The 57,671-nt window shown below is 45.8% G+C and carries 42 protein-coding genes and 1 tRNA gene (2 of these 43 cut by a window edge); 22 read left to right on the forward strand and 21 right to left on the reverse strand.

Annotation, left to right across the window (positions count from 1 at the left end):
- From QZW47_RS05175 to QZW47_RS05195, 5 genes are all read left to right on the forward strand, one after another.
- Nucleotides 1-515, forward strand: the 3' end of a protein-coding gene (locus QZW47_RS05175) for a hypothetical protein (protein WP_293124713.1). The gene continues 1,189 nt to the left of window position 1, outside the view; only the last 515 of its 1,704 coding nucleotides appear in the window; the start codon falls outside the window, past its left edge; the stop codon is at nt 513-515.
- Between the two features lie 186 nt (nt 516-701).
- On the forward strand, nt 702-1,697 hold the full coding sequence (locus QZW47_RS05180; RefSeq protein ID WP_293124715.1) for a pentapeptide repeat-containing protein: 996 nt from the start codon (nt 702-704) through the stop codon (nt 1,695-1,697).
- Between the two features lie 630 nt (nt 1,698-2,327).
- Nucleotides 2,328-5,051 (forward strand): HEAT repeat domain-containing protein, encoded by a 2,724-nt coding sequence (locus QZW47_RS05185; RefSeq protein ID WP_293124717.1) that lies wholly within the window; start codon nt 2,328-2,330, stop codon nt 5,049-5,051.
- Nucleotides 5,052-5,092: 41 nt separating this feature from the next.
- Nucleotides 5,093-5,785: a HEAT repeat domain-containing protein gene (locus QZW47_RS05190; protein WP_293124719.1), complete on the forward strand. Its 693-nt coding sequence runs from the start codon at nt 5,093-5,095 to the stop codon at nt 5,783-5,785.
- Between the two features lie 8 nt (nt 5,786-5,793).
- Nucleotides 5,794-6,444, forward strand: a complete 651-nt coding sequence (locus tag QZW47_RS05195) for a HEAT repeat domain-containing protein (protein ID WP_293124721.1) — start codon at nt 5,794-5,796, stop codon at nt 6,442-6,444.
- A 116-nt stretch (nt 6,445-6,560) separates the two neighbouring features.
- Here the strand turns inward: QZW47_RS05195 and ureC are convergent, their stop codons facing one another.
- The 7 genes from ureC to QZW47_RS05230 all read right to left on the reverse strand — a co-directional run bounded on the left by ureC (nt 6,561) and on the right by QZW47_RS05230 (nt 14,037).
- The gene (gene ureC / locus QZW47_RS05200; RefSeq protein ID WP_293124723.1) at nt 6,561-8,369 is read right to left on the reverse strand and encodes an urease subunit alpha; all 1,809 of its coding nucleotides are present in this window, start codon (nt 8,367-8,369) and stop codon (nt 6,561-6,563) included.
- A gap of 136 nt (nt 8,370-8,505) precedes the next feature.
- Nucleotides 8,506-9,633, reverse strand: coding sequence for a glycosyltransferase family 61 protein (locus QZW47_RS05205; protein WP_293124725.1), 1,128 nt, complete (start codon nt 9,631-9,633; stop codon nt 8,506-8,508).
- Between the two features lie 264 nt (nt 9,634-9,897).
- The gene (locus QZW47_RS05210; protein ID WP_293124727.1) at nt 9,898-10,209 is read right to left on the reverse strand and encodes an urease subunit beta; all 312 of its coding nucleotides are present in this window, start codon (nt 10,207-10,209) and stop codon (nt 9,898-9,900) included.
- Nucleotides 10,210-10,242: 33 nt separating this feature from the next.
- Nucleotides 10,243-10,545 carry an urease subunit gamma gene (gene ureA / locus QZW47_RS05215; protein ID WP_293124729.1) on the reverse strand — a complete coding sequence of 101 codons (303 nt, stop codon included), beginning with the start codon at nt 10,543-10,545 and terminating at the stop codon, nt 10,243-10,245.
- A gap of 311 nt (nt 10,546-10,856) precedes the next feature.
- Nucleotides 10,857-11,756: an urease accessory protein UreD gene (locus QZW47_RS05220; RefSeq protein WP_293125059.1), complete on the reverse strand. Its 900-nt coding sequence runs from the start codon at nt 11,754-11,756 to the stop codon at nt 10,857-10,859.
- Nucleotides 11,757-11,810: 54 nt separating this feature from the next.
- On the reverse strand, nt 11,811-13,121 hold the full coding sequence (locus tag QZW47_RS05225) for a photosystem II assembly protein (protein WP_293124731.1): 1,311 nt from the start codon (nt 13,119-13,121) through the stop codon (nt 11,811-11,813).
- The gene (locus QZW47_RS05230; protein WP_293124733.1) at nt 13,114-14,037 is read right to left on the reverse strand and encodes a radical SAM protein; all 924 of its coding nucleotides are present in this window, start codon (nt 14,035-14,037) and stop codon (nt 13,114-13,116) included. The genes QZW47_RS05225 and QZW47_RS05230 overlap by 8 nt, the downstream gene beginning before the upstream one ends.
- A 725-nt stretch (nt 14,038-14,762) precedes the next feature.
- On the opposite strand from QZW47_RS05230, the gene QZW47_RS05235 reads away from it, so the two are divergent.
- Nucleotides 14,763-16,547 (forward strand): ATP-binding protein, encoded by a 1,785-nt coding sequence (locus QZW47_RS05235; protein WP_293124735.1) that lies wholly within the window; start codon nt 14,763-14,765, stop codon nt 16,545-16,547.
- Between the two features lie 162 nt (nt 16,548-16,709).
- Here the strand turns inward: QZW47_RS05235 and QZW47_RS05240 are convergent.
- A tRNA-Leu gene (locus QZW47_RS05240) sits at nt 16,710-16,794 on the reverse strand.
- Nucleotides 16,795-16,994: 200 nt separating this feature from the next.
- Between QZW47_RS05240 and ndhL the strand changes: the two genes are divergently transcribed.
- On the forward strand, nt 16,995-17,210 hold the full coding sequence (ndhL, locus tag QZW47_RS05245; RefSeq protein ID WP_293124737.1) for an NAD(P)H-quinone oxidoreductase subunit L: 216 nt from the start codon (nt 16,995-16,997) through the stop codon (nt 17,208-17,210).
- Nucleotides 17,211-17,516 (forward strand): DUF3007 family protein, encoded by a 306-nt coding sequence (locus tag QZW47_RS05250; protein WP_293124739.1) that lies wholly within the window; start codon nt 17,211-17,213, stop codon nt 17,514-17,516.
- 147 nt (nt 17,517-17,663) lie between these two features.
- Here the strand turns inward: QZW47_RS05250 and QZW47_RS05255 are convergent, their stop codons facing one another.
- Nucleotides 17,664-17,819, reverse strand: coding sequence for a hypothetical protein (locus tag QZW47_RS05255; protein WP_293124741.1), 156 nt, complete (start codon nt 17,817-17,819; stop codon nt 17,664-17,666).
- 82 nt (nt 17,820-17,901) lie between these two features.
- On the opposite strand from QZW47_RS05255, the gene trpA reads away from it, so the two are divergent.
- The 4 genes from trpA to QZW47_RS05275 all read left to right on the forward strand — a co-directional run bounded on the left by trpA (nt 17,902) and on the right by QZW47_RS05275 (nt 23,466).
- A complete protein-coding gene (gene trpA, locus QZW47_RS05260) occupies nt 17,902-18,699 on the forward strand; it encodes a tryptophan synthase subunit alpha (protein ID WP_293124743.1) in 798 nt (265 codons plus the stop codon).
- 521 nt (nt 18,700-19,220) lie between these two features.
- Nucleotides 19,221-19,925: a DUF6658 family protein gene (locus QZW47_RS05265; protein WP_293124745.1), complete on the forward strand. Its 705-nt coding sequence runs from the start codon at nt 19,221-19,223 to the stop codon at nt 19,923-19,925.
- A 671-nt stretch (nt 19,926-20,596) separates the two neighbouring features.
- Complete coding sequence (locus QZW47_RS05270; protein ID WP_293124747.1) at nt 20,597-20,920, forward strand: hypothetical protein; 324 nt, start codon at nt 20,597-20,599, stop codon at nt 20,918-20,920.
- Between the two features lie 152 nt (nt 20,921-21,072).
- A complete protein-coding gene (locus tag QZW47_RS05275; protein WP_293124749.1) occupies nt 21,073-23,466 on the forward strand; it encodes an ATP-binding protein in 2,394 nt (797 codons plus the stop codon).
- A 388-nt stretch (nt 23,467-23,854) separates the two neighbouring features.
- Here the strand turns inward: QZW47_RS05275 and QZW47_RS05280 are convergent, their stop codons facing one another.
- Nucleotides 23,855-24,835, reverse strand: coding sequence for an ABC transporter ATP-binding protein (locus QZW47_RS05280; protein ID WP_293124751.1), 981 nt, complete (start codon nt 24,833-24,835; stop codon nt 23,855-23,857).
- A gap of 110 nt (nt 24,836-24,945) precedes the next feature.
- Here QZW47_RS05280 and QZW47_RS05285 point away from each other — a divergent pair, with 110 nt between their 5' ends.
- Both QZW47_RS05285 and QZW47_RS05290 read left to right on the forward strand, forming a co-directional pair.
- Nucleotides 24,946-25,167, forward strand: a complete 222-nt coding sequence (locus tag QZW47_RS05285) for a hypothetical protein (RefSeq protein WP_293124753.1) — start codon at nt 24,946-24,948, stop codon at nt 25,165-25,167.
- A gap of 66 nt (nt 25,168-25,233) precedes the next feature.
- Entirely contained in the window at nt 25,234-25,710 is a 477-nt protein-coding gene (locus QZW47_RS05290) for an ARC6/PARC6 family protein (RefSeq protein WP_293124755.1), read from the forward strand.
- Nucleotides 25,711-26,393: 683 nt separating this feature from the next.
- Here QZW47_RS05290 and QZW47_RS05295 read toward each other — a convergent pair.
- Both QZW47_RS05295 and QZW47_RS05300 read right to left on the reverse strand, forming a co-directional pair.
- Nucleotides 26,394-27,320, reverse strand: coding sequence for a phosphoribulokinase (locus QZW47_RS05295; protein WP_293124757.1), 927 nt, complete (start codon nt 27,318-27,320; stop codon nt 26,394-26,396).
- A gap of 192 nt (nt 27,321-27,512) precedes the next feature.
- The gene (locus QZW47_RS05300) at nt 27,513-27,761 is read right to left on the reverse strand and encodes a hypothetical protein (RefSeq protein WP_293124759.1); all 249 of its coding nucleotides are present in this window, start codon (nt 27,759-27,761) and stop codon (nt 27,513-27,515) included.
- Between the two features lie 194 nt (nt 27,762-27,955).
- Here QZW47_RS05300 and QZW47_RS05305 point away from each other — a divergent pair, with 194 nt between their 5' ends.
- A complete protein-coding gene (locus tag QZW47_RS05305; protein WP_293124761.1) occupies nt 27,956-29,089 on the forward strand; it encodes an adenylate/guanylate cyclase domain-containing protein in 1,134 nt (377 codons plus the stop codon).
- A gap of 450 nt (nt 29,090-29,539) precedes the next feature.
- Here the strand turns inward: QZW47_RS05305 and QZW47_RS05310 are convergent, their stop codons facing one another.
- Together QZW47_RS05310 and QZW47_RS05315 are read right to left on the reverse strand one after the other, a co-directional pair.
- Nucleotides 29,540-31,171 carry a YcjF family protein gene (locus QZW47_RS05310; protein WP_293124763.1) on the reverse strand — a complete coding sequence of 544 codons (1,632 nt, stop codon included), beginning with the start codon at nt 31,169-31,171 and terminating at the stop codon, nt 29,540-29,542.
- Between the two features lie 198 nt (nt 31,172-31,369).
- Nucleotides 31,370-31,516 (reverse strand): hypothetical protein, encoded by a 147-nt coding sequence (locus QZW47_RS05315; protein ID WP_293124765.1) that lies wholly within the window; start codon nt 31,514-31,516, stop codon nt 31,370-31,372.
- Nucleotides 31,517-31,826: 310 nt separating this feature from the next.
- On the opposite strand from QZW47_RS05315, the gene QZW47_RS05320 reads away from it, so the two are divergent.
- Nucleotides 31,827-33,647 carry an ATP-binding protein gene (locus tag QZW47_RS05320; RefSeq protein WP_293124767.1) on the forward strand — a complete coding sequence of 607 codons (1,821 nt, stop codon included), beginning with the start codon at nt 31,827-31,829 and terminating at the stop codon, nt 33,645-33,647.
- 74 nt (nt 33,648-33,721) lie between these two features.
- A complete protein-coding gene (locus QZW47_RS05325) occupies nt 33,722-34,249 on the forward strand; it encodes a DUF937 domain-containing protein (RefSeq protein ID WP_293124769.1) in 528 nt (175 codons plus the stop codon).
- 155 nt (nt 34,250-34,404) lie between these two features.
- Here QZW47_RS05325 and QZW47_RS05330 read toward each other — a convergent pair whose 3' ends face one another.
- From QZW47_RS05330 to ilvD, 3 genes are all read right to left on the reverse strand, one after another.
- A complete protein-coding gene (locus QZW47_RS05330) occupies nt 34,405-36,897 on the reverse strand; it encodes a S8 family peptidase (protein ID WP_293124771.1) in 2,493 nt (830 codons plus the stop codon).
- A gap of 19 nt (nt 36,898-36,916) precedes the next feature.
- Entirely contained in the window at nt 36,917-37,927 is a 1,011-nt protein-coding gene (locus QZW47_RS05335; RefSeq protein WP_293124772.1) for an ATP-binding protein, read from the reverse strand.
- A 427-nt stretch (nt 37,928-38,354) separates the two neighbouring features.
- Entirely contained in the window at nt 38,355-40,040 is a 1,686-nt protein-coding gene (gene ilvD / locus QZW47_RS05340) for a dihydroxy-acid dehydratase (protein WP_293124774.1), read from the reverse strand.
- A gap of 558 nt (nt 40,041-40,598) precedes the next feature.
- On the opposite strand from ilvD, the gene QZW47_RS05345 reads away from it, so the two are divergent.
- Together QZW47_RS05345 and QZW47_RS05350 are read left to right on the forward strand one after the other, a co-directional pair.
- The gene (locus tag QZW47_RS05345; protein WP_293124776.1) at nt 40,599-41,447 is read left to right on the forward strand and encodes a pentapeptide repeat-containing protein; all 849 of its coding nucleotides are present in this window, start codon (nt 40,599-40,601) and stop codon (nt 41,445-41,447) included.
- 129 nt (nt 41,448-41,576) lie between these two features.
- Nucleotides 41,577-42,428, forward strand: coding sequence for a sulfite exporter TauE/SafE family protein (locus QZW47_RS05350; protein WP_293124778.1), 852 nt, complete (start codon nt 41,577-41,579; stop codon nt 42,426-42,428).
- A gap of 151 nt (nt 42,429-42,579) precedes the next feature.
- On the opposite strand, the gene QZW47_RS05355 is transcribed toward QZW47_RS05350, so the two are convergent.
- The gene (locus tag QZW47_RS05355) at nt 42,580-43,380 is read right to left on the reverse strand and encodes a hypothetical protein (protein WP_293124780.1); all 801 of its coding nucleotides are present in this window, start codon (nt 43,378-43,380) and stop codon (nt 42,580-42,582) included.
- A 348-nt stretch (nt 43,381-43,728) separates the two neighbouring features.
- Between QZW47_RS05355 and QZW47_RS05360 the strand changes: the two genes are divergently transcribed.
- Nucleotides 43,729-44,055 carry a hypothetical protein gene (locus tag QZW47_RS05360; RefSeq protein WP_293124782.1) on the forward strand — a complete coding sequence of 109 codons (327 nt, stop codon included), beginning with the start codon at nt 43,729-43,731 and terminating at the stop codon, nt 44,053-44,055.
- A gap of 230 nt (nt 44,056-44,285) precedes the next feature.
- Nucleotides 44,286-44,825 (forward strand): GIY-YIG nuclease family protein, encoded by a 540-nt coding sequence (locus QZW47_RS05365; RefSeq protein ID WP_293124784.1) that lies wholly within the window; start codon nt 44,286-44,288, stop codon nt 44,823-44,825.
- Nucleotides 44,826-45,186: 361 nt separating this feature from the next.
- On the opposite strand, the gene QZW47_RS05370 is transcribed toward QZW47_RS05365, so the two are convergent.
- The 3 genes from QZW47_RS05370 to QZW47_RS05380 all read right to left on the reverse strand — a co-directional run bounded on the left by QZW47_RS05370 (nt 45,187) and on the right by QZW47_RS05380 (nt 56,575).
- Nucleotides 45,187-46,569: a response regulator gene (locus QZW47_RS05370; RefSeq protein ID WP_366930808.1), complete on the reverse strand. Its 1,383-nt coding sequence runs from the start codon at nt 46,567-46,569 to the stop codon at nt 45,187-45,189.
- 161 nt (nt 46,570-46,730) lie between these two features.
- Nucleotides 46,731-50,858 (reverse strand): ATP-binding protein, encoded by a 4,128-nt coding sequence (locus QZW47_RS05375; RefSeq protein ID WP_293124786.1) that lies wholly within the window; start codon nt 50,856-50,858, stop codon nt 46,731-46,733.
- Between the two features lie 134 nt (nt 50,859-50,992).
- On the reverse strand, nt 50,993-56,575 hold the full coding sequence (locus QZW47_RS05380) for a PAS domain S-box protein (RefSeq protein ID WP_293124788.1): 5,583 nt from the start codon (nt 56,573-56,575) through the stop codon (nt 50,993-50,995).
- A 336-nt stretch (nt 56,576-56,911) separates the two neighbouring features.
- Between QZW47_RS05380 and QZW47_RS05385 the strand changes: the two genes are divergently transcribed.
- On the forward strand, nt 56,912-57,671 hold the start of the coding sequence (locus tag QZW47_RS05385; RefSeq protein WP_293124789.1) for a glycoside hydrolase family 2 protein. It continues 3,056 nt past the right edge of the window; 760 of the gene's 3,816 nt are visible here — the first part of the coding sequence; it begins with the start codon at nt 56,912-56,914; the stop codon falls past the right edge of the window.

Below are 57,671 nucleotides of genomic sequence, written 5' to 3' on the forward strand. Positions count from 1 at the left end.
GCAAATTTTATACAGAAAGTGCAGAAGAGCGTTTGTACTGGAAATATAAAAACCTCAGAAATTATTTAGGAAATATCCAGGGATTTACCGATAAATTAATGGAAATACTTAGCGAATTGGAGTCAAAAGAAAGCGGGCGCTATCCTGCTGAAACCCTAGAGAATACTCCAGAAAGTATTTCCGAAATACCGCAGCAGCAAAACTCTAGCCAGAAACCCGATCGCCATCAGCTTGTGGAAATGGCAAAACAAGGCAAACCAAAGGCGATCGCCCAATTGATCGATCAATTGCTACAGCCTAAGGGAATTACCGCCACAGCGGGATTTAAAGACGGTTGGCTCCACATCATTCTGGAGTCTGCCGAAGTACCAAACCAACAGGATTTAGCTACATACATTCACAAAAAACTGGGTACTTTAAAATCTAAATATATTACTAAGGTAAAAATTCACGGGCGGCAATTAGGCAACAAAACAGTCGCTTGGACTCAAGAATTTGTGAGTCAAACTCATTAAATGCCGAGATAAAAGTCTGGGCTTCCACAAACTCTTGTCCGCCTCACTCAGCACTGAAATGCAATAAGTGCGATCGCATTTGCCAGAATTCAGTCTGGGCGGCACAAACTTTCATCCGCCGACATCGGCTGGAAATTTCCAAAATTTCTAGCGTGTAGATTTTGTTCAATTACCAAGCAAAAAAATATGAATTCCAGCGAAATATTAAGACGATATACATCAGGAGAACTTGATTTTCAAGGTATGAATCTTAGAGGAGTCTACCTGAGCGGCGCCGATTTGATCGGTGTCAACTTAAGCAGCGCTGATCTCTGGGGAGCAAACTTAACGATGTCGTATTTGAGCAGAATTAACTTTCAGCGCGCCAACTTAACTAATGCCAAGTTGTGCGGTGCCAATTTAAACAAGGCAAATTTGAGTGGAGCAAATTTGTCTGATGCAGACTTCCACGGAGCTACTTTACAAGGTGCAGACTTTCGTAAAGCCAACATCTCTTTGGCAGTTTTTATCGATGCAAATTTGACTGATGCAGATATGCGAGGCGTCAATTTGCAAGGTGCAGATTTGCGCGGCGCCTGCTTGCGCGGAGCAAATTTGCGAAAGGAGCAGCGGATTTTTGAGGGCGTAAACTTGCGGGGTGCAAATTTACAAGGTGCAGATTTGCGCGGCGTCAATTTGCAAGGTGCAGATTTAACTAAAGCTAATCTCAGTCAAGCTAATTTGAGTGGAGCGTTCCTCCAAGAAGTCAATTTGACTCAGGCAAATTTAATCGAAGCTATTGTAGATGGAACAATTTTGATTGAAGCAACTTTAGTAGAAACAAATTTTTCTTGGGCTGTGATGACAGATGCTAAGTTGGAAAGAGCTGTGTTAATTGATGCTGAATTGGCTGGTGCTAATTTGCGCGGTGCGTTTCTTGCTGATGTTAAGTTGAGTAATGCTAATTTGGTGATGGCTGATTTGAGTCGAGCTAATTTGATCCGGGCTGATTTGAGCAGAGCTAATTTTAATCAAGCGAATTTGAGTGAGGCTGATCTGACTGATGCTTATCTTGCTAGAACTGATTTGCGGGATGCAATTTTGCACCGCACAACTTTGATTAGGGCGGATTTGACAACTGCTAATTTAGCGGGGGCTCAATTGCGTGGTACGATTATGCCCAATGGGGAATTGCATGGGTAATGCGATTTTAGATTTTAGATTTTAGATTTTAGATTTGGTGATTGTTAATTAGTAAAATTATAGGGCAATACGGTTCAGTTGAAAATTGTCATTGCGAGGAACGAAGCAATCGCAGCTATTAAGATTAGACGGCGGTTGAAACCGCGTCTACACAAGCAAAACCTGCCTCCGCAGGTTGAAGATTAGATTTTTACCCGGAATTTTTAGCCTCGATCGCGAATATCGAAAAAATTCTATACTCAATCCATATTCTAAAATCTATAATCAAATGGCGAGATTAGACGGCGGTTGAAACCGCGTCTACACAGACAAAACCTGCCTCCGCAGGTTGAAGATTAGATTTTTACCCGAATTTTCACCGTCGATCGCGAATTTAGAAAAAATTCTATAATCAATCCATATTCTAAAATCTATAATCAATGGCGACACCAGACGGCGGTTGAAACCGCGTCTACACAGACAAAACCTGCCTCCGCAGGTTGAAGATTAGACGGCGGTTGAAACCGCATCTACACAAGCAAAACCTGCCTCCGCAGGTTGAAGATTAGATTTTTACCCGGAATTTTCACCGTCGATCGCGAATTTAGAAAAAATTCTATACTCAATCCATATTCTAAAATCTATAATCAAATGGAAAAACCAGTTGATTTTCCTAAATATCTCCGATTCCTGGTTAAGTCTTATCAAGAAAAAGAGCATCTCTACACGCTGACGGATTTACAAGTGGAGGTGCGGGTGGAAATTCCACCGCAGGAAAAATCGCCCTTTCCCGCAGAAAATAAACCAAAAACGAAAATAGATCGCCTGGAAGTGCTAACGGGACTCCGCAAATACGTGCAGCAGGGCAATTTGCTGCTATTGGGAAAGCCCGGTTCGGGAAAATCGACGGTTTTGCAGCGTTTTCGGTGGGAATTGGCACTGGAAGCGTTGGAAAAGGGCGATCGACAGATTCCGGTATTGGTACAGTTGAAGTACGATGAGTCGATCCTAGAGGCAATCTGTGCAGAATTTGAGAATGCACAGCTCAATGTTAGCCCGGAAGAGGTAAACGATTTGCGGGTGCGTGGCAAGTTGCTGCTGTTGCTGGATGGAGTGAATGAGATACCATCGCAAAAACGGCGGCAGGAGTTGCAGCGATTCCACGATAAAAATTCCCATACGCGCATGATTTTCACGACGCGGGATTTGGCGCTGGGCGGCTCTTTGGGGATTGAGAAACAACTGGAGATGTGCGCGCTGACGGAACCGCAGATGCGGGAGTTTGTGGGCAAATATTTGCCGCAACATGGGGATTTGCTGCTGCGACAGTTGGGAAATCGCCTGCGGGAAGTCGCAGAAACACCGTTGCTGTTGTGGATGATGTGTCAGGTGTTTGATGAAAATAGCGAGAAAATTCCCCAGAGTAAGGGCGAGTTGTTTCAGGAGTTCGATCGCCAGTATGACGAGTTTAAGGGCGCTCAGTCGGTTTCGGAGGATTTTCGGCGCTTCAAGCCGCATCTGTTGCCGCAGTTAGCTTTTGTGATGTTGCAGGGCGATTCGGAGCGCCCTACGGATGGTTTGGTGGCGATTTCTCGCCATCGGGCTGAGGAGATTTTGGAGTGCTGGTTGCGCGATCGGGGCGTGCTGGATGCGCCAACGAAGGCGAAGGAGTGGCTAGAGGATTTGCTGGAACATCATCTGTTGCAGGTGGCGGCAAAGCGGCAGGAAATTGAGTTTCATCACCAATTGTTTCAGGAGTATTATGCGGGGCTGGCGTTGCGGAAACTGTTTGATGAGAAGCATATTGATGCTACGGACGATCGACGGTTGCAGTATTTCTATTTGAATTATCTTAAATGGACGGAGCCTCTGGCGTTCATGCTGTCGTTGTTGGGGGATGATGTGCAGGCGCTGCGGGTGGTGCGGCTGGCTTTGGATGTGGATTTGATGTTGGGGGCGCGACTGGCGGGGGAGGTGCAGCGGGTGTTTCAGCAGCGCACGGTTGGGTTGGTGGATGGGTTGGATGTGCCGGGGTGGTTGAAGGTTGGGCTTTTGGAAGAAGTGCGATCGGATGAGGCGATTCCGGGATTGCTTAAACTCCTGGAAGATTCAGATTCATATGTGCGTTGGAGCGCTGCAATTACCTTAGGCAATATCGGTTCCAAGGCAGCAATTCCCGGATTGCTTAAACTCCTTGAAGATTCAGACTCGGATGTGCGTAATAATGTGGCATATGCACTTGGAGAAATCGGTTCCGATGAGGCGATTTCAGGATTATTTAAACTCGTGGAAGATTCAGACTCTGATGTGCGTAAGAGTGTGGCAGATGCGTTAGGCGCGATCGGTTCTGATGCAGTAATTCGCGGATTGCTTAAACTCGTTAAAGATTCATACTCATATGTGTGTAGTAGCGCGGTAGACTCTTTAGGCAAAATCGGTTCTGAGGCAGTGATTCCCGAATTGCTTAAACTCGTTGAACATTCAGAGTATTTTGTGCGTAAGAGTGTGGCAGATGCGTTAGGCGTGATCGGTTCTGAGGCAGTAATTCCCGGATTGCTTAAACTCGTTAAAGATCCCGAGATGATTGTGCAACAGAGTGCAGCAAAAGCCTTAAAAGAAATCGGTTGCGAGTTGGAAAATCCGGGTTTAATGAAAGTCGTTGAAAATGCCGACTCTGATGTGCGTAATAATGTAATAGGTGCCTCAGCCAAAATCCACTACGAATTAGCGATTCCTGGTTTACTAAAACTTGTTGAATACTCGGAACATGAGGTGCGTGATAATGTAGGAGATGTCTTAGACGAAATCGGCTCCGATGCACTAATTCCGGGATTGCTCAAACTAATTGAAGATTCATCCCACTGTGTGCGTATGGGTGCGGTAAATGCGTTAGGCAAAATCGGTTCTGAGTTAGCGATTTTTGGATTGCTTAAACTTGTTGAACATTCAGAGCATTATGTGCGTAGTAGCGTGGCAGTTGCTTTTGGCAGAATCGGTTCCGATGTAGCGATTCCGGGATTGCTTAAACTTGTTGAAGATTCATACTCATCTGTGCGTAAAGACGCGGTATTTGTGTTAGAATATATGGCTAAGCAGCACACAGAGCAAGTCGTCCCCCATCTCCCCCACCTTCTTACCTTAATCCCCTCCAAATTCGGCAAAGAAGTTCACCACCTCATCCTCGCCATCCAAGCCGCCTGCAAATACTACGACTACCCGATACGTGAGTTGTCCCTAACACCAGAAGCAACCAACGCTAAAAACTCGCATGGGCAGACGATTAATATTAAGGAACTTGGGAATCTCAACACTGGAACGGTTAATTTTAAAGGCGACCAAGTAGGCACACAGCACAATATCCACCCAAAAAATTGATACAACAAAAATAAGCGCTATCCCAACCGGAGACTCACAGCATGATTCAAAACCCAGCATATCAGCAGATGGTGCTAGACACCTTTTGCAATGCCCTAGAGGATGCCAGCCCCGCTATCCGGGCAAAAGCAGCAGAAGCATTGGGAAAAATAGGAGATGTCGCGATCATCGCCCCCCTATTAATAAACACCCTCAAAGACACCGCCCCAGAAGTCCGCCGTAGCGCCATCCAAGCCCTCGGACAACTGAAAAATGAAGCCTCCATTCCTCACCTGCTAACAGCAGCAAAAGATTCAGATAACTTTGTGCGTCAAAGTGTGGCTGAAGCATTAGGCGAAATCGGTTCCGAGGTGGCAATTCCGGCTTTACTCAAACTCATTGAAGATGCCAACTACGATGTGCGTCAAAGTGCAGCGGATGCGTTAGGCAAAATTCATTCTGAGGTGGCAATTCCTGCCTTACTCAAACTCCTTGAAGATTCAAACTACGATGTGCGTCAAAGTGCAGCGGATGCGTTAGGCAAAATTGGTTCCGAGGCGGCAATTCCCGCCTTACTCAAACTCCTTGAAGATCCAGATCCAGAAATTCGTCAAGCAAGCGCGATCGCCCTGGGAAAACTGGGTAACGAAACGTTGATTCCAATCTTAATCCGCTTGTTGGAAGACTCAAACGCGCACGTCAGGGAAAGTGCCGTCGATGCCTTGGGTAACGTTGCTCAATACCGGGTTGCTTAAAGACAACTGTGGCAATTACCCCAGAAAACCAACAGGCGATCGTCCAAATTCTTTGCAAACTGTTGCGAGATTCAAAAGAACCCATAATCCGAGCAAAAGCTGCCCTATCATTAGGAAAGTTGGGCATCGAGTCAGCTATTCCCGATCTTTCCCAAGCTGCCTCAACAGATCCCGATATTCAAGTCTGCCTGAGCGCAATAGATGCCCTTCTTCTCATCGCCAAACCCGAATTAATAGAAATTATGACAGAACCATCAAAAAATCAACCAACTTTCCATATCAATCAAGTCGGCAACATCAATACTGGCGATGTGAAGATTGAGCGTGACATGGTAGGGATTCAATACAACTATACCTTTCCCGAACCCAAACAAGCCGAAGCTGTCGGTCAAGTTTCGGAAGTGATTCAAGATATTCGCCAACAAAATCCCCAAGCTTCAGATATACAAATTGTTGACATCATTGAGGGTGAGTTGGCAACAATGCACCAGAACGATCCGCAAAAATGGCAGGGCTGGATAGACCTTTTGAGTGTAGTATTTGCAGGGGGCGTAGAAGCAATCAAAATAATCGCTCCAGCCCTGGGGATTCCGATCGAAATCGCTAGGCGACTGTATGAAATATACGATCGAAATCGCAACCAACTTCCAGGCAACTAAAGCAGATTATACCAAAACTAGCATACAATAAAACCATAAGTTTGTAGTAAGGACTTTAGTCCTGCTTGCCTCAAAACCTGCGGGAAAAGGACTGAAGTCCTCACTACGAACTTAGATCAAAACAGAAAATATCGCTGCGCCATTGGCAAAACAGTTGCAGGTTCGCAAGTCAACAATTGCCCATCCGCCCTCACTTCATAAGTTTCTGGATCGACTTCCATGTGCGGCAAATAATCGTTCAGTTTCATATCTCTTTTACTAATTTGCCGTGTCCCCGAAACTGCTACAGTGGGCTTTTGTAAACCGAGCTGTGCTGCAATATCTCGATCGCACGCCACCTGCGAAACAAACGTCAAACAAGTCGCCCCAATCGCCCCCCCAAAGCTGCCAAACATCGGCCTCATATGCACCGGCTGCGGCGTCGGAATGCTCGCATTAGCATCTCCCATCTGCCCGTAGGCGATCGCCCCACCCTTAATTACCAACTCCGGTTTCACCCCAAAAAACGCCGGCCGCCACAAACACAAATCCGCCAACTTACCCTCTTCCACCGAACCCACATACTGACTAATTCCGTGAGTAATCGCCGGATTAATCGTATATTTTGCAATATACCGCTTCGCCCGAAAATTATCATTTCGACTCTCTATTTCCCCCCCTTGGTAAGGAGGGGTTATCCCTCTTATTTCCCCCCCTTGGTAAGGAGGGGTTATCCCTCTTATTTCCCCCCCTTGGTAAGGGGGGGTTAGGGGGGGTAAATTTCCCCTTTGCACCTTCATTTTATGTGCAGTTTGCCAAGTCCGAATAATCACCTCTCCAACCCTTCCCATCGCCTGCGAGTCAGAAGAAATCATACTAAACGCACCCAAATCGTGCAAAATATCCTCAGCAGCAATAGTTTCCCTTCTAATTCTCGACTCAGCAAAAGCCACATCTTCAGGAATCCCCCGATCCAAATGGTGGCAAACCATCAACATATCTAAATGTTCTTCTAAAGTATTGACAGTGTAAGGGCGAGTCGGGTTAGTAGACGAAGGCAAAACATTAGCTTGTCCGCAAACTTTAATAATATCCGGCGCGTGTCCGCCACCCGCACCTTCCGTGTGATAAGTATGAATTGTCCTATTTTTAAATGCCGCAATTGTAGCTTCCACAAATCCCGCTTCATTCAGAGTATCCGTGTGAATTGCCACTTGCACATCGTACTCGTCAGCTACACTCAAACAATTGTCAATAGTAGATGGCGTAGTTCCCCAATCTTCGTGCAGCTTCAAACCCATTGCACCAGCCAATACTTGCTCGACTAATCCTTGAGGTTGACTGCTATTTCCCTTACCTAAAAACCCCAAATTCACCGGGAAAGCATCCGCTGCTTGCAGCATTCTGTACATATGCCAAGGCCCCGGAGTGCAAGTCGTGGCGTTTGTACCCGTTGCTGGGCCAGTACCACCGCCGATCATGGTAGTGACTCCAGAGGCGATCGCCACTTCGATTTGTTGCGGGCAAATAAAATGAATGTGAGTATCAACTCCCCCCGCCGTCAGAATCATTCCTTCACCCGCAATCACTTCAGTACCGGGCCCGATAATAATATCTACCCTATCTTGAATGTAAGGATTTCCGGCTTTACCAATTTTGTAAATCTTGCCCTCTTTAAGTCCAACATCTGCCTTAACAATTCCCCACCAGTCCAATATCAAAGCATTAGTAATTACCGTATCAACAGCACCATCAGCATTAGAAATAGGCGACTGTCCCATGCCATCGCGAATGACTTTACCGCCACCAAATTTAACTTCATCGCCGTAGGTTGTGAAGTCTTGTTCAACTTCTATGAATAATTCTGTATCGGCTAACCGCACGCGATCGCCCGTTGTCGGCCCAAAGGTTTCCGCGTAAGCGCGGCGATCCATTCTGTAACTCATGCTTTCTCCTAATATTAATAATTTTTTAGTTGGCAGTTGAGGCCAGCTTAAATTATACTATGTGCCGAGTTACTCAGTCTGAGTTAGCAAATATTTACAACATTTTTGCGATCGTACATTTTGGCGCACTATCAAATTACTCCAGCATTTTCTTAATTTCCCTTCTCAAAACCTTCACATCCACCATCATATCCATACCAATAAAACTCCAATCTTCCGGATTTTCGCTGTCATCGACCATCCGATGGTATTCTAATCCCAATAGCTGCGAAATGTAATAAAAATATGGTGGAGTATACCCTCCATAAAAGCATTCCAATACTTTCGTTCCCGGCTGACACCACAGCAGATTTGTAAAACCAGCGCCGTGAGGGCCAACAACCACTGCCGCTTCTGCAAACAAACGAATTTGTTCGTCTACAGTGCGCGAAATATCTTCCAAAATTTCAAAATCAAACTCCTTCAATACCTCTCGCACTTCTGTCTCATTTTTTACCTGGCGCCGCCCGCTTCTAGACACATACAGTTTTCTGTAAGGCTTTACCTTTTCTTCTAGACAGAATTTTTTTCGCAACAGCTCTATATCGTAAGGACTGGGAAAATACCAATCTTGATTGTTTCCCACCACGACGCTTTCTGCGTGATATCCCGTATCTCTAGCCCGAGTATCGATCAGAGAACTTTCAGGAATACCTAGTTTGCTAGTAAATCCCGACTCAAAAACTGTGTGGCGCAGAGGATAACAAATTTTTGCTTCTTGCCAAATTTCCTTACCTAAAGCTTCTTCTATCCGACAAAGTTTAGCCAGTACAAAAATTACATAATCGTAATAACTACACCACAAATGCGACCAAGGAGCAACTACCAGCGGATAAGTAATTTGGTGGGGTTTGTAAGGCCATTCTAGAATGCCGGCACCGCTAATCCTAAAATCTAAGTCTAACAGCAACTTTTGATTTAGCAGGGTGTTGCCAGACGTACAAATAGTGAGAGAATCTATTTTTTCGTTCAGCGATATTTTCCAAACATAATCCGGAGCAAAAGAAACTGTTGTTTCTGTGGTAAAAAACCGAGAAGGCAATCCATTTACTGAGGTTAATGCAGGTATGTCGATGGGTTCGTGCTGCTGTTTGTAAACTATGCTGTCGTCTAGCAATTTGATGCTGGTGCGCCTGTCTAACGGGGTTCTCCAAACACGCCTCGACGTGGCCAACAAGCTCTGCTTCAACATCTGTTTAATTTGGTCAACTAATTTGGGGTTCATCACGCGCTTTTGCTGTGTATTTTTGCACTTTTAACAACCAGTGTCGATCGCAAACGATCGATTTTAACTCGCTCACAAGTATGAAAATTAATTTGCAAAACAAACCTACTCATGCACTCATGCGGAAAGTACAGACAAAGTTTTGAGATTGCTTTGTCAGTCTCACCCTGTAGGGCTATGGGTGATTTTTAACTTAAAAATAAGTTGTGAAAATTTTTTGAATTAATTAAAGTTAAACACTCGCGAACTATCTTATTTTCATGCTCAATCGTCCAGATGACCGTTAACTTTTGAGTTGAAGCCGTAGACTTGACGGCTACCAACAAACGGTACTAATTGCACTTCCCTTTCATCGCCCGGTTCAAATCTGACTGCTGTACCGGCAGGGATATCCAAGCGCATTCCTTTTGCTCGTTCTCGATCGAATGCTAACGCTTCGTTCGTCTCGTAGAAGTGATAGTGGGAACCGACTTGTATCGGTCTGTCGCCCGTATTTCCGACCAGCAGGCGCAGCGTTGGGCGATCGGCATTTAACTCAATTTCACCTTCTGAAACAATCATCTCTCCCGGAATCATATCTGTCTCCTGCGAATCTCTGCGGTTAAATATTTAACGAATCGGAGCGTGCACTGTCACCAACTTTGTTCCGTCGGGAAAAGTCGCCTCAACTTGCACTTCCTGCACCATTTCCGGTATCCCTTCCATCACATCTTCCCGCCTCAGCAGAGTTGTCCCGTAACTCATTAAATCTGCGACGGTGAGACCATCTCTTGCTCCTTCTAAAATGGCGGCAGAAATATAGGCTAGGGCTTCGGGATAGTTTAATTTTAAACCTCTTTGTTTGCGGCGCTCTGCTAGGAGGGCGGCGGTAAAAATCAGCAGTTTGTCTTTTTCTTGGGGGGTGAGTTGCATTTTTATTCGGGTGATGGCGATCGCCTGATTTAATCAAATTCGACTATTAGCGGTGGCAAGTCATCGCTAATTACATCCCATGACTCAAGATAGTGTTAACATCCGGTTTGTGTCAAGGTGTTTGTGCTTTCATTGTTGGACTTGAGCAGAGAACCGGAAAAATAGTTTTGTCGATCGCATAATTATGTAAAAAATGCGCTATATTGTCCCTACCAATATCAATCAAAACTTGTGTCTCTGGTGCTGGGGCTGCCTAGGGCATTTGATTTGTTGCAGCAGGCATAGAAACTAAGTGAAACTCCGAGAAAACGCTATTTTATCCAAACTCTGGGCAAACAACAAGAGCGTTCGGAAAAAGACAGGCGCAGCAACTGCCAAATGGCGATAAACCAGTCTCTGGCGGCAGCGGTGGACGAACCGCGATACCGACACAGCAAACCGTTGGGAATGCGAGTAACGCCCGCAGCAGAATCAACTCCTAAAGCTCCAGGAGCCAGGGTTTCTTCGCACCGCAAAGCTCGCACTTTTTCCACGATCTCCGCTGTTACGGGTGCGCCGAGCCAAGCGAGAGTAGCGACTGCGGGTTTTCCTGCTAAACCGTGAGGACTTTCGAGCATTTGAGATCCACCTTTGAGCCATTGTCTGTCAATCCACAGAGGGCTGTTTTCCTGCCAGATTTCCGTGTGCGATCGCCATTCTCCTGACAAAAATTTTTCGCCCCTAGCACTACGTCCAAACCGCGTAATTTCCCACAGCAAAATACTCGCTTGCGGTGCTAATTCTACCCGCAAATCTTGCCTGTATATGGCGCCGTCGAAAACGATTGTTTCCTGCGGAAGCCAATCCAAATTAGCGCCTGAGTCTAATGTGATGTCTATAGTTTGTTGTGCTAAATGTCCGCTGCTGCGATAAATTTTACCAGCCGCAGCGGTGGTGATTAAAGCTTTGGCGTTTGGTTGGAGGTGAAAATTGAGCGAAAGGCGATCGCCCCCGACAACTCCCCCAGCCGTGTGCAAAACTACGCTGTGACAAACCTCTTTCCCTTCAGGATAAAACGGACGCTGCACCTTGAGGGGCGCTTGCATTTGATTGTGAATAATTTCAGTTGCGCCGCCACGGTTCGCGTAGGCTAAATTGAGGTGCCCATGCCAATTCTTGGCAACGCTATTTGTAGGTTGATGATTGAATTCTTGGATGACGTTTTTTTGCATTTTAATTGAATAGTTAGCAAAGTATAGCTGATTTATTTGACTCATTTTCACGCTTTATTTTCGGGCTAATATTACATAGTCATCAATAGAATAATTCAAGTCATAACGCAAGTTAAAATGCTGGCGAAAAAGTGGACTGATGAATTGCTGGGCATGGAGATTTTCTCTAGCAAATTTTCCAAAGTTAGGATGGGATGTCCGGCTGTCCGTTGAATGTAAATATTTATACCAAACCAAGGTTAACCCCAGATCGTCAACAAATTGTTTGACTACACTTAGCTCCTGTTCGCAACTTTCAATTTGACGAATATTATACGGTATGAGCAACTTTTTTTCTTGAATGATTAGCAAAACATAACCCGAATCTGTCAGGCTGTTGTTAAATATGTCCTTATAAATGCGATGGGATTTTTCTCTTCTATCCTCATCGTTAAAAAAACAGTGAGAAATTACAATAAATTCAAAAAACTTTTGAGGAATTTTTCTCGATTGACTTTCAGAATCAAAGATGCTAGAAGTGTCAAACCGAAAGTAAGCATTGATCGCTTGGGGCTCCATATATTGACGCCAAAACTGGAGTCCGCGATATTGAAAAGCTTTTTGCTGTTCCAAAGAGTAATAGGATATGTGCATTGGCGGTATTACACAAAACTCGTTAATACTTTGCAACAACAAACCTAGTCCGTAGGCAACTGTCCCCGGCCCCGCGGCAATATCAAGGATATTAACTTTAGTTGGTAATAACCCTGCCTTGTAAATGAGGAACCAAGCTAGATATGTACAATAGACGTTATCTAGGAAATACCTCATTAAATAGATGTGAGGACTTAGCTCAAAACTGTATTGAGGATCTTGTCCTTCTTTGAGTTTTTTTATATCGTCAATAGCTTGTTGAACTAAAAAATCAAATTTTGTTGTTTGGCGTTTTAAATTATTAAACTCATTTGTGAGAAAACCAGCCAAATGTTGTTCAAAATTATCAAACACCTTTTCATGAATTCCTGTGCATTGGATCATGCTTGCATCGCATTCTCTAAGTTTAAAATTTTGTGAAATAACTTCAATAAACTTAGTGTCAGGAAGCAACTTTAACTCATCAATATAGCCGGGGGCGTCAAGTTGTCCGAACCCCACTTGCACTTCTAATTCTGCTAAACGCCGATCGCCTTCTTGGATGCGGTCATTTTTTTGTTGCAATAATTGTTCAAGCTGTAGCCGCTCTTTAAATAGTTTCTCCTGCAACGATAGTTTTGCCCCTGAATTTTGTATTTTTTTTAACAGTTTTTGGGCAAGTCGATTATTTTGACTCTTCAATGCTTGGTTAAACTGTTGAGAACGCCACCAGTTAGCTAGCGGATTATTCATAGCCAAATCCCTCTTTACCTTCCATAATTTCAACATCGGGGAGCATCGCATTTAGTTTATTTTTAAACTTGCGATAACTCTGCTGTTCGCTATTGTACCACCAAGCGTACTTGTGTTTAAGAGCTAATGCTTCTGAGCGCGTTGACGCAATTAGCGATCGCTCGTTGCTGGCATGAAAATCCTGAATCACTACCCGATCTACAACTTCCAACTTGCTAATAAAATTAGCTTCATCTTCTGGTAATGTAGGGAGTAATGGGGTCACAGTTATAGAAAACCTGACTTCGCAATTTTCTTGGTAAGGAAAGCTATATTTCAGTTTGGCAATAGCTTTGAGTCTCGCAGGAATACTCGGCGATTTTGGTTCAAAATCTTTCCTAACTTTTTCGCTACCAGTGGGAATGCTCATGTTAATTCGCAATCGCTGAAATTGCTGTAAAATATCGATATCTCTAGTTATCATAGGACTGCGAGTTTGGATAACCAGCGTCGGTTGATAGAGAACCATCACTTCTAATAAGTGCCTAGTTAGTTGTTCTTTCGATTCAATTGGCTGATAGGGATCTGTGACACTACTCATGTAAATTGTCGGTGGGCGATCGGGGGTTTTCTTATACCAACGTTCCAACTCTTTTTTGAGAATTTCCGCTGCATTTTGCTTGACGATTACCCAATTTCCCCAATCATCGCGCATCTGTGAATTAGGGCTAAAAGCAGCAGCATAACAATAGCTGCATCCGTACTGACAGCCACGATAAGGATTTAGCGTGAAATCGTAAGCACTGATAAATCCAGTAGCTTTGTTAAGCACTGACTGTGCATTTTGTCCATATACTTTGGCACTTCCGAAGTTTTCCCGAAGTGCGAAAGTGTGTTTTTTACCTAGGGAATATTTTTGACACTGAGACTTTACCATGATTGCGCCTGCTAAAGTATTAAAAATGAAAATGTTTAGAAATGAGAAATACCGTGGCTTTTCGATCTTACTACTTCACGAGAGAACACTTAACAAATGTTAGCAAAACAGTGGGTAATTACTTAATTTTACAATATTTTTTTTGAATAACCAGCCAGCCAACTTGATCAACTCTATTTTAAGCTCGATCGCCAAGTAATGCAAGCTTATGGATTTACTGACAGCGACGATATTTTAGCAAAACTGCTGAAATCAAACCTATAACTGGCAAAAAAACCGCGAGAATCCGTGGTTAGACCTTGTGTCCTTAACTAAGCAAGTGAAAATACTGGTTACTTTTGTATACTTTTTGTAAAATTGCGTGTAATCACATAAATTGTTGATACAGATCACAAACACTTTGGTCTAAAAACAGAGATAATTAATTAGGTATTGGCTAAATTGCGTCTGCTGGCAGATCAAATAGCAATCGAGCTGGCAAATTCAATACAAAGATTAGTTGGACATTTTGTACGGAACCGACTGTCAGCCCCAAAAGCTCAAAAGTTAAAAACCAGAAAAACTATCGGATATGGCGATCGCCTTTTCGCGATCATAATACGAAGTATTATGATTTTTAACAATCTACTGATTAACTGAGAAATGCTGGTTTATACTGTTTCTCGATATTGCAAAAAATTAGGCACGATGTCAACTACTCGTGATTTGTTTCGGAGCAACTTTCGATGTTATTATTTACCGACACTCAGCCCCGAGATAGCAAAGTAGAGCAAGAGAACTCTGCTAACAAAAAATTGTCACAGCATACATCTATTAATTTAAATTGGCTCAGAGAACGATTCAATCATTTGCGGATCGGTCAAAAAATTAGCTACGGCTATGCTTTGGCGATCGGCATAGCGATTTTTGGCACTGGTGCGGGACTGAAAGTGGGAGACTGCTTTCGCAAGCAAGCTTTAATTCAGGTAAATGTGGCGCAACAACAACAGCAACTGTTGCAAAATTTGCAAAATAACATATTTGAAGCCCGATCGCACGCGGCGAGATTGCCTAGCGTTTTGGGAAACACGGTGTGGCTGCAATACGAACACGATCGGTTTGTCCAGAAAATCAATGAGGCGAAAAGCCTGATTTCCGAGATACAACTTTTTGCAATAAAAAATCCCGACAGGGTAGCAATAAAAGAGAAAACTTTGCAATCTAGATTGCAAAGGTATGCCATCGTCATTGATTACTACGCCCAGCTAACTAAACTGCAATTAAAAGAAGCGGAAGTTTGGGATTTGCAGGCTAACAGCATCGAGTCCATACAGTTACAAATATTGAGGAATAAGAGTGGGGAAGAGGCGATCGTATTAGATCAACTTGCTGAAAACTTGACCCAGCAAATTGCAGAAATAGAAGTTCTCAAACTGCAAGGGGCAGAAGCATTAGAAGATGCTGAAGACTTGCGAAACCGAATCATTCTGGGGAGTATGGTAATTTCAGCACTCATCGCCATGTTACTGGCGGACAAAACCAGCCGCGCGATCGCCCAACCCCTCGAAACCGTGACTAGCGTCGCGCAACAAGTCGCCCACGAATCGAATTTCAACCTGCGAGTACCAGTCACAACGGCAGACGAAATTGGAGTTTTAGCAACTTCTTTCAATCAATTGATCCAGCGAGTTAGCGACTATACGCAAGAACTTAAACAAACTCAATCCCAATTAATTCAGACCGAAAAAATGTCATCTCTCGGTCAAATGGTGGCAGGGATCGCCCACGAAATCAACAATCCCGTCAACTTCATCGGCGGCAACATCGATCACGCCAATACATACATCCAAGATTTGGCGGACTTGGTAACTCTCTATCAAGAATACTATCCCAACCCACCCGACGCAATTCAAGACTGCATCGAACACATTGAATTGGAATTCCTGAGAGAAGATTTGCCAAAAACCCTTGGTTCGATGAAAATGGGAGCCGATCGCATTCGCGAAATTGTTGTATCGATGCGTAACTTTTCCCGCTTAGATGACGGCAAAATGAAACCAGCCAACATTCAGGAGGGAATAGACAGCACCCTGGTAATTCTCAATCACCGACTAAAACAAGGTATTCAAGTTATTAAAAAATACGGCAATTTGCCTCTGATTGAATGCTCTGGCTCGCAACTGAATCAAGTATTTATGAACGTGATCGGCAATGCGATAGATGCGCTGGAGGAGGTGAAAAAGGCTGACAAAGAATTTTCGCCCACGATTTGGATTTGCACGGAAGTTACGGCAGATAACGCTGTCACTGTCAAGATTCGGGATAACGGGCCGGGAATTGCACCCGCAAGTGCGACACAGATATTTGACCCGTTTTTTACTACAAAGTCGATCGGCAAAGGTACCGGGTTGGGACTGGCTATTTCCTATCAAATCGTTGCCCAGCATCAAGGCAAAATAGAGATGGATTCTCAAATAGGACAGGGTACGGAATTTGCGATTACTTTGCCAGTTGCTGCTTCATTCAGTTGACAGTTGACAGTTGGCAGTTGACAGTTGAGGGCGACTTCTATCTGCAAGGAATTTGAAGAGTCTTCTTTCTTAAAACTCTTGTGGCGCTATGCTCCTAGCCCGCCCGCAAAAATAAAGTTAAATGCCACAACAGGTTATTAACTGACAAAGGATGGAATGGAATGGGGGTGGAGGGACTTGAACCCACACGACCGTTTCGGGTCAACGGATTTTAAGTCCGTAGCGTCTACCATTCCGCCACACCCCCTTTTCGTGAAGCTGCTGCTGTGGGTTTGAGCCACTGACAACAACAGCCTTTTATTCTACAGCCAAAACCCCAATTTACGCAACCCCTAATCCAAAAATTCCTAAAAGTCGCGCTGCATCTCCCCAAGCGGTACAATAGTTAACCAGCTAGCGGAGCGTTTGTCCCCACTTACCCTGTTATTATTTACCTAAAGCAAATCCATGTATATTACCTTGCTGCTTTACGCCGTGTTGGCAGGAACCTACCTCTTGGTAGTACCCGTTGCCACCTACGCTTACCTGAACAGCCGCTGGTACGTGGCTACGTCTTTTGAGCGCGGCTTCATGTACTTCTTGATGTTCTTCTTTTTCCCAGGTATGTTTCTCCTAGCTCCCTTTTTGAATTTTCGCCCCAAACGGCGGCAGATAGAAGCCTAAATGCGACGTATTGACGTAATTGGAATCAGTATCGGCTTTTTTGCAGCAGGTGGGCTGACCTACTTGCTGCTGCAATTTGCCGGACTCGACAGCATGAATGCAGGGATCTGGAGTCAGCTATTTTTGGTTGTCGGCTTGGTTGGCTGGCTGGTGACTTATTTATTTCGAGCACTGACTCAAAGTATGACCTACAGCCAGCAACTGAAAGAGTACAAAGATGCTGTCTTGCAGAAGCAGCTCGATCAACTCACTCCCGAAGAATTAGCTAAGCTGCAAGCCGAAATTGAGCAGGAAAAAGATAGTTAGTCAATAGTCAATAGTCAATAGTCAATGGTCATTGGTCATTGGTCATTGGTCATTGGTCATTGGTCATTGGTCAATGGTCATTGGTCAATGGTCAATGGTCAGTTGTCATTGGTCAATAGTCAGTTGTCATTGGTCAATGGTCAATGGTCAATGACTATTGGTCATTAAGTCTGTTTCTAATGACTGGAGCATCCCGAATTTGTAGTGTTTTTTTAGGAGTGCGAGCTTTTGGCTCGCTGTGTGAGAACCAGAAACCATTTCGATCGCGATCGCTCCGACATTATATGATGACAAATAACTCATGACAAATAACTCATGACAAATGACAAATGACAACTGACAACTGACAACTGACAACTGACAACTGACAACTGACAACTGACAAATGAGTATTTCTAATTGTTTTGAAACGTTACGCAAGAGCAATCAATGTGCGTTGATTCCTTTTATTACTGCGGGCGATCCAGATTTGGAGACAACGGCGAAAGCACTGCAAGTTTTGGATGATAGCGGTGCAGATGCGATCGAGCTTGGCGTTCCCTATTCCGATCCGCTAGCTGACGGGCCGGTGATTCAAGCGGCTGCTACTAGGGCCTTGCAGCGGGGAACGCGGCTAGATCCGGTGCTGGAAATGGTGGCGAAAGTGAGTCCGAATTTGCGATCGCCCATAATTCTCTTCACATATTACAACCCGATTTTGTACAGAGGCATCGAAACCTTCTTGCAGCAAATCAAAAGTGCTGGAGTTCAAGGATTGGTTGTACCGGATTTGCCCTTAGAAGAAGCTGACAGCCTGATCCAACCCGCAAATAAATTAGGGATAGAACTAACATTGTTAGTGGCTCCCACAAGTCCTAAAAGTCGCATAGAAGCGATCGCCCGCCAGTCTCAAGGATTTATTTACTTAGTCAGCGTGACGGGGGTGACGGGAGTGCGCGAAGGCTTAGAAACGCGAGCAAAAGAGTTGCTCCAAGAAATCCGCAGCATCAGCGACAAACCCATCGGCGTTGGGTTTGGTATCTCGAAACCAGAACACGCTCGCCAAGTGAAAGAATGGGGTGCAGACGCTGCGATTGTTGGTAGTGCTTTTGTCAAACGCTTGGCTCAAGGCACTCCCGAAGAGGGCTTAGAAGCGATCGGCGAATTCTGTAAAAGTCTCAAAACAGCTATTCAAAATGATTAGTAACTGTGCAGATACTTTCAGCCATTAGACAGATGTGGGCGATCGCAATGTGCGGCGACAATTGCAATTAAAGACCTTGTTGTACTTGAGATCATACACCACCTTCCTTCTGGTTCCTGACCGGAAGGTTTTTTTTTGCTACAAAAACGCAAAATATTTCAACGCAGCGCGCACGGATAGCCAAACGCCCAGCCAAGGCAAAGGAAACGGCATTGCGTTGTCCTGAGCCCGGTGCTGCGACTTTTAATAATAATTCGTAAAAGATTGAGGATTGTCGCATTTAATCAAGTACAGATACTGCCTGGGGACATGGCTGCGTAGGGACACGCAGTGCCGTGTCCCTACTGCATTTAATGAGATTTAAAAATGCTATAACTTGAGGAATGTAACTTCAGATAGATAAAAAACTACTTTTTCTATTCGTATAATTAAAAAAGTGTTTGAATGTCTAATTCTGTCATGCTGGTCATCTACAGAACCATCAAACAGTTGAATATCTCACAATAGAAAGGAGCATTTTTATGAACAGACTAACTGCTTTTCTGAAAAAAATTCGAGCTGTACAAATTTTAACCGTGTTTCTGGCGGGCATTTTAGTGTTTGTGAGCACGGCCTGCAACCGGGCTGATGTAGCGTCGGCAAAAACTGCCGACAAAATTAGACAAGAAGTGCCTTCAGGGGCTGTAACTTCCGAATACAAAGGCGGCCAAAATCAATACGCCGATACAGATCCCAGAGACAAAAACGCTGCTGCTGCTGAAGCAAAAGCTCAGTTTCTCAAGGAGCAAGCGCAACAACGCATCGAGACTAAATCTAGCAGCAACGTGGGCGAAAATGTGCGGCGGGTAGCAGACGACGCGCCGGAAAAACTAGACCAAATCGGCGAAAAACTAAATGACGACGCTCGCACGGCTCAGCGTAAAGCTGATGAGTTTGGCGACAAAACCAAACAAGGTTTTTCTAATCTTAAAGAAAACACTCGCGAAGGCTTGAAGGGAGCAAAAGAGATTGTTAAAGAAGCGACAGAAGGAGCAAAAGAAAGAGTAGCAGAGGGTACTGAGTCGCTGAAATACAATACCGCTCAAGGTCAAGAAAATGTCAAAAATGCAGCGCGCAAAGTAAAATACAGCGCTGAAGATGCCTCCGACAAGGTTCGCGCCAAAGTGAATCGAGATATCGACAAAACTCAACGAGCAGCAGAAAGAGCGGCAGACGCGATCGACTAATTTCAGATAACGCTGCTTCTAGAGCGGCGGGAATCTACATTTGGACAGGGGTTAAAATCCCTGTCTCATAGCTCGCAGTCGTCTTCAAACGACTGCATATTAATTATATTTCCGTCGGTTTCCCACCCCCAATAGGGCTAATCAGCCCGGAAGTAGAGTGCAGGGCGCGTTTCTCCAGAATGAAACAGCCGGCACTTTTTGCCGTGCGGACTTCAGTGCTGCTGATTTCACAACGGATTTTTTTTAATTTCTATAGATTTGATTGGGATTTTTTAAGGTAATAATTTTTCCCTCGGCTATCGGAAATTTTGCCGATCGACTTATATTAAATTCACTTAATTAGATATTGTATTGTCATAACACGATACTGCCGTGTTGCTACTGTATTTTCGATTCATTTAAGTGGCTTTAATATTAAAAGCACAAAAACATACGTAAGTAACCACCTCCGATAGCGATCGCCCAAGTATAAAATGTTGGTGTTTAACAAATAAGTATTATTTTTGATTGGCAGCTATAAAATTTTGCAGTTTATGCCGTAAGATAGATACACTAACTTTTATCAAGTCAGTGTCAAGCTTGAGGTCAGCCGATATGGATGCAACAGTAGATGTAGTAGATTTGACTGCGGTGCTCCCTGGAGATCGCCCGATCGCCCAATAGCACATTGATTGTCGATCGGCTGTCGGATTGCGATCGAGAAAAACTTACAACTCGCCCTTCGCAAGCTCTTAGAGTTTCGCCACGGGCGTGCCACCGTCAAAAATCTCGATATTCCCGGCACAATTCCTGCCCGCAGCCTACAACCCTATCCCCGCTCCTATGCTCCTACGCCCTTGTCGTGGATTTCCGCGACGCGGCACTGCCACAATCCGATCGAGTTACACCAGCAGCAGTTTGCATCGCTCCAAATAGTTCTGAAGCGAACAAACATTCTCGACGAACTTGAACGGAAACCAGTTATTCACAGATATCTAAAATATCTCTATATTTAAAAGTATCTTGATAGTAATTGGTGAATCTTAATCGTATCGGATTTAGCAAAAAATGCAACGGATTCGCGATATATTCCCTACGCGATCCGAAGCAGATCGACAGGGGGGATGCAGGCAAAATTCACTTTGAAAATTGTTTTGCAATAATAACGATGACAAACGAATTTTACGATGCGCTGGGACATTTGGCAATCTATGCAGGTGCGGCACCGACGCAGCGCAAACAAATACTCAAGCGCGTTTGGAGCAGTCAGAAAAAACTCAAAGAATGCGCCTACTTTACCCCGCTCGATTACCAGCACAAGTTCGAGCTAGTTGAGGCAGAATGGCTGCGCGTTTTGGGGAAGAATGCAGAAGCAATGGAAATGTACGATCGAGCTATAGCCGGAGCTAAAGCTAACGAATATTTGCAAGAAGAAGCTCTGGCTGGCGAACTAGCTGCGAAGTTTTACCTGTCATTGGGAAGAGAAAAGATTGCCAGAGTCTACATTACAGATGCCTATGATTGCTATATCCGCTGTGGAGAACAAGCAAAAATTGATGAGTTAGAAAAAGACTATCCTCAATTGGTCTCCCCAATTTTGCCACCTGCAAAAAATGCGGCTAATTCATTAGCAATTTTGCCCACAACTGCCGACAAAAATGAATCGCTGCATCCATTTGTTCATCCGTCTGTATCGGCTCTCGTCTCAGATTTGGAAAGTTTTGCAAATCAGCTAGCAGCTTGTCAAATGCTGTCTAGGGAAATACAACTCGATCGCCTGATTGCGAAACTGATCCAACTAACGCTGACAAATACAGGCGCTGACAAAGCAGTGCTGATTTTGCCAAACTGCAATCAATGGCAAATTGCTGCTGCCAGCACGATCGACAATTTGGGAGTCGATCGCGCGATCGGCTTAGCATCCCCAATACTCGATCTCCACAGCGATATCCTGCCCCTCAAAATTGTTGACTGCGTTAAAAACTTCTTGAAACCTGTGATTGTGCGGGCTCTCGCTGAAAAATCGGATTGGGATGCCGACTCTTACATCCTCACCTACCAACCGCAGAGCCTGTTGTGTTGGCCGATTCTCGATCGAGACAACTTAGTCGGCATTTTGTATCTAGAAAATCGGTTAAAAGCAGGAGTTTTTACGCGCGATCGCCTGCAAATGCTCAATCTCCTGTCTTCCCAAGCAGCCATCAGTTTGCAAAATGCTCTGCTGTATAAAAAATCTCATGATTACAGCCAACAATTAGAGCGAGCGCTAACAAAATTTAGCCGCACAAAAGCTCAGCTTGCGGAGCAGAAACAAATGCTGCAAGCGATTATTGATGTGGCTCCAATTTGGATTTGGATGGTTAATCCCAGCGGTAAAGTACAGTTTTTTAACAAGACATTTTGTCAAGATATCGGCGTGCCTCTGAGCGCTTTCCTAGCTGTAGATCACTACAAAGATATACTGGGAGAAAATGCAGCAAGCTGTATGGCTTCAGATGCGGCCTGCCTTGCCCAAGATTCGCCGCATTACTCCAGCGAAACTCTCACATTGGTTGACGGCAAAGAACACTATTTAGAAGTTACAAAAGTCAAATTAAAAAATTTACAGGGCGAGACGATCGGGATTATTGGTTTGGGCGTTGATGCCACGGATCGCAAGCATTCAGAGGAAGTTTTGCAACAGCAAAATCAGCGCCTAGAACAAACTTTAAAAGAATTACAACAAACGCAACTGCAACTCATACAAAACGAGAAAATGTCGGCCTTAGGTAATTTAGTTGCCGGAATAGCCCACGAAATTAACAATCCGATTGGGTTTGTTTCAGGAAATTTAAACGAAGCTAAAAGGAGTTTGGAAGATGTTGTGCAACAATTAGAACTGTATCGCTCCAATGCACCGAAATCTCAAATTACCGAGCACGCCGAAGAGATTGACCTCGATTATCTCTTGAAAGATTTACCGAAGATGATTGATTCGATGCGAGTCGGGTGCGATCGCATTTCCAGCATCAGCACCAGCCTCCGCACCTTTTCCCGAGGCGACAAAGACTACAAAGTTGGCTTTAATATTCACGAGGGTATTGATAGCGCGATTTTAATTTTGAAACACCGCCTCAAAGGCAATCAATACCGCCCGCAGATCGCAGTGATGGCTAAATACGCCAATTTTCCTAAAATTGAATGTTTTCCCGGTCAATTGAATCAAGTTTTTATGAACCTGCTCGCCAATGCGATCGATGCCTTAGAAGAGTCAAATCAAGGACGCAGTTTTGAGGAAATTGCTGCCAATCCCAACTGCATCAAGATTAGCACCGAGCTACTGGAATCCGGGCAGATTAAAATTACAATTGCTGATAACGGCACGGGGATGACAGAGAATGTAAAAAAACAGATATTCGACCATTTGTTCACGACAAAAGGCGTCGGTAAAGGCACCGGATTGGGGTTGGCAATTGTCCGTCAGATTGTGGTAGAAAAACATGGCGGCACTATTGATGTAAATGCAGAGCCGGGAGTTGGCACTGAATTTGCGATCGTTTTGCCTGTCAAAGATAAATTATAATGCCATAGGGTTTAGTTACTGCTGGTGATGGCAAGGAACGCGATCGCTTCGCTCACCTTTCACTCGCTCCGAAAACCAGGGTTAACAACCCTTATTGCTCTACAGATTCTATCGCTCCGCTGCCTCAAAATCGCAAATTGCCGATCGCCCCTCACAGATATAGCCGAGTCTCACTCATGTGAGGTACAGGTTCTGATTTTAGATTTTAGATTTTAGATTGGGGGATTGGGGGATTGAGGGATTGAGGGATTGAGGGATTAATACCTCATCTTTCTGAGAAATGCTATAGACATCAATTATCTGTAGCAAGATTTCACAAATTTGATTGATGCCAGGCCAAAGAGGGAGGCTCCCGCAGCGACAGATATCCCTCTTGGCAAAACAACCTTCAACTGCTCGAATAAATCCCTCTTTCTTCTAGTTGCTGCATAAAAAATTCTTCCAGAGAAGGCTTCGCCAAATTCATGCTAATGAGCTGCCCTCCCGTATTCCTGAGACTAGAAATAAACTCCTGCGGATCGCCCTGCAAATGACCGTACCACAAATCGAGTTCGACCTGCATATCCGGTATCCATTTTTGCAGGATATTCAAATGTCCGCCCCTACCTTGAACGCGGTAAGTTTCTGTTTTACCCAGCAATTCGTCTATCGCCCCAGTGCAGATTAATTCACCTCTCGCCAAAATTGCCACTCGATCGCAAATCTTCTCCACATCTGAAAGTACGTGCGAGTTAAAAAAAATCGTTTTTCCTTGATTTTTTAGCGCCAAAATTATCTCTCGCATCTGATAGCGTCCCATCGGATCTAAGCCCGACATCGGCTCGTCCAAAAATACCACATCTGGATTGTTAATCAAAGCTTGAGCCATGCCGATCCGCTGCAACATTCCCTTAGAATACTGGCGCAACTGTTTTTTAATTGCCGCCGATTGAGCTAGCCCAACTAAGTCTAGCAAATGCGGAATTCGCTGCCGCTGAATCGAGGGTGGAATTTCAAACAGCCCCGCCGCAAACTGCAAGAATTCCCAGCCCGTGAGATAATCGTAAAAGTAGGGATTTTCCGGCAAGTAGCCGACTCGCCGCTTGACAGCGCGATCGCCCAAAGGCTTACCCAACAGCAGCGCCCTGCCCGAAGTCGGCCGCACTATCCCCAGCAAAGTCTTCAGCAGCGTAGTTTTTCCCGCTCCATTTTGCCCTAGCAGCCCGAAAGTTTCCCCCTCAGAAACACTCAGAGTGCAACTTTTGAGCGATTCAATCTTTTGGTTCATCCAGAAGCCAGTACGGTAGAACTTCCCCAGATTAAATGTTTCCACCACTGGGGTAGCTCCGGGCGCGGGAGTGGGAGTTGGCGCATCTACAAGAGGTTCCATTGTCGTCATCTAAATAAGTAGCACCTGATTATATTCTATGGCATGAGTCTCACAATCGTTGCTCGCTTTGATGCTAAACTTATAGGAGCTGCACTTACAATTTTGCGAATATGGAACGTTCAAAAATTATTGCTATTATCACTGGGGTAATTTCTATAGTTTTAGCAGTTGCCTACCTGCTGCTAGTCACACTCCTCGACTTCCGAGGCGAAATGGTGCCCGCACCTCAAAGTTATTTGCCCGGATCGATACCCCTCCAGCAAATAGCTGCTGCTGATTTGATGCAGGCGGGCGCTGACGGTGCGAACTCGATCGCGATCGAAACAATATAATCACATTAAAATTCCGCAATCTCGCCACTAAATTATGTAGATCAAGTTTCTATCGCAACTCCTTTATTGTTGGCTGCAACCGCGCCGGCCCAAAAATTAGCTGCTGGCGCCCAACAACTACCACCAACAAATTATCGCCAAAATTATATCAGTCAATCCCAAAACATTACTCTCGGACAAGCATCCGATTTAATTGGCAAATGGTTGGATGCGAAACAGACAATATTTGCTCCTCCCTTCGATCGCCAATTGCTGGCTAGAATGACTACAGGAATTTTGTATTCCGATACTGTAAAGGCGATCGACTATTTGAACACCAGTAATTCTCGCTATCGGTACGGCGTCCAAAAACTCGAATCAGTCGAACGCTTTGCAGCATCTGGGAACAAAGCCACTATTGAAGTCAAAATCACCGAAGATGCGACTCTTTACAAAAACGGCAAAGTCGATAGTAGCAGTTTTAACACCAAGGTAATTCGGTACACATTAGAGTATTGGGACGGCATTTGGAAAATAGCCGATTCCCAAGTTATGAGTAAATAGTCAGATATCGCTACTCTTCGGGCGGGGGCGGATAACTTATTTGTAAGTGCAATAAGAGCCCAGCTTACCTATAGAACCCATTTGATATCTCTTCTGCGTAAATCTCAGAAACCGGGTTTCTATCGGTATTTCTCGTGACCAACCCAAAAACTCGTAGAAACCCGGTTTCTTGCCCCGGGCGTAAATCTCAGAAACCGGGTTAATCTCGATATTTCTCGTCACCCAACCCAAAAACTCAAAGATGTCAAATGGGTTCTATAAATTCACCTTGATAGCCAAGATTGCACAAATAACTAGGACGGGCAGGATGCCCGTCCCACACAAATCATTTTTTCTTGTGGGATGGGCAGGAAAGCCCGTCCCAAAATATGATTAAAATGAATTTTGCCAGCTTGTCTGATCGAGCAGCTTCAAGTCAATATAAATACCCGTAGGGACTAAGGGTCAGCCCAAAGCCGTGTCAACTTAATGTCAAACGTCGTTAGAGATTGCTATTTAGTAATTAGGGCCCCTAACCCCCCCTAGCCCCCCCTTGTTAAGGGGGGGGACAAGAATATTTTCTTTCGTCCCCCAAAGCATCGGGGGATGCGAGGGGGTGAGAAACTCGGCTAAGAGCAAGATTTATCATTGCCCTCAGGCGATTGTTGACACCAATGGGCAGTGCCGTATCCCTACATTAGCTATTAATACACGTGAATTGCTTTCATCATGTGATATGCAACTAACAACTGAGTCAAAGCTAGCGGGTAACTTTGCAAAACTTCGCCAGTTGTCCCGATGAGTTTACCAATTTCCGGGTTGCCTTGGGCCGCACAAAATCCTTGGAGGTGAGGTAACTCGCTGCACAAAATCTTTTCCAATTCGCTGACTTGATCGCTGTTAGCGTGGGAGTCTACTTCCAACACATCAACCGGTTTGCCCATATCGCGATCGAGTCCCAAGCGAATTGCAGGTTTAAAACTATCGCTACCTCGACCTAAAATCTCAGTAAAATCGGGGTGAGGAATTGTCGGTCTCAGGACTAAACGCACGTTCAAATTTGATTCCTGGTCAGATTCTGGGTAAAAACTAACTACAACGTCGGCAAATTTGCGCTGGGGGCGAATATAATCTTCTGAATCTGGTTCGCGCTTTTCCATTTCTGCCAGCACCTGTTCTTCAGTATAACCGCGCTTCATAATATCGCGCTTAACTTTCCACTGAGTTCGCAGTTCTTCTGGGGGAGCGAGGTACACTTTTACGTCGTAAGAATCGCGGATAGTTCGGGTGGAGTAACCCAGCAAACCTTCAACGATTACAAACTTGCTGGGCTTGATATATTCCGGCGGGTCAAATGTACCAGAATGGTGGTTGTAAATGGGTTTGAGAATTGCTTGACCGGTACGCAGCAGGCTGAGGTGCTGCTGCATGATGTCGAGGTAATTGCAGTCGGGATGCAGTGCTGTCAGGCCGATTTCGGCGCGCTGCTTTCTGTCATAGCGGTGATAGTCGTCTGTGCAAATCACAGTCACATTTTCTGGCCCCAATACTTGGGCAATTCCTCGCGTCAGAGTGGTTTTGCCCGCTGCGCTGTCTCCGACAATACCGAGAATGATTGGTCGATCGCTCATTGTTTTTACCCCGCCAGACCATAGCAAATTTTGTGATTAATCTTACATCTTATCAAAATTCGGTTCGACCCGATCGCGATCTTGCATTGTTTAACTTGCTCCCTCCCCACAGTCTCCCCAAACTGTAAAATTATTGTATTATTTCTTAATCAAATGCAGCACCAGAGACTCGGGGAACATCTAATGCCAAAATTACCCTAATTTCTTAACCGCTCGATTTGTCGATCGTACTTTTAAATTCAGGTATACTAATAATCTGGGCAAAATTGCGGCCCCAAAGCATCTCAGCATTTTGTAAATGTAGCGCAAACGCCAGCAGTGGCGCGACTGGTGGGATATTAGCGGTATCAAAAGCCACAGCAGGGAGTCCATAATTTTGTCGATCGCATCCAAGCGCTGTGCGATCGACAAAATTGCTCCGCAATATAAAGTTTTAGACAAGGCTTTCGCTATTTTGACAAATTAGTATAAATTTGAGTACACAACGCACTCCCACGCTCAAAAACCGTGTTTTTCGGTGTACCTCGCCTGCTGTAACCAATTATTTGCGTTAAACAACCCGGTGGCGACGTACCCGCACGCAAGTTATAAACTTTTCTCCAAAATTTAAGTTGAATTAAGCCTGCAACAAGCCTATGAATCAACCATATTCTCAAAAACTTAGGGGCAGTATTTTAATTGTTGATGACAGTCTTAACAATTTAACATTACTGGAGCGGATATTATTGCGGCAAGGCTATCAAGTAAAAATTGCTTCAAGTGGCAAACAGGCGATCGATGCTGTGCACTTGGATCTGCCTGACTTGATTTTGTTAGATATTATGATGCCAGCTATGGATGGATATGAAGTTTGCGCTCGTTTAAAAGCGAGCGATCGCACTCGCGACATTCCGATTATTTTTCTAAGTGCTTTAGTAGAAATTTCTAATAAAGTAAAAGCCTTTAAGGCTGGTGGGGTGGACTACATTACTAAACCTTTTGAACCAGTAGAAGTTGTGACTCGCGTTGAAAATCAATTGCGACTGCGGGAACTAGACTTGCAATTGAGAGAAAAAAATAAGATATTGCAGCGAGAAATCGCCGATAGAGAACAGGCAGAAGTAGAAACGCGGCTGCTGCTAGAAACAACCAAGTTCCAAAAAGACGAAATTGAAGAATTGCTCTTAAATATTTTGCCAAAAGCCATTGCAGAACGCTTGCAGTCAGGACAAAGCCTAATTGCTGACAGCTTTTCCGATGTCAGTGTTTTATTCGCTGATTTGGTAGGATTTACGGATTTTGCATCTCAAAAAACAGCGACAGAAACCGTACAAGTTCTGAATCAAATTTTCAGTAGATTCGACCAGTTGTCGCTACGTCACGGCTTGGAGAAAATCAAAACTATTGGCGATGCTTACATGGTAGTCGGCGGTTTGCCGGAACCACAGGAAAATCACCCTTTGGCGATCGCCCAAATGGCAATCGATATGCAGGCTGCTGTCGCTAACTTCAATGCCAAAAACAATCAAAGCTTTAGTCTCCGCATTGGGATCAATATTGGTGGCGTGGTGGCGGGAGTCATTGGTTTAACTAAATTTAGTTACGATTTGTGGGGCGATACAGTGAATGTCGCTCAACGGATGGAATCAAACGGTATTCCGGGGCAAATTCAGGTGACAGATGCGGTTTACGAGCGTTTGAAACATAAATTTTCGTTTAAACTGCGCGGTGCTATTGAGATTAAAGGTAAAGGAGAAATGATGGCTTATTTGTTGTTGGGGCAAAATTAGTCATTGGTCATTTGTCATTGGTCATTGGTCATTGGTCATTGGTCATTTGTCATTTGTCAACAGTCATTTGATGCCGTAGGGTGTGTGGCTTGCAGATTATATTTGGAGCAAATCGACAATCTAGTAGCCACGCACCAAGCGCCCAAATATTGGGATCGCTCGATCGGACTTGAGATCCTTGGCAATTGAGAATCGCCAATCGCCAGTAGTCATTTGATGCCGTAGGGTGTGTGGCTTGCAGACTATATTTGGAGCAAATCGACAATCTAGTAGCCACGCACCAAGCGCCCAAATATTGCGATCGGTATCAGGTGCGTCGCGCGATCGGTTTTCGCTGTTTTTTTGGATATTTTCTTTCTTAGACGCACCCTACTAATGACTATTGACTATTGACTAATGACCACCCTTCGGCTTCGCGAGCGGGTAAAATGACCACTGACTAATGACTAATTACCATTCCTGTTTGTGCTTGTTGCTGTGAGTTTCCCAATCGTCGTCTGGTTGCTGATATAAGGGTTCTGGTTGCAATTCTTCTGGCATTTCTAATTCTGCATCCGATGCTTCTTGCTGGTAGATGTTGAGAGGTTCGACAACGCGGGCGATCGCATCTTTGACAAAAGCTTTGACAAACTCGTCTTTCCGATTTAACTGAAACTGCCTTTGCACGACTTCGGCAATACCGCCGTCGCCCCAGTCTTGATCGTGGCGGAAATATTCAATAAAACTTTTGCCCGCAATTCTGGTTAAATAAGCGGCGCTGACTGCTTGAATTGCTTTGCCGAGGACAAATCCGGCAACGCTTAACTGCAACGCTCTTGACACTACTTGAATTACGCCTTCAACTATTCCCAAACTTGCTAGAGTTTTGGCGAGAGATAGTGCCAATTCTTTAGCGCGATCGATATTTAATTCGCAGCCGTAAATCTTGGCAATTTCTATTACCATTTGAGCGTTAACTGCTGCTGTCGCCAGTAAATCCACAACAGGCAAAGGCGTCACGGCAATTACTCCGGCTCCGATCCACTGAAAGCGCTCTACTACTTTATCAGCGGCGCGCCGTCTTTGAGCGTCAATTAATTTGCGCGCTTGGTCTCCCAAATGCTGAGATTGCAGCAAAATATTATCAGCAATCAAGTCTTCTCCTTCGGCGCGCAAAATCGCTGCGATGCGCCGAATTAATGGCATCATATCCGGGTCTGGCTGAAATATTGTGCCGCTTTCTAGTACAAATTTTTGCGGGTTGGCGCTAATTGCAACTACGTCCATTGCTGAGACTAAACCTTTGACTCGCTGTCGCAGTCGATCGAGAATCTCGTCTCTGTCGCTGTCGGGATAAAGGTCAACTTTATTAAACACTACGATCGACCTTTTGCCGATTTGGGCTAAATTCCGCAGCGGTTCGTACTCAGATTTTCGCAAATCGCCGTCCAACACAAATAAGATCAAATCAGCACGAGCAGCCAACTGCCGCGCCAATTCCTCTCTGTAAGTCCCCGCCACTCCCGCTTCCAAGATGCCTGGGGTATCAGTAATTGCTAATTCTCGATCGATTCCTTTCAATGAAAGAGTGTAAGTTTCTCCAACTTCGGTAGTTCCCATCGGCGCGCCCACCTGTCCCGCCATCCGTCCCACCAGCGCATTCACAGCCGAAGTTTTGCCCGCAGAACCGGTGCCGAAAACGACTATTCTAATGCTGCCGCGGGCCATGCTAGCTTCAATTTCGCGCGCTCTCAACAGCAAAGCTTGCCGCGCTACTTCGTCTTGAATGCGATCGACTTGCTGTCTGATTGCTTTGAGATTTTCCGAAGCAGCTTCACTTTTGACAACAGGAACCTTGGGATTAATTGCCCGTTTGCCTTTAACTTTTCCTGGCCGTTGCAGCAGCCTAAAATAGTAAAAAAGCGCAAAAATTAGGGTTCCCAAAAGTACAATTATCAGCAAAATTAGCAAATTAGCCAGCAGCGGAGAAGCAGACCACGCAACTTGACTGTAAAGCCCTGTTAAGGAACTCACCAGCCCAATAATCAGCCCCAGGGTGAGGCAGAAAGCAGCAATTAAGGTTAGCAGGCGCGGCAGAGGCATGAGGGGAGCGGCAAATAAAAGGGTTATACTTTGATTTTTACATTACTCCGATAGTCATCAGTCAGTCGATTTGAAATTTTCGATTTACTTGCAGTATTGAATCGGGGTACTCGAAGTTGGGCGTTACCCGAGATCGCTTGTCTGAGGGTCTAAAATTTTTGAAACTCACAACGATCGGGTGATTGCAAATCTCAATACTTAAATGACCCAGCATCCGATCGCACTGCTAAGCTCGCCTGCCTCGCGATGGTAGCCGGTTTGAGCATTAGTCGGTGCAGGTGCGCTGCGGGCGATCGCGTCCCGGCTGCAATTGTAGCAAAACAGACCCTTGATTGCTGAACTCATCTGCCCGAACCGGGTAGCCGATTGATTTGGAATTACTTATTTAATCGGTAATTTAGGCGATCGCCAGTCGATCCAATGTTTTTTATGCTGAAACAAATGTCACATTAAGTACCTATAAATACGGTTTCTTAACATAAGTATGTCCTCGAAGCCCCGCAAGCGGAAACGAGAAACCGGGTTTATTCAGCAGGGTAAGATCGTCCTAATTCAAAAAAATTATCATATTAAGTATCATAGGGTACTCTTTAATCAGCCGTGAGTTAAGGTAAGCTTAATTGTCAGTGCGTGAATTATTTACAGGTTCGCATCTATGCAGCTCAAACATCACAACCAAGCTTCACAAGCACTTCCTACCTCTGGCGACCATAACATCAAAGAGAGCCAGCCACCACAGCCAAATTATTTCACTCAAATAGCCCGTTACTTCCGCAACCTCAGTATTAGCGATAAAATCTGCGGCGGCTACGCACTGGCTCTTTGTGTAGCAATTGGGGGAACCACAGTCGGAATGGTGGCTGGAAATCATTACTATCGCCGAACTAACAATCAAATACACATCGATGGAGAAAGTCGGCTTTTAAATAATTTGCAAGTGGCTTTAATGCGGACAAAGAATACCCAAGAACGGCTGAATTACTGGGTAGACAAACCAGAAATATTTGACGTAAAAAACAAACAATTGAAAAACCAATTAGAGGTGTTAAAATCCTCTTTATTCAAAGTTACAAATCTGAGCGAAAGCCAAAATATAGAAGGGTTGCCATATTTGTTAACCAGTTACGAGCCGCTAGTCATTAATTACATTCAACGTCTAGAAACCCTCAGCCAAAAACTTAATAAGTTACCTAATAAACCAGGTAATAAAATAGTTAAGCGCAAGCTGCTGTCGAACTTTGACCGACAGCGAATTGGGTTGAAACTAGATAAGGCGGTCAATGATTTAGCAGAAATTGTCGATCGCGCCGCATTGCAAGAAGATGCAGCGCGGGAGTCCCTGCTGCGAGCGCAGGCGCTGCGCCTACAAATCATTATTGGTAGCATGGCACTGTCGATCGTAGTTGCAGCACTGCTGGCGAGCTACACCAGTCGGGCGATCGCCAAACCCATCGGCGCCGTAACTAAAATCGCTCAGCGAGTGAGCCAAGAATCTAATTTTCAGTTGCAAGTACCAGTTACCAGTACCGATGAAGTGGGAGTCTTAGGAGCTTCGTTGAACCAACTGATTCAGAAAGTAAATCACTTGCTAGAAGAAGTGAAATTCAAACAAGAAAATCAGATCCTTCAAAATGAAAAAATGGCTACTTTGGGGCGGATGTTAGCCGGGGTAGCTCACGAAATTAACAACCCAATCAATTTTATCTATGCCAACATAGACCCCGCGAAAAATTACGTTGAGGATATTTTAGAACTGCTCAAAACTTATGAAGCAGAAATCCCCAACCCGCCGGCCGCAGTCAGCGCCAAAGCCGAACAAATAGACATTGACTTTCTCAAAGAAGATTTGATGAAAATATTTGACTCGATGGAAGTGGGCGCTGAAAGAGCCAAAGCTATTATCTTAAGTTTGAAAGACTTTTCTCGCCTAGACGAGGCGGCGCCTCAGGCGGTGGATTTGCACGCCTGCATAGACAGCAGTTTGCTGATTCTCAACAGCCGGATCAAAAACGGGGTTGAAGTGGTGCGTAATTACGGGAACATTCCGACTGTGGAAGGCTACATGGGTTTGCTTTACCAAGTGTTTGTCAACGTGATTAACAATGCACTAGATGCTGTAGAAGAAAAAGCAAAAATTGAGAAAATTAACTCTGAGGAAATGAGAAAACAATCGGGTTCTGAGTCAGTGAAACAGGAAGCGCCGAGTTTTTTGCCGAAGATTGTGATTGCTACAGAATACTTGGATGACGACTCAGTGGTGGTGCGAATTTCTGATAACGGTACGGGAATACCCGCCGCAAGTCAAGCAAAAATGTTTGAAACATTCTTTACTACTAAACCCAGAGGTGTAGGTACGGGTTTGGGGTTGGCCATCGGTCGCGAAATTATCGTTAAGAAACACGGCGGAACTATTAACTGTTGGTCGGAGGTGGGAACGGGGACGGAATTTGCGATCGCCCTGCCGATCGAGCATTAGAATATACGATCGGGAGTTGGTAGTTGGTCATGGGTTAATCTAGAGTGGAGCCATTAAAGCTAGGAGCAAAAATTATGGGACTATTTGACCAAATTTTGAGCGCGATCGACAATCCCAACCAACAAGCAAGTCCCAATCAGTTGGGCAACATTCTCGGTGCGGTAGAGCAGTTGAGCGGCAACCAGGGCGTCGATGCAGCCACGACTCAGCTAGCAATGTCGGTTTTGGGCGGACACGTGCGATCGGCATTACAAGACGTGCGATCGCAATCTGGAGACGCACAAGCCCAAGAAGTTGTCAACCAATTTAGCGGCACAAGTCCCAATCTGCAAGCTGTTCAGAGTTTGTTTGGGGCCGGCCAACTGACCCAGATAGTAGCCGATATCGCCCAAAGAACCGGCTTGAATAACGCTACAATCCAAGCGATGATACCTGTGTTAGTGCCGATCGTCCTCAACCTGCTGCAATCCGGCGGCAACGCCCAAAATCCAGCCCAGGGCGCAAATCCCGTTTTGAATGCGTTTTTAGATGGAGATGGAGACGGCGACGTAGACATTACTGACGCCATGTCGATGGCCAGCCGCTTTTTGAATCAGCGCTAATTCCCTGAGATTTTGGAGAGAGAGATTGACGGGCGATCGCTCTTTTGCGGAGTTTGACATGATGGAAAGTCTGCTCACATCATTAACACAAATTAAGGTGTAATTTCTGTATCTTATACTGTTTTAGTGGGGTGACTGCGACTCCCCATCATCAGTTAAACTCTTACTCTTTCTCTCTGGGAAATTTGGATTTGCATACGATTATATAAATCAACTTCAGGAGCGGAATGGCTAATGCAAGCAACTAACGCATAACGCTGCATTTCAATTTCATCTAATTTTGCCCATTTACGATTACAACTAACAATCAGAGTCATCGGCCCTTCATCATATTTTGTAGACTTGGGAAAAATTTCTACTTGCCCCCTTTGTACTGTTCCTTTCTTCCGAAGATTGGAGCTTGGAGACAATGTAACTTCAATACCCGCCCCATATTTTGCCTTTAACTTTTTTTTTGTATTGTCGGTGGACTCATCAGGAGAACTCGTCTTGCTAGCAGATTCATAAGCCGTCCTAACAATTTCGCGATCGATTCCTTTAAAAATATCAAATTCCATTGTGACTCCTAGATATGAGTCTCCACGAGTTGGGCGAGTTGGCGGATCAAATGCCAAGGTAATTGACAATCTACGAGTGCCTTTTACGTTAAAAAATTCAGGTGGCAATTGGGGAATTTCGTAAACATGAAAATATCCTACTTTGATCGAAATATTATCTTCTGATAGAACAACGTAGTTTTCAGCAGAATACATTGCACGTTCTAAGTCAGCCTGTCCGTAACCATAGATTGCTAGCTGATTCTTAATCGTTTTTGTCTTTTCACTCTGAGACTGTTGATTATTAAGTTTAAATTCAGGAGGAATTTCTTTAGGAAGAACCGCTGAATTCACAATAAGCGCCCGAATTAAATTAGAACTGGCATCTGGATATTTTGTGAAAAGTTGAGCAGCAATATTAGCAACACGAGGAGCCGCAAAGCTTGTACCACTACAGATTTGAAATAAAGAACTTTTCAAATCTTTGGATAGAGTAACAACAGAAACTCCAGCTACATTATCTGGTAGTCGCAGTTTGGATTTAGGTAAATCCAGACCTTCTTTATATTTGAGGTCTATTACAACATCTCCGCCAAAATCTACAACATCAGGCTTAATCATTCCATCGACCCCAAAACCAGTTCTAGTAAACGGAGAGGGGTATCCTGATAGTTTTGCGATCGCCTGACGACGAACATCAGAAGGTTCTGTAATACTACCACGACCCAATGATAAGGAACCTACGGTTATGGCAATTGCTGAAGTAGCTGGATCGATAATTCGAGCGCTCTTTTTCAGTAGATAATTTGGGTAATCAGTCCGTAGTTGCTCATCTGATTTAGCCTCTTCATAAAAAGCATTGCCGGCTGAAACAACAAAGATAATATTTTTATTTTTATTTTGGTAGTAATAAGCAATTTCATCTATCTTAGCAGCTAATCGAAACTGTTTCAGCCCATCTCGGTAAATCTGGTCAGCGTTACCTAACGAGATATTGATTACTTTGCAATTGGGATAATTTTCAACAAAAGCTCGAAGGGCTTGATCGAGTTGAGTTTCTACGAGGAGGTCTGCATCATATTCATTTTTTTCGTTTGTCACGCGGGCAGAAAATAGCCAAGCAGTTGGATCGAATGAACGCTGTTTAATGCAGTTTTCAACATTCCCATAGATAGCAATTCCAGCAACATTAGTACCATGTCCATTTACATCATCAGAGCCACCTCTTATGAATTCCCTTTTCGCATCTGGGAATACTTCAGTGTCACCCAACACCGGAGCAATTAAAGGATGACCGCGCTGTACGCCAGAATCAATAACCAGAATACCGCAATTATCTTCAGGTGGGGCCACAACTTCGGGAAAATCTGAAATTGGCAGATTATAATCAGCATTTGTTTCAAACGCAGGTTGGGGAGGGCGATCGATTTCTTTAACGATTTTCTCTTCCAGCAAAAGCTCTAAAACTTCGTGGGTGACTTTAATCCTAGCAATACAGAGATATTCACCTATGTAGCGATCGCTCATTCTCATAGGAGCAGTATCGCTGGCTAAGCTCTCTAGCACTTCGGCGATATCATCTAAATACTTTCGCATCTCTGTGCGATCGCCTGTGTGCCAAAGTTCCAAATCTAAGGCGGCAAGTTCACCTAATTGTACAGGCTTTAGCTCCAACAAACGACCAATACGATCTTCACGTTCGAGGGGAACTAGCTCATCAATCGCTCCTAAGTATTCATACTTCGGGCCATCTTGAATTTGACTGTAATTTTCTAACCGTCTCTTGAATTCAGTTAGCTGATTGTCGGATGAAAAGACAACGATGGCTTTATTCGGTTCACGAGCTAGTAAATTTAGTCCTGCTTGAGTCACCATGTCTTCTGAGAAATAACCTTTTTCAGCAACTTTAATCTTAAAAATTAATTTTGGGTCAAGGCGAAATGGGGTGTTTTTTTGCTTCACAGCCTCAGTCAGGGTCGAAAGTTGACCTAATAACTGCTTACCGTGTGAACTAACATCAGTACGTTTTTTACCACTAAAACCACCTGGAGAGCGCCGAGGTGATTCGATGTTGATTCTGGGTAATTTCAGGTGATCGAACTTACTTACCATTAGGATTAGACGTAAATAATTATTGTGAATTTGCTATTATACTTTGTCTTTCTAGAAAACGCCCAATTGCCACCTCTAAATCATCAGCAGTCAGGGTACGTTCTCCTCGCAGAACCACGGCTTTAATTGCATCTGAGCAGATCCGTTCTATATCTGCTCCAGTAGCACTCTCAAGCCGAGCGGCAAAGGTAGATAGATTAATAGCAGTATAACGGATCGCAGACAGATAGTGACTTAAAAGCGCCGTCCGCAGTTCAACCGTTGGATTATCGAAGAAGATAACTTCATCAAATCGTCGCCAAACGGCACTATCTAGTAGTTTCTCGTGATTTGTCGCAGCAACGAATATACTTTGATTGGTCACATTATCGATCAACTGTAACAAGCTATTAACTAGCCGCTTTACTTCACCATGTTCATTTAAGTTATCGCGATCGCGGGCTATAGCATCAAACTCATCGAACAAAACAACCCACTCACCCTTCTCAATGTAGGTGAAAATTTTCTGAAGGTTGGTTGCAGTTTGACCCAAGTAAGAAGAGAATACCGCTGTTAGGTTCACATAAACAAGCGGCAGCCCCAAGGCGCTAGATAGGATTTTTGCAGTTTGAGTTTTACCACATCCTGGTGGGCCACAGAAAAGTAATTTGCTTTTGGGCTTGAGGTTATAGGCTGCGAGGATATCTTGTTTACGATTTTCGAGGACGATTTCTTGCAGCACATCAAAATTTTTTTCACTGAGTACGATGCGATCCCAAGTAAGGTCAAATTGTTTGACCTCAAGCAAGGCAAGTCCAGTATCCTTGTCTTTAGGAGGCTCAGGAAATTGGTTCCAGGGAGTCGGGTTAGCAGCTAGGGGTTTGATGTATCCATTGCCGTTTTGAAGCAGCTTTTCCAAATCTCTAGCAAGTAAGAGATGATTTTTATTTCTTTCTTCTTCAATAATTTCCATAGCCGCAGCCAAAAACCCTTCTCTCTCGTTATGAGAGAAGCTTTTAAAGAGTTTTCTGAGGGTTTCGCCACGCGCCATACTTAGAATAGGAGTTAAACAGTTTATATACTTTAATTAAATATACTGCATATTTCCTAAAAAGTCAACATTTAAATATAGTATATCCATTTATTGTAGAGCTTAAATATCTCTTTTAAGAGGAATGAAAATTCTCTCTTTATAGCTAGATTAGATGTTGATTGTGAACAATTTTATTGCTTTACCCTATCTTCTTAGCTTGTGAAAACAACTATTTGAATAAAATAAATTCAAGGGGTTTAAAATACACTCACTAATTATAAACATTATACATAATTATGATAGCTCAGTGATGAGATTCCGATTGTAGCCAATTAGTTAGACTTTTTTTAACCGCAGATATTAGCGGATGAACACAGATGAACGCAGATGGAATTTCATCTGCGTTTATCTGCATTCATCTGCGGTTAAAAAAAGTCTTCTTTCTTTAACCCAAACCTAAATCAGTCACAGCACCGACACTGCTAGAAGAAACCAACTTAGCGTATTTAGCCAAAACGCCCTTAGTATAGCGAGGTTTAGGAGCCTGCCAAACAGCCCGTCGCTGCTCTAATTCTGCATCGTCAACATTGAGCTGCAACAACCGATTGTTAGCATCAATCGTGATCGAATCGCCTTCATTTACCAGAGCAATGGTGCCGCCAACTTGCGCCTCCGGTGCCACGTGACCCACAACCATGCCGTAGGTTCCGCCGGAAAAGCGGCCGTCGGTAATTAACCCGACCGAATCGCCTAAACCAGCGCCAATAATTGCCGAAGTTGGTGCTAGCATTTCGCGCATTCCTGGCCCGCCTTTTGGCCCTTCGTAGCGGATGACAATCACATCTCCGGCTTGAATTTTGCCAGCCAAAATTGCATCCAAACAATTTTCTTCTGATTCAAAGACGCGGGCTGGGCCGGTGATTTGCGGTTTTTTAACGCCTGTAATTTTAGCGACTGATCCTTCTGTTGCCAGATTTCCCCTCAGAATTGCTAAATGTCCTTGGGCGTACATCGGGTTGTTCCAAGGGCGGATGACATCTTGATCCGCGCGCGGTTCGGCAGGAATATCTGCTAGCACTTCGGCAATTGTTTGACCCGTAATTGTCAGGGCGTCGCCGTGCAATAAACCTTTTTCTAGCAGCATTTTCATGATTAGAGGAATGCCGCCGGCTTTGTGCAAATCGACGGCTACGTATTTGCCGCTTGGTTTGAGGTCGCACAAGACTGGCACTTTGGCTCGAATTGTTTCAAAATCGTCGAGGGATAACTCTACGCCGATCGCATTTGAAATCGCCAATAAGTGTAGCACAGCGTTGGTTGAACCGCCGATCGCCATAATTACCGCGATCGCATTTTCAAAGGCTTTGCGAGTCAAAATTTGGCTCGGTAACAACTGTTTGCGAATCGCTTCCACCACAACTTTGGCAGATTCTGCCGCGCTGTCAGCTTTTTCGGCATCCTCAGCAGCCATTGTCGAAGAATAGAGCAAACTCATGCCCATCGCTTCAAAAGCGCTCGACATCGTATTGGCGGTGTACATTCCGCCGCAGGCACCGGCACCGGGACAAGCTTTTTGTTCCACTGCGGTGAGCTCTGTTTCGTCAATTTTGCCGGCGCTGAATTGACCGACTGCTTCAAAAACGCTGACAACAGTTAAATCGCGTTCGTTGTGGTGTCCTGGTTTGATCGTGCCACCGTAGACAAAAATAGCAGGAATGTTCATGCGGGCGATCGCAATCATCGCTCCGGGCATATTTTTGTCGCAGCCGCCCACAGCCAGCAACCCGTCCATACTTTGGCCGTTGCAAACAGTTTCAATCGAATCTGCAATCACATCTCTCGACACCAGAGAATATTTCATCCCTTCGGTTCCCATCGAGATACCGTCGCTGATAGTAATCGTACCGAACATCTGCGGCATGGCGCCAGCTTCTTTTGCGCTCGCAACAGCCCGCAAAGCGAGGTCGTTCAATCCCATATTGCAGGGCGTAATCGTGCTGTACCCGTTAGCAATCCCCACAATGGGCTTAATAAAATCGCCGTCGCCAAAACCGACGGCGCGCAGCATGGCTCGGTTGGGTGCGCGCTGCACGCCCCCAGTTACAGCTTGGCTTCTCAAATTTTCAGGCATTTTAAAATTTCCTTTGTCAGTTGGTAGTCGCTAGTTGGCAGTGGGCAGTGGGCAGTTGGTAGTCGGTAGTTGGCAGTGGGCAGTGGGTGTTTGACAGTGGGCAGTGGGTATTTGACAGTGGGCAGTGGGTATTTGACAGTGGGCAGTGGGTATTTGACAGTGGGCAGAAGAGCCCACTGCCCGTCGTTGCGTTGTCAGTGGTGATTGAAAGTTGTCAACTGTCAACGGTCAACCCCTCGGCTTAGCGAGCGGGCTCTTCTGTCAACTGACAACTACCCACTGACAACTGTCAACTGTCAACTGATCTGTGGATTCAATTCTTCAATCTAAAATCGATTCACTGGTTAGTGCCGATGGTCTTACGCTATTTTTGATTTTCTCAGAAGCGTTGATATTTGTCATGCCATTAGAAAATGGAACTGCACGCCAGTACCCAAAAAGCAGAGTGCAAAGATTCTACCGATGCTGTAGTGTGCAGGGTGAATGCCGTGGTTATCTGGGATGATGTGTAAAATCCATCACTCTAACGTTTGAAACAAAAATTGCGAGGCGAATGACATGGAGGCCGATCGAATTCTGAGGCAATATGCGGCCGGAGAAAGAAATTTTCGAGAGATTAACCTCGCCGGGGCTGACTTAAAAGGGGTAAACCTCAGCGAGGCTAACTTTACCAGAGCGAATTTCCAAGACGCAAATCTCAAAGGTGCTAACCTGACGGGAGCGAACTTGCGCGAGGTGAAATTGGCAGGGGTGGACTTGACGGAAGCCAATCTCAGCGAAGCAAATCTCATCGGTACCGATTTGAGCCGCGCCAATCTCACCTCGGCTAACCTGGTGGGAGCCAACCTGCGCGGCTCTATGGCGAGAGAAGTCAACATGAATAAGGCTAATTTGACCGAAGCTAATTTGACCGAAGCCAACTTTACCGAAGCGAATTTGTTTGCGGCTAACTTAACCGAAGCTAGCATGATTCGCACTAATTTGATGAAGGCCAACTTGAGTTGGTCAACTCTCAAAGCGGTAAACCTGACAAATGCCATCCTCAGCGAGTCGCTTTTGGAAAGAGCCAACCTGACTCAGGCTATTCTCAGCGGGGCGATGCTCAGCGGAGCCAACCTGACTGGTGCAGACTTGCGCCAGGTAACGATGGTGGGAGCTAATCTCACCGAAGCTAATCTCACCAATGCTAATTTGAGAGTTGCCAATGTCAGTTGGTCAACTCTGCGCGGAGCTAACTTGAGCGGTGCTAATCTGTACCGAGCCAAGCTGTGCTGGTCTAATTTGAGCGGCGCTGTTTTGGTGGAAGCGGTTTTGATTGACGCCAATCTCAATCGAACTAACTTCCGCGATGCAGATTTGAGGCGGGCAATTATGCCGGACGGCACAACTAATGACTCTCAACAATAATAGAAGAGTTTTGAGTTTTGAGATTGCCTTACAATAGCCGAAAACAACGCTGCACAGTTAATGAGTTTTGACTTGTGAATTTTGCGTTTTGAGTTAAAATTTCTAGTCATACTAAAAGCTAAAAATCTGATGACTGTCAGCGAATTATTGATTCTGGGTGCGGCCGGACTTTTTGCCGGAATTCTAGCTGGTTTTTTGGGTATTGGTGGCGGTACAGTCCTGGTTCCTTTGTTGGTGGCTCTCAAGTATGCTCCGGTGCAAGCGGTTGCTACTAGCGGTTTGTCGATCGTGATTACAGCTCTTTCTGGCAGCATCCAGAATTGGCGCATGGGCTACCTGAGCTTGAGTCAAGTCGCAGGTATCGGATTTCCCGCGGTCATCACGGCACAAATCGGTGCTTATTTGGCGGGGATATTTCCACCTTACTTGTTGTTACTCACTTTTGGGTTGTTGCTGTGGCTGAATATTTATTTAGTTGAAGTTCGCAAGCGCCTGACAGCTAAAGGGGAAAGGGAAAGGGAAGATAACAAAGAATCTGCCTCAATTAGCACTTCTGCGTTACCAATTTCCACTTCCCAATCCCCCAATAATTCAAGCATTTTATTCAATCCAACTTTTGCTAAAATTTCTACGGGCAGTGTGGCGGGTTTGTTAGCGGGTTTGTTCGGCGTCGGCGGCGGTGTGATTATGGTTCCCCTGCAAATTTTGCTGTTAGGGGAAAGCATTAAAACCGCCATTCAAACGAGTTTGGGCGTCATCGTGATTACGGCAATTTCGGCGACGGCGGGACACGCGGCCCGTGGCAATGTTGTGTGGGTTGTGGGGTTGATTCTGGGCGGTGGCGGTTTGTTGGGCGCGCAAATCAGCACCAGATTTTTGCCGAGATTGCCCGATCGCACTATTAGTTTAGCTTTTCGATCGCTCTTGGCCATCTTATCGATTTATATTTTCTGGCAAGCTTGGCAAAAATATAGTCATTAGTCATTGGTCAGTTGTCATTAGTCAGTTGTGATTTGTTATTGGTCAGTTGTGATTTGTTATTGGTCATTTGTTATTTGTTATTTGTTATTTTACCCTCCGAACTCTCGTCGGAGGGCGATTGTTGGTGCGGGCTGCGCGCCCTACAACAGAACTAATTTGCTGATAGTTTCTTGACGGCGCGAGTCAGGCGCTGCAAATAAGGCTTGACAATTTCTTGATTTTGCCGCTGTAACTCGGAAACTTGCTGCTGCAAATGCTGAATCTCTGTTTGCAGCCTGGCTGTGTCGATTGTCGGTCGATCGAGCAAATCCTGCAATTGCTTCACAGAACCTTGGATTAGATCCAAGTCTACTTCGTTCGATCGCTCCTGCAACTGAGCTGTGATAGTTCTCACCTCAGTTAACCTTTCGTCCATCAATAAAAATCGGACGTTGACATTTTCCCAATCATGCTCTCTGAGGGCGCTATTTTCCAAAATGCCGAGTTTTTGCTGCAAGTCGGACAGGATGGTGTAGAGTTCCTGAGAATCGGCAGGAAGCGCCTGTGCTTGGCGTTCCAGTGCGGCTACGGCACCTTGTAAGTCTGCCATAACGCCGGATTCCAAGCCGAGCAGTTGTTGTTTCAAGTCAGAGACGGTGGTATCGAGTTGGGCAATTTCTCCAGGTAGCCTCTGAACTTGCTGCGATCGACCTTCTACTGCCGCCTGTACCTCCGCGATCGCAGAATTTGCCTTTTGCTGCATTTTTTGCTCGAAACGCTGGCGATTGGCGAGATTCAGCGAAACTGCTGCGGTTAGCGGGGCGGCAGCGTAGAGAAATTGCCCCGACAATCCCGCAGCAATGCTACCAATCGCCGCACCGGCAATAGAGGCGTATTCTGCCAATTCTAGCCAATCCTGCTGGTTTGGGGAAATTTTCAAAGCTGGGAATGATGCGTCTTCGATCTTCTGCATAGCCTTTTAGTCGTAGTCTGATAGATTGCGATACCGACATGATATAGCAGTTCTCAGAAAGATTCGCGGACGCTTAGGGCAAGGGGTAATCGGTAATCGGTAATCGGTAATTGGTAATCGGTAATCACTGAAAAGCTTGTGGTGCTGCATCTGATGTTGTGCCAATTACCCCCTTCGACTTCGCTCAGGATAAAATTACTCACTACCAGACATACCTTATTTTTTTGAGACTCGGCTATATTCCGCATCCCTCACGCCGAATGCCTTCAACAGGGTCAGTCTCAGGTAAAATTCAGAATAAGTCGATCGCCTAAAAGTTAACCGATGTCTGTCAGGAGTATACACAAAATGGGTCTCAAGATTATCGAAAGCTACGATAACAGTTTTGTCCTCGAACCGGATGCGAAAGCTGCACTGTTCGGTTTGTTAACCGGTGAAACCTTTCTCCAACAAGTAGCGATGCAGTTGCAGTGCTCGCGCATTGAGTTTGCGGAGTTACTTTTTGGGCCAGTACCCTACAGCACCGAGACGCCCAAGGGAATGCCTGCGGAATTTGAAAAGTATCACCAATCGAGCGATTTTGCGATCGTCAACGTCCCGCCTAATTTCATGTTTCAAGCCAAAATATTTAAACCCAGCCGCCTCTGTGCCATTTATCGCGTTTTCAATAATTAGTTAGTTGACAGTTGATAGTTGACAGTTGACCGTTGACCGTTGACCGTTGACCGTTGACCGTTGACCGTTGACCGTTGACCGAAGGAAGTAAAGAAGAAGGAAGAAGAAAGAAGAAAACATACACATCACGCTTTTTTGCCATCCGTGCCTGACCTTGCTTTCAATTAAGTTGATTTCTTGAAAATCAGGAAAATATCAGGAAAAACTAACATCTATAATCCCAACAAAAAATGACAGAAGACATCCACCCTCTTGCCAGTTTAGAATTCATTCCGTACATTGACTCAGAAGGAAAATTGCCCGAGTTTATGCAAGGAAAAATCGGTGTATATGCGATTTTCGATCGAGAGAAAGTGCTGCAATTTGTCGGCTATTCTCGCGATACTTACCTCAGCCTCAAGCAGCATTTGGTACGCCAAACAGAACATTGCTACTGGCTAAAAGTTCAAACTATTGAGAAGCCCAGCCGCACTATACTAGAAAGCATCCGAGAAAGTTGGATTTCTGAAAACGGCTCGCAGCCGCAAGGAAACGGTGCCGATGCCACTAAGTGGAACGATCCCATCGATACCAAAACGGTGATGACTGCCCAAGAAGTGGCAAATTATGAAGGTATTGTCGCCGATGAACTTGCAAAAGATAAGTTGTTGAAAAATGTAGCGCGCCGGGTGGAAAATGAAATTTTATCGCTGCTAAAAGCTCGCGGTGTAACTGAAGAAATTCGGTTTAATCCCAAACTGAAAACTAGCGGCTTGCTGGATTTAAAGTAACTCTTACGAACCCTGGGGAAACGGCAATGTTGATTGGTGTCAATTTCAGTTTGAAACCATTGAAAAAACTCGCTACGATCCGAGGTCATATCCCCCTTGACCCCACTTAAAAAAGGGTGACAAGAGCATTCTCTTTCATCCCCCAACTATCCAGGGGATGCGAGGGGGATCGGGCCTCGGCGGTAAACAGCACTCTGTAAATAAGTTTGCGATTAAGCAATGAATATTTAATAACTTAAACACGTCCTACAGTCCTTTATCCTATAAGCTGTGAGGTAAAACGAGGCTCTTCCTCTGTATCTGTGTTACCAACAAGAGGGTAGTAACAAGCCCAAACTGTCAACTCTTCGACTGTCCCAGGTCAACTGTCAACTGCTATAACAGATATCGGAATCTTTACAATAAACTCTGTCCCGCCGCCGATCGCAGAAATACAACTAATTTGACCTCGATGTTTTTCTACTACAATATCGTGACTGATGGCTAACCCCAATCCAGTACCGCCGCCCACAGGCTTAGTAGTAAAAAATGGGTCAAATATGCGGCGGCGGACTTCTTCGCTCATCCCGCAACCGTTATCGGTAATGTGAATCATCACCGATTGAGAGGTTTGATGGGGAAATTTTGCATCAAGATTGTGCAGTGCAGGTTCTGAGTCAGAAGCTAATGAAGTGCTGATGGTGATTTTTCGGGGAGAAGGTTGAGCTTCTAGGGCATCAATAGCATTGGTTAATACGTTCATGAATACCTGATTTAACTGGCTGGCGTAACAGGTGATTTTGGGCAGTTGACTGTATTGTTTGATGACTTCAATATCACCCGCGGTGTTGGCTTTTTTGAGCCTGTGTTGCAAAATAACTAAAGTATTGTCAATACCTTGATGAATATCCACTGGTTTGTACTTTTCTTCGCCGAGGCGGGAGAAGTTGCGAAAAGATACCACAATCTCACTAATTCGAGAGGCACCATCTTTCATCGACTTTAGCAGTTTTGGATAGTCATCTGCGATGAAGTCGGGTTGAATTTTGTTTAATTCGCCGACAATTTCTGCCACGGGCTGCGGGTAGTAATGTCGGTAGAGTTGCAGGAGACGAAGCAAATCTCGTGCGTAGTCGCCCGCCATACCAATATTGCCATAGATAAAGTTGACGGGATTGTTGATTTCGTGAGCGATTCCTGCTGCTAGTTGCCCTAAAGAAGCCATTTTTTCTTTCTGGATTAACTGAGCTTGAGTCTTCTTGAGTTCTGTTAAGGTTTGTTCGAGTTGTTGGGCGTAGGATTGTGTTTGCTGGAACAACTGGCGCTGCATTAGTTGATTTGAGACGCGCACCAAAACTTCTTGTTCCTGAAATGGTTTTGTGATATAATCTACACCGCCAACTTCAAAGGCTTTGATTTTATCGAATACTTCGTTTAAAGCACTAATAAAAATTATGGGAATGTCTTTGGTGGCGGCAGAAGCTTTCAATGCTTGGCAGACTTTGTAGCCGTCCATACCGGGCATCATGATGTCTAGCAAAATTAAGTCGGGATGAGTTGATTCGATCGACCTTAGAGCTAGTTGCCCGTCTGGTGCGGTGCGTGTTTTGTAGCCTTGCTTCGAGAGTATTTTAGCTAGCAGGTGCAAATTATTCGGTATGTCATCAACAATTAAAATATTCCCTTTGAGGGCGCCAGTTGCTTCGTAATTCATGTCATGTCCGGTAAAATAACCTTTGTAGGTTTGTGGTAAGCTGTCGCGCATTTAAATTGCATATTTATGGCGGGCGGGACGCCCACCCCACAAGACTTTGATGGTTTTTTGATATACAATTTAAATGCCGCAACAGCTTAAGGAATCTAATTCCTCTTCAAGCTCGCGGGACTTGCATTCCTGATTGCTCAGCAGATTTAATATCATTTTTATTAGGTTTGGGGACGGATGAGAGCTAGTATTTGATTGAACTGAAACTCGTTAGCTAAGGCGGTGAGAGCGCTAGCTAAAGAACGATCGCGATCGCGAATTTGCTCTATTTGACTGAGAATCAACTCTAAATCGCACTCAATTGTGGCTTTCTCTAAAGCTGCCAGCCAATCCGCTGGTAAACCTGCAAGAGTCTCGGAGGTCGGAGCCTCGGTTGAAGTTGGCTCCGGCACAGTTTCTGGGTCTTCGTAAATGTAACGCACTCCGAGATGTTTGTGGAGGGTGGCAAAGATTTGTGTATCTCGAAAAGGTTTGTGGATAAAGTCATCGCAATCATCTGATGCAGAAACGGTTCGCGCTTCCTGGGCGCGATCGGCACTCACGGCAATAATCGCGGTAGTTTGACCTTTAACGGTGGCTTTAATCTGTTGCGTTGCTTCGCCTCCATCCATTACCGGCATCCACATATCCATGAAAATTAAGTGCGGCTCAAAACTCGCCCACACTTCGATCGCTTCTTCGCCGTTGCTGGCTTCAAGGAGCTCGAAGTCAAAGGCTGCGAGCATTGTTAGCAGCAGTTTGCGGTTGTCCGATCGATCGTCCACAATCAAGATCCGGTAGCGGGGCTGGTTGGGTGCTAGGGCGATCGCCCGACGCGGTGGCTGTGCGGGTTGAATGCCCGTCGCATCAACGGCGATGATGGGGATATCAAACGCAAAGGTGGTGCCACTTCCTACTTGACTGTGCACAGCGATCGTGCCGCCCATCAGGTTGACAAAGTGTTGGCTGATGGCGAGCCCCAAACCGGTTCCCTGCTGCGATTTTTCTCCGGATTTGGTTTGCACAAAGGCTTGAAAAAGCTGCTCTAACTCATCAGCAGCTATGCCGCAGCCTGTGTCTTCTATTTCAAAATGTAATTGGTAATTGATTGGTAATTGCTGCTTTTCTCCATCTACCACCGCGCTTATTGTTACCGAAACTTCTCCTTGTTTCGTGAATTTAATGGCGTTAGAAAGCAGATTAATTAAAACTTGGCGCAACTTAAGTCTATCGGCGCATACGTACTCGGGAACATCCCTATCAAAATCACATATTAAATGCAATTTTTGCTCCCGCGCCTGGAGTTGAAACATCTCTTTTACCTCGTCGAGCAGGCTGCTTAATTTAAATTCTGTGGGATTGAGCGTAATGCGTCCCGCCTCTATTTTGGCTAAATCTAATATTTGATTGATCAGACTTAGCAAGTGTTCTCCGCTGCGGTTGATGATGCGGATATTTTCCTGTTGTTCGGGGTTGAGGTTGGTCGATCGCTGCATCAGTTGCGAGAAGCCGAGAATTGCGTTGAGGGGCGTGCGGAGCTCGTGGCTCATGTTGGCTAAAAAAGTGCTTTTGGCGAGGTTGGCGGCTTCTGCTGCCCAGGCTGCTTTTTGGAGCTGTACTGTTTGCTGTTGAGTGGCTTCGAGGAATTGGGCTTGTTGTAGGGCGATTCCCAGTTGAGTGCTAATTTGCAGCCCAACATTGATTTCTGCTTCGCGCCAAGTGCGGGGCCCAGAATTTTGATAGCTGGCGAGCAAACCCCAAAGTTGACTGCCGCAGAATATGGGGCAAATAATGTAGGCTCTGGCTTGAAATTGCTCTAATAGTTGCACGTAACAAGGACTAAATCCAGCGTTGTATATGTCTTCGATCGTGCGATAAGCAATGCCTAGCTCGTACATCCCGCCTTGATTTTTTTGGAGGTAGGTATCCTGCACTGTTGTATGGTAAATTTGCAGGGTTTTCGCCGTACAGCAAGAGTCTTCTACGAGACTATTTTGCCAGTTAAAACCGTCTGATTGTTTTTGGATCACAGATATCCAACCCTCCCCTCTGGACTCGGCAACAAATTCGCCGCTCCAATCAGGATTAAAGCGATAGATAGCAACTCGATCGCACTTGAGGGTTTGTCGCAATTCCGAGGTTGTGGTGGCGAAGATGGTGTCAATATCTAAAGACTGACGGATGCGATCGATCGATCGGGCGATCGCTTGTTCCCGCTGGGCGCTTTCTCGCAAAGCTGCTTCGACTTGTTTGTAAGCGCTAATATCCAAGACAGTACCGAACCAACGCAGCAACTCTCCTTTTTGATCAAAAACTGGTTTCCCTCGGACTTTCAGGTATGTGAGCGAGCCATCTCGGCAGATCATTCGCAGATCGAGCTCAAAGCTTTTTTTGCTGATCGCTCGCTCCCGAAGCATTGTCAAATAGGGCGATCGATCTTCGGGATGAAAACGCTCGATTAATTCTGCGGTTGCTAGGGGTTTTTGAGTTGGAGCGAGCTCGAACATCCGATAGAGTTCTTGACTCCAAGTGCTGGTTGCTGAAGCTGTATCGTATTCCCAACTGCCAATACGGGCAATTTTTTGGGCTTCCAGCAGTCGGGCTTCGGCTAACTGGCGATCGCTAATGTCCCGGGCTACCCAAACTGCGGAGTTATCTGAGAGCGGCGAAATTTTAGCACTAAACCAAATTTCTTGGTTGTTAATCTGAATACTGTAATCAAGACTTATAGTTTGTTGAGTTGCTAATGCCTCTCGAACTTGATCGAAATAAATGTCTTGGCTTTCATTATGAAAAAATTTTTCGATGATGGATTCGCTCATGATTACGTCATTTTCGTATTGAAAAATGCCCTTGGTCGGTATAATTTGGATAGTTTTTTGTTTGGGTTCGATAATCAATATAATATCTGCTATAGAGTCGAAAATATTCAAAATTTGCTCGGTAGAACTGTAAAGTTTTTGTTCGAGCAATTGGCGGTCTGCCACTTCAGAGTTTAATAGTTCGTTCGCACGAGCTAAGGCAGTAGTACGTTCCGCTACTTCGTTTTCTAAAGTGTGATTGTAGTCAGTTAATATTTTTTCTGATTGTTTGCGTTCTGAGATGTCCGTAAGAGCATTGACAACATAAGTAACGTTGCCGCTGGCGTCAAAAATTGGTGTGGCGTGCACCTCAAGAAAAATAATCTTTCCATCTCGATGCAATTCTAAATCGTCAACGAGTGCCGTTTCGCCGCACAGCGCTCTGAAGACGGGCAATTCTTCAGTTGGATCAGGCTGGTTTTCGCGACAGATTTGATAAACTTCTACCATTTCTGGTAAAGTTTTTTCGGGGATATTTTCTACGCCAATCCAACGCTTGGCAGTTTGATTTAAGTAGATGACTTGACCGGAAGCATCGTGGATAGATACGCCTGCTGGTATAGCTTCAAAAAATTGCTTGAGTTGGCTCTCGCTTTCCGCTAAGGCTTCAGTTAAAGATTTTTGTTCGGCAAAAGCCTGTTGCAGTTCCGCTGCCATCAGATTGAAGGAATTGGCGAGTTCTCCGATCTCATCGAAGCGTCTAATTTCTAAAGCTCGATCCCATTCGCCTTTTGCCACATTTTTGGCGGCGGTATTCAAGCGCAAAATTGGGTTGGTTACCCAACGGGAAGTTAACAATCCGATCGCACTGGCCAACACCAGAGTACCCGCGCACAACCAAAATGTATTGCGGGTATTCGCTTGAATGCGAGCCATGAAATCCGACTCTGGCATTACCACCACAATCAACCAATCCAAGCCGCGGCCATCTGCATAGGGAGTAATGCCGACAAATTGCCGAGATCCCTGGCTCGTTATGGTAAATTGCTGGGCTCTATCCAGCGAGCTCAAATTGCCAAATCGGTTGGCGAGTTCCCGAGCAATGTCTCGCGTTTTGATATCCTGGCTGTTGACGGCTAGCAATCGCGTCGGTTGCTGTTTTGCTTGCTTGACAAAAGTCGTTTCTAGGGTGGATGTGGCAATTAAATTGCCCGATCGCTCCATAATAAAAGTTTGTCCCGATGGGGAGAAGTAGAGGCGATCGAGAAAAGCGCTAATTTTGGACGGGCCAGAGTCATTGGTGAGGCGATCGTTAATTCGCTCTCCTACTTGTGCCATTAACTGGTGTGCTAAATCCTCGACTGATTCCCGCCCGCTTTTGAAAGAAAGATAACCGACTAGCCCGACGGCGCTGACTGTTAGCGATACAAAGGGAACAATCAAAAGTGTTCGCAGGCGCAGCTTGCTAAAAATTTTGGCGACTGCGCTGTTGAGGGGATGAATGGGCATGACACTCAAGAAATTGAGGGGCGATCGAATTTTAACCGTTTCAGTCTTCTGGCGGGTTAATTTATAGATAAGTTGTGGCGCTTTAGCGCTCTCTTAACAAAATAAGAGCGCTAAAGCGCAAAAACATACTCCTGTTAGTGTATGTTTCCTAACTGAGCTAAAACTGTGGCGAATCGAGCAGAATCGATCGGCTTTGCTAAGTGTTCGTTGTAACCGGCGTCGATCGCCCGATTCCGGTCTTGTTCGCTAGCATAAGCTGTCAGTGCTACGGCCGGCAAGCGCTTGATTTTGTCAGATGCGGACGATCGCACTTTGCGGATCAACGAGTAGCCATCCTCAACCGGCATTCCGATGTCGCTGACTAAAATATCCGGCGGTGACTGCTGTAAAATGTCGATCGCCTCTGCTACCGAAGCAGCAGCAGTCGCCGTCGCCCCCAACTGTTGCAGCGCCGCCACCAAAAACTCGCGGTTGTCTGGTTCGTCATCAACTACCAACACCTTTAAACCAGCCAAAACATCCTGACGAATTTGAGGCAAATTGCTTGCTTCTGTCAACTGCGGCTGCTGACTCCGGCGCTGCTTGAGCGGCAGCATTACCGTAAATATCGCCCCGAGTCCCTCTCCGGGACTTTCGGCGCGCACTGTGCCGCCGTGGAGTTCCACCAAGTGGCGGACGATCGCCAATCCCAGCCCCAAACCGCTGTCAGCGCGAGTAATCGAGCCGTCTGCTTGTCGGAAGCGATCGAATACGTAGGGCAGAAACTCAGCAGAAATGCCCTTGCCGGTATCGCTCACTTGAATTTGCACGTACTGATTGCTAGCGGGCGATCCGGAATTAGCAGCCGTTGCGCCATTGTCCAATCTCAAATCGGCAATCGAATAGCCAAAATCCCTTGACAAGCGCAGGTGGACGCTGCCCCCCGCCGGCGTAAACTTGACGCCGTTAGTCAGCAAATTCGAGATTACCTGCTGCAACCGGGCGGCGTCTCCCCACATCAAACTGACTGCGGGGTCAAATTCCGAGGAAACGGTGACAGACTTAGCCTGGGCGGCGAAACTGACTGAACCCAGAGCAAGTTCGATCGTCTTTCTCATGACAAACCAGCCGGGCTTGAGAGCCAGCTTCCCTTGAATAATCCGGGAAACATCGAGCAAATCTTCGACTAGCTGCGCCTGCACCCTCGACTGACGCTCGATCGCTTCCAAACCGCAAGCTAAAGAATCTGTCGTGTACGGGCGGCCACGCAGCATTTGCGCCCAGCCGAGAATCGCGTTTAAAGGCGTGCGAAGTTCGTGGGAAAGCGTGGCGAGAAACTCGTCTTTTTGGCGGTTGATGGCTTCGGCTTGGGCGCGGGCGGCTTGTTCGCGATCGAGCAACTGAGCGAGTTCTGCCTCGACTTGCTTGCGATCGCTGATGTCGGCGATGATCGACATACAGTTAATGTTACCCTTGGCATCGCGGACTGGAGTCGCCCACAAACCGATGTCGATTCCTGTGCCATCTTTCCTGAGGCGCTGGGTTTCCATGCCTGCGATCCCGTGTCCGGCGCGAATTTTTTTCAAGTTCGCCATAAATTCCTGGCGCTTGTCTGAGGGAACGCTGGGCAAAAATTGACCTAGCACCTCTGATGCTGACCAGCCAAAAATCCTCTCGGCGGCGGGGTTCCACATTTTCACAATCCCGTCGTCGGCGCCCAAAACGGTAATTCCCAGGGGACAAGCTTGGATCAATGCTTCCAAAGTTTGATTGATTTGCGATCGCGCCTCTTCTGCTTGTTTGCGATCGCTGATATCAACGTTCACGCCGATCATCCGCAGAGGCAAACCGCTCTCGTCCTGAAATACCGTAGCCCTGCAAGCAATCCAGCCGATGCTGCTGTCCCCGCGGCAGATCCGGAACTCGATGTCTAATTCCTCGCCGGAAGCTGCTGCGGCCTGCACTTGTTGTTCGGTGACAGCGCGATCGGCTGGATGCACCATTTCCACCCAATTTTGATAGCTGCTAAAACTGCCGGTCGGCAAACTGTACAAAGCCTCTAACTCTGGCGTAGACGCGACCTCGCCGGTTTGGATGTTCCATTCAAAAGTTCCAATTTTGCCTGCTTGCTGAGCGATTTGCAGGCGTTGTTGATTGTTTTTGAGTTCTGCTTCCACCCGCGAGATTTCGGTCAAGTCGATGTAGAAGGCGACGATCGTCTCTGGTTCGCGTTTTTCCGGGCACAGGATCGTCGCGCCCATCAGCAGGGGGACGCGGCTGCCATCTTTGCGGATGTATTCTTTCTTAAAAGGGGTTGCGACTCCTGACGCCCGGAGTTCTTGGGCCGCCCTGGCGTCGAGGTGGAGGTATTCGGGCGCAGTCATCTGGTTCCACCGGATTTTACCCGAGAGCACGTCTGAGCGGGTGTAGCCGACCATGTTGAGCAGGGAGTCGTTGGCGTAGGCGATGCGGCCTGTCAAATCGCCGATCGCGACTCCGAAAATATTCGACTCAAACAGTCGCCGGAATATGGCTTCGCTTTGCTGCACCACCCGTTTGGCTTGGTTGCGATCGGTGATTTCTGCTACCACGGTGCTGACACCCAACAGCGTCCCCGATTCATCGGACACTGGATAAAAGCTGACTTGCCAATCCCGCACAACTCCCGGCTGTTGCAGGGTTTCTGCTTTAATTTCCAGGTCGAGTACGGGGCTTTGCGTTGCCAGCACTTGCAGGTAAATCGGCTCTACCATATCGGCAATTTCGGGAATCGCTTGTCTGACGGTGCGCCCGATGTGATCTGCGATCGCGCGGCCGTTGATCGCAGCGAGGCATTTGTTGAGGCGGATGTAGCGCAAATTGGTATCGACAAAGGACAGCCCGACTGGTGTGGTGTTGTAAACTAAGTCGAGTTCTGCTAGTTGGTTGCGAATCCGAATTTCGTTTTCTCGAATCTGATTTTGGGCTTGTTTGCGATCGGTGATATCGATCACGAAGAACGAGCCTTTGTCGCTGCATTCTTGCAGGTTTCCGCCCCCGATTAAAATCGGGAAGCGCGAGCCGTCAGAGCGGATGTATTCTTTTTCGTAAGGCTCGCAACTTCCCGATACTGCGATTTGAGCGATCGCGCTGCGATCGAGTTCTGCGTATTCCGGCGGCGTGATATCTATCCAACGGATTTTTCCGGTAACTAAGTCTTCCCTGGTATATCGAATCATTTCCAGCAAGGCGTCGTTAGCTTCGGTAATGTTGCCTGTGGCATCCCAGAAACCGATACCGAGCATGGTAGATTCTACCACGCTGCGGAATCGCATTTCGCTTTCCCGCAAAGCTAATTCGGTTTTTTTAGCTGCGGTAATATCTGCGATTATTATCCCCGCTCCGATGATTTCTCCCCTTTCATTTTTGACTGGGTAGTAGTTGGCGAGCCAGTAGCCTAACTCTCCCGAGTTTCCCTGAGGCTCGCCACTAAGTTCTACATTTAAAACAGGCTCGCCGGTTTCTAGAACTTGCTGAATTATCGGTGCTAATTTGGTGGACGATGCTGGCAACAATTGGCGGAAGTCTTGACCGAGATGCTGTTCGGCGCTCAAGCCGTTGAGTTCTGCTAATACTCGATTGACGCGGATGAAGCGCATTTGGCGATCGAGAAAGCAAATCGCTAGGGGAGATGCTTGTAACAGCGCGTCAATTAAGGCGAAGGATTGCGATGTTTGAGACAGTGATTGTTGCGCTTCTGCGTAAAGTCTGGCGTTGTCTAGGGCGATCGCCACGCGGTAGGCTAAATCTTCTAGCATTGCCATATCTGCTGCACTGTAGCGGCGCCCCAACTTTGAGGTAAAGCAACTGATCGCACCGATTACCCGCCCGCGCGCCTTCAGCGGTACGCAAGCGTGAGAGCCGATATTGAGCGATTCCCTACGGGATAGCTTCGCTTCACGCAATATTTCAATTCCTGCTGCATTTTCCGCTGCTGCTGCTAACATCTCCTCGGATACTTCGGCAATTAGCTCGGATTGGCCACTGCGAATTACCAGCGGATAGCCGTTGACAGCATCCGAGGCTAACAAGCTGCCGACTTGCAAGTTATTGAGAGTCTCAAGCGTGGAGGGTTCTGCGTGAGCTACAGCCACTCGGCGTACTTTTGAGTCGGTTTCGGTCAAATGGATGCAGCACCCGTCTGCGATCGAATTAACTGCTAATTCAGCGACATTTTGCAGCACTGTTTCCCCGTCAAACGCATCAGCCATAATTCTGCTGACTTCTGCTAAAAATGCCGATCGCTGCTGTTCTATTTGGGCTTTTTCCCGGGCTGCTTGTTCGACTGTCAACTGCAATCTTTGAGTTTCTGCAAGTTTAAGTTCTGTGATATCGCGGGCGACAATTAATGCCGATTCTGGTAAGCCGTCTTTGTCAAATTCTGGAACAACGCGAGATTGATATGTTCTTGTACCACTGGTTGAGTACGCCGCAAATTCGATGACTTCTTCTCTGCCAGTTGCTAACACTTTGTGCAGAGTTTCATCCCACCTCTGGCACAGTTCCGGCGGCATTCCTATTTCTTGACTGGTTTTGCCGAGGAAGAATGAAACTGGTTTTCCTTGAGTTTTTGCAACTGCTTGGTTGACATACAGATAGCGCAGTTCTTTGTCGGTGCGGATAATCACATCTGGCGTATTTTCTAGTAGCGTTCTCAGTTGCTGTTCGCTGTTAGACAAAGCTGCTTGCGTTTGCTGTCTTTCGGTGATATCTCGCACCGTGCCCACGTGTCCGATTAGTTCGCCACAGTCGGAGAACATCGGCGAGGAAGCAACGTTAATCCAGCGCACATTTCCGTCTGCTGTTTGCAGGCGATACTCGATCGCGTATTCCCCACCTTGTCGAGTATAATCCAGCCATCGGCTCAATACGCGCGATCGGTCTTCCGGGTGAATGCAATTTTCCCAGCCGCCGCCTAAAAGTTCTGTTAAACTCAAGCCGCAAATCATTTGACAGCGCGGGTTTGCATAGGTGTAGCGCCCCTGGAAATCCGCCATAAAAATCCCCACGGGCGAACACGAACTCAAACAGCGAAATCGTTCTTCTTGAGCTTGCAGCGCTTCTTTAGCTACTGTTAGTTCGGCCGTGCGCTGTTTGACGCGGTTTTCGAGCTGAGCGTAGGATAACTCCAGGGCGATTTCTGCTGATTTGCGATCGGTAATATCGATGCCAGTGGCGATCGCGTATTCTACCAAACCCTGGCGATCGACAATCACAGTATTCGACCAAGAAATTAAGCGCTTGTCGCCGTTTTTGGTACGCCAATAGTTTTGATATTCGCTCTGAAAATCTTCGTCGTTAAGTTTGGCGAAAACTGTTTGCACAGGTTCAACTTCTTCGGGAATCAAAAATATATCCCAAACATATTTATCTACAACTTCTGCTAACGAGTAGCCAGTGATTTTTTCGCAAGCTTGGTTAAAACGGACAATCCGTCCTTCGCTGTCGAGAACTACAATTAAGCAAGCCGTTGTGTCAGTTACTTTCGCAATAATCTGACGTTCTATTTCTAATTCTTTTTCTGTGGACTTTAAGCCCATATACCAGGCGCCCACCATCGCAGCGGCAAAAATTAAGATGATCGGAGTTGCCTGGAGTGCAAACAGTAACAGAGTTGTCAGCAGTAAGGCCGTGCCGGCGCTAAATGTAGCAATGTTGTAAGATTTAATGGGTAAGGGCAAGACCTGAAACCGGCTCATTTTTTTTAACCTGTAGCGATGGCGCGATCGCACTATTCCTTTTTGTGTCGATCGAACTAGATTTCCCAAACTAACTATATGTTTTTTCTATACAGAACCACATTTGCAATGAGCGTGCCATCTTCCCAGAGGCAGATTTGCCGAAGTCAGTAGTCATTAGTCATTAGTCAGTAGGGGCGGTGCCCCCGTGCCCGCCCTCATCAGTCATCTCCCCATCTCCCCATCTCCCCATCTCCCCTTTCTCGGGCCGCCGAAATCAAGCAATTATACGTGCAGCAGCTTATGATAGAGCGAGCGACAAATGCGATCGACTGATTTCTGGGAGCAACAAGCAGCGTGAATCACAAGCTGGCAAAAATTATCGGATTATTCTTGGCCGCCGCCACCGTATTCGGATTTATGGGTTACGCGCTGCAAAATCCCAACTCGGTCACCAACTCCACAATCTCGATCGGCTTCCCCAATCTTAGCATCGGGGCGATCGGAGCGATCGACAACAAACGATCCCAAATTTATCTCAACGGAAATTGGCAATTTGTCCCCGCAGTAGGCAACCCCCAAAACCCCCCCACCTCCCCCAGTTGGGGCTCCATCCAAGTACCCGGAAACTGGCAAGAAGAAAACAACGAATCCGTACCCGGAATCATCAGCCGCGGCAGCGGCAAAGAGTGGGAAAACTTCAACAGCAAACAACTAATAAAAGCTTGGTACCAGCAAACAATCAATATTCCCGACAACTGGAAAAACCGCCGCATCTTTATCGACTTAGCCAGAGTCAGCACCGACGCAATCATCTTTGTCAACGGCATTAACAGCGGTCAAATCGAATGGCCCTACGGCACAGTTGAAATTACCTCATCAGTCCAATCCGGTCAAAACACCATATCTATTTTAGTCGCGGCAGTATCCGAAGAAAAAGACAAAGCCGTGATTATGGGCCCCACCGAAATCTACACAGAAAAATCCAACCTGCAATCGCGGGGAATCATCGGCGAAGTCCGGCTGTTTTCCGTTCCTCCCGGCCCGCTAATTAGCGACGTGTTCGTGCAAACTTCCACCCGCAAAAAACAAATTAAAATCGATGTCGAACTCAAAG

Origin of the sequence: Microcoleus sp. bin38.metabat.b11b12b14.051 (assembly GCF_013299165.1) — a bacterium.
In the GTDB taxonomy this organism is placed as follows: Bacteria; Cyanobacteriota; Cyanobacteriia; order Cyanobacteriales; family Microcoleaceae; genus Microcoleus.

Coding starts and splice junctions, on each gene's coding strand:
- ureC (WP_293124723.1), bottom strand. CDS start 8,369: ATGAGTTACAGAATGGATCGCCGCGCTTACGCGGAAACCTTTGGGCCG.
- QZW47_RS05230 (WP_293124733.1), bottom strand. CDS start 14,037: ATGGTAAAGTCTCAGTGTCAAAAATATTCCCTAGGTAAAAAACACACT.
- QZW47_RS05375 (WP_293124786.1), bottom strand. CDS start 50,858: ATGCCCATTCATCCCCTCAACAGCGCAGTCGCCAAAATTTTTAGCAAG.
- QZW47_RS05345 (WP_293124776.1), top strand. CDS start 40,599: ATGGAGGCCGATCGAATTCTGAGGCAATATGCGGCCGGAGAAAGAAAT.
- ureA (WP_293124729.1), bottom strand. CDS start 10,545: ATGCAACTCACCCCCCAAGAAAAAGACAAACTGCTGATTTTTACCGCC.
- QZW47_RS05355 (WP_293124780.1), bottom strand. CDS start 43,380: ATGCAGAAGATCGAAGACGCATCATTCCCAGCTTTGAAAATTTCCCCA.
- QZW47_RS05220 (WP_293125059.1), bottom strand. CDS start 11,756: ATGCAAAAAAACGTCATCCAAGAATTCAATCATCAACCTACAAATAGC.
- QZW47_RS05295 (WP_293124757.1), bottom strand. CDS start 27,320: ATGAGCGATCGACCAATCATTCTCGGTATTGTCGGAGACAGCGCAGCG.
- QZW47_RS05185 (WP_293124717.1), top strand. CDS start 2,328: ATGGAAAAACCAGTTGATTTTCCTAAATATCTCCGATTCCTGGTTAAG.
- QZW47_RS05320 (WP_293124767.1), top strand. CDS start 31,827: ATGCAGCTCAAACATCACAACCAAGCTTCACAAGCACTTCCTACCTCT.
- QZW47_RS05255 (WP_293124741.1), bottom strand. CDS start 17,819: ATGAGTTATTTGTCATCATATAATGTCGGAGCGATCGCGATCGAAATG.
- QZW47_RS05315 (WP_293124765.1), bottom strand. CDS start 31,516: ATGAGTTCAGCAATCAAGGGTCTGTTTTGCTACAATTGCAGCCGGGAC.
- QZW47_RS05325 (WP_293124769.1), top strand. CDS start 33,722: ATGGGACTATTTGACCAAATTTTGAGCGCGATCGACAATCCCAACCAA.
- ilvD (WP_293124774.1), bottom strand. CDS start 40,040: ATGCCTGAAAATTTGAGAAGCCAAGCTGTAACTGGGGGCGTGCAGCGC.
- QZW47_RS05235 (WP_293124735.1), top strand. CDS start 14,763: ATGTTATTATTTACCGACACTCAGCCCCGAGATAGCAAAGTAGAGCAA.
- QZW47_RS05305 (WP_293124761.1), top strand. CDS start 27,956: ATGAATCAACCATATTCTCAAAAACTTAGGGGCAGTATTTTAATTGTT.
- QZW47_RS05330 (WP_293124771.1), bottom strand. CDS start 36,897: ATGGTAAGTAAGTTCGATCACCTGAAATTACCCAGAATCAACATCGAA.
- QZW47_RS05350 (WP_293124778.1), top strand. CDS start 41,577: ATGACTGTCAGCGAATTATTGATTCTGGGTGCGGCCGGACTTTTTGCC.
- QZW47_RS05250 (WP_293124739.1), top strand. CDS start 17,211: ATGCGACGTATTGACGTAATTGGAATCAGTATCGGCTTTTTTGCAGCA.
- QZW47_RS05365 (WP_293124784.1), top strand. CDS start 44,286: ATGACAGAAGACATCCACCCTCTTGCCAGTTTAGAATTCATTCCGTAC.
- QZW47_RS05310 (WP_293124763.1), bottom strand. CDS start 31,171: ATGCCTCTGCCGCGCCTGCTAACCTTAATTGCTGCTTTCTGCCTCACC.
- QZW47_RS05205 (WP_293124725.1), bottom strand. CDS start 9,633: ATGAACCCCAAATTAGTTGACCAAATTAAACAGATGTTGAAGCAGAGC.
- QZW47_RS05275 (WP_293124749.1), top strand. CDS start 21,073: ATGACAAACGAATTTTACGATGCGCTGGGACATTTGGCAATCTATGCA.
- QZW47_RS05225 (WP_293124731.1), bottom strand. CDS start 13,121: ATGAATAATCCGCTAGCTAACTGGTGGCGTTCTCAACAGTTTAACCAA.
- QZW47_RS05180 (WP_293124715.1), top strand. CDS start 702: ATGAATTCCAGCGAAATATTAAGACGATATACATCAGGAGAACTTGAT.
- QZW47_RS05370 (WP_366930808.1), bottom strand. CDS start 46,569: ATGCGCGACAGCTTACCACAAACCTACAAAGGTTATTTTACCGGACAT.
- QZW47_RS05280 (WP_293124751.1), bottom strand. CDS start 24,835: ATGGAACCTCTTGTAGATGCGCCAACTCCCACTCCCGCGCCCGGAGCT.
- QZW47_RS05380 (WP_293124788.1), bottom strand. CDS start 56,575: ATGAGCCGGTTTCAGGTCTTGCCCTTACCCATTAAATCTTACAACATT.
- ndhL (WP_293124737.1), top strand. CDS start 16,995: ATGTATATTACCTTGCTGCTTTACGCCGTGTTGGCAGGAACCTACCTC.
- QZW47_RS05335 (WP_293124772.1), bottom strand. CDS start 37,927: ATGGCGCGTGGCGAAACCCTCAGAAAACTCTTTAAAAGCTTCTCTCAT.
- QZW47_RS05360 (WP_293124782.1), top strand. CDS start 43,729: ATGGGTCTCAAGATTATCGAAAGCTACGATAACAGTTTTGTCCTCGAA.
- QZW47_RS05190 (WP_293124719.1), top strand. CDS start 5,093: ATGATTCAAAACCCAGCATATCAGCAGATGGTGCTAGACACCTTTTGC.
- QZW47_RS05285 (WP_293124753.1), top strand. CDS start 24,946: ATGGAACGTTCAAAAATTATTGCTATTATCACTGGGGTAATTTCTATA.
- QZW47_RS05265 (WP_293124745.1), top strand. CDS start 19,221: ATGAACAGACTAACTGCTTTTCTGAAAAAAATTCGAGCTGTACAAATT.
- trpA (WP_293124743.1), top strand. CDS start 17,902: ATGAGTATTTCTAATTGTTTTGAAACGTTACGCAAGAGCAATCAATGT.
- QZW47_RS05210 (WP_293124727.1), bottom strand. CDS start 10,209: ATGATTCCGGGAGAGATGATTGTTTCAGAAGGTGAAATTGAGTTAAAT.